General features: G+C 76.9%; 40 protein-coding genes (1 of these 40 only partly in view). 16 read left to right on the top strand and 24 right to left on the bottom strand.

From position 1 onward, the window contains the following. Positions 1 to 3,099, top strand: the 3' portion of a protein-coding gene (locus KPL57_RS43135) for a Pls/PosA family non-ribosomal peptide synthetase (protein ID WP_226356161.1). 963 nt of this gene lie to the left of the window's left edge; 3,099 of the gene's 4,062 nt are visible here — the last part of the coding sequence; the start codon falls outside the window, past its left edge; the stop codon is at positions 3,097 to 3,099. 8 nt (positions 3,100 to 3,107) lie between these two features. On the opposite strand, the gene KPL57_RS43130 is transcribed toward KPL57_RS43135, so the two are convergent. After that, positions 3,108 to 3,311 carry a hypothetical protein gene (locus tag KPL57_RS43130; RefSeq protein WP_178375331.1) on the bottom strand — a complete coding sequence of 68 codons (204 nt, stop codon included), beginning with the start codon at positions 3,309 to 3,311 and terminating at the stop codon, positions 3,108 to 3,110. 72 nt (positions 3,312 to 3,383) lie between these two features. Continuing rightward, complete coding sequence (locus tag KPL57_RS43125) at positions 3,384 to 4,832, bottom strand: aromatic amino acid ammonia-lyase (protein ID WP_226356160.1); 1,449 nt, start codon at positions 4,830 to 4,832, stop codon at positions 3,384 to 3,386. 131 nt (positions 4,833 to 4,963) lie between these two features. Here KPL57_RS43125 and KPL57_RS43120 point away from each other — a divergent pair, with 131 nt between their 5' ends. After that, entirely contained in the window at positions 4,964 to 5,245 is a 282-nt protein-coding gene (locus KPL57_RS43120; RefSeq protein WP_226356159.1) for a chorismate mutase, read from the top strand. Positions 5,246 to 5,255: 10 nt separating this feature from the next. Here the strand turns inward: KPL57_RS43120 and KPL57_RS43115 are convergent, their stop codons facing one another. Then, the gene (locus KPL57_RS43115; protein ID WP_226356158.1) at positions 5,256 to 6,689 is read right to left on the bottom strand and encodes an amidase; all 1,434 of its coding nucleotides are present in this window, start codon (positions 6,687 to 6,689) and stop codon (positions 5,256 to 5,258) included. 98 nt (positions 6,690 to 6,787) lie between these two features. Between KPL57_RS43115 and KPL57_RS43110 the strand changes: the two genes are divergently transcribed. Next, a complete protein-coding gene (locus KPL57_RS43110; RefSeq protein WP_226356157.1) occupies positions 6,788 to 7,735 on the top strand; it encodes a helix-turn-helix transcriptional regulator in 948 nt (315 codons plus the stop codon). Between the two features lie 31 nt (positions 7,736 to 7,766). Here the strand turns inward: KPL57_RS43110 and KPL57_RS43105 are convergent, their stop codons facing one another. The 4 genes from KPL57_RS43105 to KPL57_RS43085 all read right to left on the bottom strand — a co-directional run bounded on the left by KPL57_RS43105 (position 7,767) and on the right by KPL57_RS43085 (position 12,565). Beyond that, positions 7,767 to 9,422: a hypothetical protein gene (locus KPL57_RS43105; protein WP_226356734.1), complete on the bottom strand. Its 1,656-nt coding sequence runs from the start codon at positions 9,420 to 9,422 to the stop codon at positions 7,767 to 7,769. A gap of 38 nt (positions 9,423 to 9,460) precedes the next feature. Continuing rightward, positions 9,461 to 10,492 (bottom strand): phenylacetaldoxime dehydratase family protein, encoded by a 1,032-nt coding sequence (locus KPL57_RS43100; RefSeq protein ID WP_308016726.1) that lies wholly within the window; start codon positions 10,490 to 10,492, stop codon positions 9,461 to 9,463. A 1-nt stretch (position 10,493) separates the two neighbouring features. After that, positions 10,494 to 11,501, bottom strand: coding sequence for a carbon-nitrogen hydrolase family protein (locus tag KPL57_RS43090; protein WP_264198742.1), 1,008 nt, complete (start codon positions 11,499 to 11,501; stop codon positions 10,494 to 10,496). Positions 11,502 to 11,623: 122 nt separating this feature from the next. Further along, positions 11,624 to 12,565, bottom strand: a complete 942-nt coding sequence (locus KPL57_RS43085; protein ID WP_226356156.1) for a helix-turn-helix domain-containing protein — start codon at positions 12,563 to 12,565, stop codon at positions 11,624 to 11,626. A 125-nt stretch (positions 12,566 to 12,690) separates the two neighbouring features. On the opposite strand from KPL57_RS43085, the gene KPL57_RS43080 reads away from it, so the two are divergent. Continuing rightward, entirely contained in the window at positions 12,691 to 17,712 is a 5,022-nt protein-coding gene (locus KPL57_RS43080) for a SpoIIE family protein phosphatase (protein WP_226356155.1), read from the top strand. Here KPL57_RS43080 and KPL57_RS43075 read toward each other — a convergent pair. From KPL57_RS43075 to KPL57_RS43050, 6 genes are all read right to left on the bottom strand, one after another. Continuing rightward, on the bottom strand, positions 17,696 to 18,352 hold the full coding sequence (locus KPL57_RS43075) for a (2Fe-2S) ferredoxin domain-containing protein (RefSeq protein ID WP_226356154.1): 657 nt from the start codon (positions 18,350 to 18,352) through the stop codon (positions 17,696 to 17,698). The two genes, KPL57_RS43080 and KPL57_RS43075, sit on opposite strands and share 17 nt — an antisense overlap. Then, the gene (locus KPL57_RS43070; RefSeq protein WP_226356153.1) at positions 18,349 to 19,875 is read right to left on the bottom strand and encodes an ABC transporter ATP-binding protein; all 1,527 of its coding nucleotides are present in this window, start codon (positions 19,873 to 19,875) and stop codon (positions 18,349 to 18,351) included. Before KPL57_RS43070 ends, KPL57_RS43075 begins: the two co-directional genes overlap by 4 nt. After that, the gene (locus KPL57_RS43065; RefSeq protein ID WP_226356152.1) at positions 19,872 to 20,753 is read right to left on the bottom strand and encodes an ABC transporter permease; all 882 of its coding nucleotides are present in this window, start codon (positions 20,751 to 20,753) and stop codon (positions 19,872 to 19,874) included. The genes KPL57_RS43070 and KPL57_RS43065 overlap by 4 nt, the downstream gene beginning before the upstream one ends. Next, positions 20,750 to 21,682: an ABC transporter permease gene (locus KPL57_RS43060; protein WP_226356151.1), complete on the bottom strand. Its 933-nt coding sequence runs from the start codon at positions 21,680 to 21,682 to the stop codon at positions 20,750 to 20,752. The genes KPL57_RS43065 and KPL57_RS43060 overlap by 4 nt, the downstream gene beginning before the upstream one ends. Positions 21,683 to 21,686: 4 nt before the next feature. Further along, positions 21,687 to 23,237, bottom strand: a complete 1,551-nt coding sequence (locus KPL57_RS43055; RefSeq protein ID WP_226356150.1) for an ABC transporter substrate-binding protein — start codon at positions 23,235 to 23,237, stop codon at positions 21,687 to 21,689. A 146-nt stretch (positions 23,238 to 23,383) separates the two neighbouring features. Beyond that, the gene (locus KPL57_RS43050) at positions 23,384 to 23,926 is read right to left on the bottom strand and encodes a histidine phosphatase family protein (RefSeq protein WP_308253094.1); all 543 of its coding nucleotides are present in this window, start codon (positions 23,924 to 23,926) and stop codon (positions 23,384 to 23,386) included. Between the two features lie 108 nt (positions 23,927 to 24,034). Between KPL57_RS43050 and KPL57_RS43045 the strand changes: the two genes are divergently transcribed. Continuing rightward, positions 24,035 to 24,250, top strand: a complete 216-nt coding sequence (locus KPL57_RS43045; protein WP_226356148.1) for a CbtB-domain containing protein — start codon at positions 24,035 to 24,037, stop codon at positions 24,248 to 24,250. 13 nt (positions 24,251 to 24,263) lie between these two features. Then, complete coding sequence (locus KPL57_RS43040; RefSeq protein ID WP_226356147.1) at positions 24,264 to 25,004, top strand: CbtA family protein; 741 nt, start codon at positions 24,264 to 24,266, stop codon at positions 25,002 to 25,004. A 15-nt stretch (positions 25,005 to 25,019) separates the two neighbouring features. Here the strand turns inward: KPL57_RS43040 and KPL57_RS43035 are convergent, their stop codons facing one another. Further along, the gene (locus KPL57_RS43035) at positions 25,020 to 26,510 is read right to left on the bottom strand and encodes an alpha/beta hydrolase (RefSeq protein ID WP_226356146.1); all 1,491 of its coding nucleotides are present in this window, start codon (positions 26,508 to 26,510) and stop codon (positions 25,020 to 25,022) included. A gap of 194 nt (positions 26,511 to 26,704) precedes the next feature. Here KPL57_RS43035 and KPL57_RS43030 point away from each other — a divergent pair, with 194 nt between their 5' ends. The 3 genes from KPL57_RS43030 to KPL57_RS43020 all read left to right on the top strand — a co-directional run bounded on the left by KPL57_RS43030 (position 26,705) and on the right by KPL57_RS43020 (position 28,881). Continuing rightward, a complete protein-coding gene (locus KPL57_RS43030; RefSeq protein WP_226356145.1) occupies positions 26,705 to 27,115 on the top strand; it encodes a hypothetical protein in 411 nt (136 codons plus the stop codon). Then, a complete protein-coding gene (locus KPL57_RS70725; protein WP_226356144.1) occupies positions 27,112 to 28,098 on the top strand; it encodes a nitroreductase family protein in 987 nt (328 codons plus the stop codon). Before KPL57_RS43030 ends, KPL57_RS70725 begins: the two co-directional genes overlap by 4 nt. A 132-nt stretch (positions 28,099 to 28,230) precedes the next feature. Beyond that, complete coding sequence (locus KPL57_RS43020; protein WP_226356143.1) at positions 28,231 to 28,881, top strand: response regulator transcription factor; 651 nt, start codon at positions 28,231 to 28,233, stop codon at positions 28,879 to 28,881. 5 nt (positions 28,882 to 28,886) lie between these two features. Here KPL57_RS43020 and KPL57_RS43015 read toward each other — a convergent pair whose 3' ends face one another. Beyond that, positions 28,887 to 30,602 (bottom strand): GAF domain-containing protein, encoded by a 1,716-nt coding sequence (locus KPL57_RS43015; RefSeq protein WP_226356142.1) that lies wholly within the window; start codon positions 30,600 to 30,602, stop codon positions 28,887 to 28,889. 128 nt (positions 30,603 to 30,730) lie between these two features. On the opposite strand from KPL57_RS43015, the gene KPL57_RS43010 reads away from it, so the two are divergent. From KPL57_RS43010 to cydB, 3 genes are all read left to right on the top strand, one after another. Beyond that, entirely contained in the window at positions 30,731 to 31,735 is a 1,005-nt protein-coding gene (locus tag KPL57_RS43010; RefSeq protein ID WP_226356141.1) for a nitroreductase, read from the top strand. 147 nt (positions 31,736 to 31,882) lie between these two features. After that, entirely contained in the window at positions 31,883 to 33,283 is a 1,401-nt protein-coding gene (locus tag KPL57_RS43005; RefSeq protein WP_264198741.1) for a cytochrome ubiquinol oxidase subunit I, read from the top strand. A 13-nt stretch (positions 33,284 to 33,296) separates the two neighbouring features. Then, positions 33,297 to 34,295, top strand: a complete 999-nt coding sequence (gene cydB / locus KPL57_RS43000) for a cytochrome d ubiquinol oxidase subunit II (protein ID WP_226356139.1) — start codon at positions 33,297 to 33,299, stop codon at positions 34,293 to 34,295. Positions 34,296 to 34,316: 21 nt separating this feature from the next. On the opposite strand, the gene KPL57_RS42995 is transcribed toward cydB, so the two are convergent. Next, the gene (locus tag KPL57_RS42995) at positions 34,317 to 35,132 is read right to left on the bottom strand and encodes a helix-turn-helix domain-containing protein (RefSeq protein WP_226356138.1); all 816 of its coding nucleotides are present in this window, start codon (positions 35,130 to 35,132) and stop codon (positions 34,317 to 34,319) included. A gap of 102 nt (positions 35,133 to 35,234) precedes the next feature. Here KPL57_RS42995 and KPL57_RS42990 point away from each other — a divergent pair, with 102 nt between their 5' ends. Further along, positions 35,235 to 35,960 (top strand): SDR family oxidoreductase, encoded by a 726-nt coding sequence (locus tag KPL57_RS42990; protein WP_226356137.1) that lies wholly within the window; start codon positions 35,235 to 35,237, stop codon positions 35,958 to 35,960. Positions 35,961 to 35,972: 12 nt separating this feature from the next. Here KPL57_RS42990 and KPL57_RS42985 read toward each other — a convergent pair whose 3' ends face one another. Continuing rightward, on the bottom strand, positions 35,973 to 37,013 hold the full coding sequence (locus KPL57_RS42985) for an NAD(P)-dependent alcohol dehydrogenase (protein WP_226356136.1): 1,041 nt from the start codon (positions 37,011 to 37,013) through the stop codon (positions 35,973 to 35,975). A gap of 92 nt (positions 37,014 to 37,105) precedes the next feature. Between KPL57_RS42985 and KPL57_RS42980 the strand changes: the two genes are divergently transcribed. The 3 genes from KPL57_RS42980 to KPL57_RS42970 all read left to right on the top strand — a co-directional run bounded on the left by KPL57_RS42980 (position 37,106) and on the right by KPL57_RS42970 (position 39,178). Continuing rightward, positions 37,106 to 37,684 carry a TetR family transcriptional regulator gene (locus tag KPL57_RS42980; RefSeq protein WP_062401936.1) on the top strand — a complete coding sequence of 193 codons (579 nt, stop codon included), beginning with the start codon at positions 37,106 to 37,108 and terminating at the stop codon, positions 37,682 to 37,684. Positions 37,685 to 37,906: 222 nt separating this feature from the next. Further along, positions 37,907 to 38,965 (top strand): acyl-CoA desaturase, encoded by a 1,059-nt coding sequence (locus KPL57_RS42975; protein WP_226356135.1) that lies wholly within the window; start codon positions 37,907 to 37,909, stop codon positions 38,963 to 38,965. Positions 38,966 to 39,013: 48 nt separating this feature from the next. Further along, complete coding sequence (locus KPL57_RS42970; protein ID WP_226356134.1) at positions 39,014 to 39,178, top strand: RGCVC family protein; 165 nt, start codon at positions 39,014 to 39,016, stop codon at positions 39,176 to 39,178. A 218-nt stretch (positions 39,179 to 39,396) separates the two neighbouring features. Here KPL57_RS42970 and KPL57_RS42965 read toward each other — a convergent pair whose 3' ends face one another. From KPL57_RS42965 to KPL57_RS42930, 7 genes are all read right to left on the bottom strand, one after another. After that, a complete protein-coding gene (locus tag KPL57_RS42965) occupies positions 39,397 to 40,263 on the bottom strand; it encodes a sugar phosphate isomerase/epimerase family protein (RefSeq protein WP_308253093.1) in 867 nt (288 codons plus the stop codon). Between the two features lie 149 nt (positions 40,264 to 40,412). Further along, complete coding sequence (locus KPL57_RS42960; protein ID WP_226356133.1) at positions 40,413 to 42,659, bottom strand: class I SAM-dependent methyltransferase; 2,247 nt, start codon at positions 42,657 to 42,659, stop codon at positions 40,413 to 40,415. Beyond that, entirely contained in the window at positions 42,590 to 44,815 is a 2,226-nt protein-coding gene (locus tag KPL57_RS42955; RefSeq protein WP_226356132.1) for an ATP-binding cassette domain-containing protein, read from the bottom strand. Before KPL57_RS42955 ends, KPL57_RS42960 begins: the two co-directional genes overlap by 70 nt. After that, positions 44,812 to 45,756, bottom strand: a complete 945-nt coding sequence (locus KPL57_RS42950) for an ABC transporter permease subunit (protein ID WP_226356131.1) — start codon at positions 45,754 to 45,756, stop codon at positions 44,812 to 44,814. The genes KPL57_RS42955 and KPL57_RS42950 overlap by 4 nt, the downstream gene beginning before the upstream one ends. Beyond that, the gene (locus KPL57_RS42945; RefSeq protein ID WP_226356130.1) at positions 45,753 to 47,255 is read right to left on the bottom strand and encodes an ABC transporter substrate-binding protein; all 1,503 of its coding nucleotides are present in this window, start codon (positions 47,253 to 47,255) and stop codon (positions 45,753 to 45,755) included. The genes KPL57_RS42950 and KPL57_RS42945 overlap by 4 nt, the downstream gene beginning before the upstream one ends. After that, positions 47,252 to 53,605: a type I polyketide synthase gene (locus tag KPL57_RS42935; protein ID WP_264198740.1), complete on the bottom strand. Its 6,354-nt coding sequence runs from the start codon at positions 53,603 to 53,605 to the stop codon at positions 47,252 to 47,254. Before KPL57_RS42935 ends, KPL57_RS42945 begins: the two co-directional genes overlap by 4 nt. Next, positions 53,602 to 57,627, bottom strand: a complete 4,026-nt coding sequence (locus KPL57_RS42930) for a non-ribosomal peptide synthetase (RefSeq protein ID WP_226356129.1) — start codon at positions 57,625 to 57,627, stop codon at positions 53,602 to 53,604. Before KPL57_RS42930 ends, KPL57_RS42935 begins: the two co-directional genes overlap by 4 nt. Between the last annotated feature and the right edge of the window lie 44 nt (positions 57,628 to 57,671).

Raw genomic sequence — 57,671 nt, 5'->3', positions numbered from 1 at the left:
AACACCTACGGCCCCACCGAGGCCACCGTCGTGTCCTGCGCCGCCCGGCTGACCGAGGACGGACCCGTCCGCATCGGGCTGCCGCTCGCGGGGTGGCAGCTCGCGGTCGTCGACCCGGCGACGGGCGTGCCGGTCGGGTCCGGTGAGGTCGGCGAGCTGCTGATCGCCGGCGTCGGCACCGCCCGCTACCTGGACCGCGACAAGGACCGCGACAGGTTCTCCCCCGTCCCCGCGCTCGGCCCGCAGCGGGCCTACCGCAGCGGCGACCTCGTGCGGGCCGACCCCGAGGGCCTGAGCTTCGTCGGCCGAGCCGACGGCCAGGTCAAGATCCGCGGGTTCCGCGTCGAGCTCTCCGAGATCGAGTCGGTGCTCGCCGACCTGCCCGGCATCGCCGCCGCCGCGGTGACCGTGCACGAGGTGCGGCCCTCGGTGCCCGAGCTGGTCGCCTACTACTGCACCGGCCCCGGCCTGCGCATCGACGACCACGAGGTGGCCGCCGGGCTGCGGTCGCGGCTGCCCGCGCACATGGTCCCCGCCTTCTACGAACACCTGCCCGCCCTGCCCACCACGACCAGCGGCAAGGTCGACCGGAAGGCGCTGCCCGCGCCGAGCGGCCGGGGCACGGCGTCGTCGGCGCCGGTCGTCGCACCGGCGACGCCGACCGAGGCCGAGCTCGCGGCGCTGCTCGGGGAGTCCCTCGGGCTCACCGAGGTGTCCGTCGAGAGCCACCTGGTCGACGATCTGCGCGCCGACTCCCTCGCGCTCGCCCAGTTCGCGGCGCTGGTCCGCGACCGGCGCGGGCCGTCCTGCCCGGTCGGGATGCGGGTGCTCTACCAGCACCCGACGGTGCGCTCGCTCGCCACGCTGCTCGACGGGTCCGGGCCCGGCACCGTCGCCGCGACGACGGCCGTCGTCGCCCCCGCCGCGCCGCCGCCGGTGGGCCGGGCGCGGCACCTGGTGTGCGGGACCGTGCAGCTGGTCCTGCTGCTGCTCGGCCTCGCCGCGGGCGCCGTGGTCGCCTGGGCCGACATCGAGTGGATGGACCTCGCGACCGGCCTGCTCGACCTGTTCGAGCGGTCCGGCACCGCGCTCGTCGCGACGTTCCTGCTGCTCGCGGTCGTGCCGGTGCTGGCGAAGTGGCTGCTGGTCGGCCGCTGGCGGGCCGGGGAGATCCCGCTGTGGAGCGCGGCGCACCTGCGGTTCTGGGTCGTCGCCACGCTGGTGCGGACCAGCCCGATGGTGCTGTTCGCCGGGTCCCCGCTCTACCTGCTGCACCTGCGCGCGCTCGGCGCCCGGGTGGGGCGCGGGGCCGTCGTGTTCTCCCGGACCGTCCCGGTCTGCACCGACCTGCTCTCCATCGGCGACGGTGCGGTCGTCCGGTCGCGCAGCTCGTTCACCGGTTACCGGGTGGAGCGCGGCCGGATCGTCACCGGGCCGGTGACGATCGGCCGCGGCGCGGTCGTGTCCGACGCGACGGTCCTCGACATCGACACCGTCGTCGGCGACGACGCCCAGCTGGGGCACGCGTCGTCGCTGCCGCGGGGTGCCCGGATCCCCGACGGGACCCGGGCGCACGGCTCACCGGCCGTCGCGACGACGTCGGACTTCCGCGGCCCGGAGCCGGCCCGCTGCTCGACCGCCCGCCGGGCGCTGTTCGCGACCGTCCAGCTGCTCAACCTGTTCCTGGTCGGACCCGCCGTGGTGACCCTGGCCGTCGCCGTGCTGGGCGACGGGCCGCGGGTCACCGCCCTGGTCGACGGGCGCGGCCCCGGCGAGCTGCTCGCCCTGGCGGTGTCCCCACTCGGACTCGGGCTGTCGCTGGGCGTGGCTGCCGCCGCGCTGGTCACCGGGCTGCTGGTGGTCACCCTGGTGCCGCGGCTGCTGTGGCCGCTGCTGCGTCCCGGCCGGGTGCACCGGCTCTACGGCGCCGCGTACTGGTGCCACCGCACGGTCGCGCGGCTGAGCAACGTGCCGCTGTTCGTGCAGCTGTTCGGGGACAGCTCGTTCATCGTCGGCTACCTGCGCCGGATCGGCTACCGGATCGCCCGTGGCGGCCAGACCGGGTCGAACGTCGGCGCCGACATCGCCCACGAGGTGCCGAACCTGGTCGCGATCGGCCCGAACACGATGCTCTCCGACGGGGTGTTCCTGCGGACCGCCGAGTTCACCAGCACCTCGTTCCGGACCGTGCCGGTCACCCTCGGCGCGGACTGCTTCCTCGGCAACGTCCTGACCGTCCCGGCGGGCGACCGGATCGGCGACGGCTGCCTGGTCGGCACCAAGACGATGATCCCCACCGACGGACCGCCGCGACGCGACGTCGGCCTGCTCGGGTCCCCCGCGTTCGAGATCCCCCGGGCCCGTCCCGAGGACCCGCGCCTCGCCGTCACCGGGGCGCGGCTGCGCCGCAGGCTCGCCGCGAAGGACCGGCACAACCTCGCCACGATGGCGCTGTTCCTGCTGGTCACCTGGGTACGGCTGCACGTGCTGCTGACCGTCGGGCTGGTGGCGGCGGGCCTCCTGGCGACCGCGGGCCCGCTCGCGATCGTCGGTGGTGTCCTGGCCGGCGGGCTCGCCGACCTGGCCCTCACCGTGCTCGTCGAACGGGCGGTGACCGGGTTCCGGCGGCTGCGGCCGCAGTACTGCTCGATCTACGACCGCTACTTCTGGTGGCACGAGCGCTTCTGGAAGCTGAGCATCCAGCCGTCGCTGCTCAACGGCACCCCGCTCAAGCCGCTGGTCTGGCGGCTGCTCGGGGTCCGGGTCGGCCGCCGCGTGTTCGACGACGGCGCCGCGATCAGCGAGAAGACCCTGGTCGCGATCGGCGACGACACCGTGCTCGGCGCCGGGGTGATCCTGCAGGCGCACTCGATGGAGGACGGCGTCTTCAAGGCCGACCACATCCGGATCGGCGACGGCTGTGTGCTCGGCGCCGGGGTGTTCGTCCACTACGACACGGTCGTCGGCGACGGTGCCGTGCTGGCCCCGGACTCGTTCCTCATGAAGGGCGAGCGCGTCGGCGCGGGCGGGGTCTGGGCCGGGAACCCGGCGGCGCCGGTGACCGCGACACCCGGCCAGGGGGTGAGCGCGGCCCGCTGACCGGCCGGTCAGATCGCGCCGGTCAGCTCCCCGGTGACCACGCGGCGCTCGTTCTCCGTGCGCCAGGCGCGGTAGTCGGCGTCGTCGGCGGCGGTCCCGATCCGGGCGATGCAGTCTGCGCAGAGGTCCGCGACCTGCAGGAGGCAGTCCTGGCCGCAGTCCCGGCACGCGATGAGCTCGGCGAGGGGGTCGTTCACGGTCGCTCCGGACATGACCGCGAGCCTACCGAGGGCGCCCGCCCGCCCCCGGCGCGGCCGGTCCGACACGCGGGAGCGGCCCCGGCGTCAGCGCCGGCCCACGAGCCGGTCCAGCAGCGTCCCGGCGAGCGCGACCTCGTGCCCCACGCGGTGGTCGGCCCGCTCGTCGGGGAGCTCGGCGTCGACGTCGTGGAAGATCGAGGCGAGCAGCCGCCCGTGCGGTGCGGTGTCGGCGAGACGCAGCGCGCGGACCGCGGCGACGAGCTCGCAGGCCAGCAGCACACGGAAGCTGGCCGCCGCCGACGCCGCGCTGCGGGCGGCGTGCGGGGCGAAGCTCGCGTGGTCCTCCACGCCGCGGGAGATCACCGAGGTCCCCATGGTCACCGGGCCCGCGGAGTGCCGCAGTCTGCCCAGCGCGTCGTGCGCGACGTACTCCAGGATCATCAGACCCGAGCTGCCGTGCGGGCCCCCGGCCAGGAAGGCGGGCAGCCCGGTGAAGTCGGGTTCGACGAGGTCACCGAGGCGCGCCGCGGACAGCTCGGCGACGTGGTGCACCGCGGCCCGCAGCTGGTCCAGCGCCAGCGCCGGGTAGGCGGTGGAGAACTGGCCGTGGTGGAACACCGCGCCGGTGGCGACGTCGACCAGCGGGTTCTCCGCGGCGGCATTGACCTCGATCTCCAGGATCCGGCGGAGCTGGTCGACGCTGTCCAGCGCCGGGCCGTGGACCTGGGGGAACGCCCGCAGACCGAACGGGTCCTGGATCCGCCGGCCGGGGCTCAGGTCGCCCTCGTGCCACAGCAGCTCCCGCATCCGCGCGGCCGCACGCACCGACCCGGGGTGCGGACGGCGGGCGTGCACCGCCTCGGCGAACGCCTCGGGCGACCCGGCGAGCGCGCAGTAGGACAGGGCCGCCACCGGGTGCGCGGCGTCGAGCAGCCGGCCCAGCTCGTCGACGGCGAGCACCGCCCGGGCCAGCGTCACCGCGCTGGAGGACATGAACGCCAGCGCGTCGCCCGGGGCGAGCCCGACCGGCTCGACGGCGCCGTCGGCCCACGGGACGTGGCCGGTCAGGGCGAGCGCGATCTCGGCGAGCGGGGACAGGTCCCCGGTGCCGATCGTGCCCCCGTCGTGGACGACGGGCAGCGCACCGGTCCGCAGCGCCGTCTCCAGCGCCGTGACGAGACGCGGGTGGATCCCGCTGCCGCCGGCGGCGAGCTGGTTGAGCCGGACCAGCATCGCCGCCCGGACGACGTCGGCGTCCAGCGGCTCCCCCACCCCGGCCGCGTGGCTGAGCAGCAGCCGCAGGTCGTGCGCACGGGCGTCGTCGCCGCCGACGACCGTGTCGCGGTTGGCACCGACGCCCGTGGTCCGCCCGTACACCGGCCGGGTCGAGCTCGCCGACAGCGCCGTGTCGTGCGACGCCCGGACGATCTCCGCCGCGGCGGGCGCGACCACGACCGCTCGGTCGCCGCGGGCCACGCGGAGGACGTCGTCGCAGGTCAGGGAGCCGCCGTCCAGGACGAGCGGGTCGGTCATCGGGCCTCCTCCGGTTCCTTCCCGCGGCGAGGGACGCGGGGGTGTCGGAGGCGATCCTGCCGAGGTGGTCGTGGGCGGGTGCCGGCGGTGGTCCGGACGGGGGCGGGGCACCGTGGTGCGACGATCCGGTCGTGTCCCTGGAACAGATCCGCGCCGACATCGACCGGCTCGACGCCGACATCGTCCGCCTGCTGGCCGAGCGCCAGGCCCTGGTCACCGCCGCGGCCGCGCACAAGTCCGACGAGCGGGCCGTGCGGGCCGTCGACCGCCAGGCCCGGGTGATCGAGCGGGCCCGGGCGAACGCCGCCCGTTCCGGCCTGGCGCCCGACATCGCCGAGGCGGTCTACCGCGCGATGATCGACGGGTTCGTGGCGCTCGAACTCCGCGCCGCGGGACTCGACCGGCCGACCTGACCCGCCCCGGTCAGCCGACGACGGTCCCGGGGCGGCGGTCCGCCCAGGGCAGCGCCCGCTCCAGGTCGGCGGCCAGCGCGAGCAGCGTCGCCTCGCCCGTGTAGGGCGCGACGAGCTGGACGCCGACCGGCCAGCCCTCCGCCGAGGTCCCCAGCGGCAGCGAGATCGCCGGGTTCCCCGTCATGTTCGACAGGGCGGTGAACCCGGCGGTGCTGAAGATCCGGTCGTACCAGCCGCGGGCTCCGAGGGACGCGTCGTCGGCGTCGAGGTATCCGGCCGCGGTGTTGGGGACGTTCATGGTCGGCGTCAGGATCAGGTCGTAGGTGCGGTGGAACTCGGCGACGGTCCGGCGGGTGGCGTTGAAGACCCGGTCGGCGGCGAAGAGGTCCGCGGCGCGCAGCGTGCGGCCGTGCTCGACGCAGGCGAGCGTCGTGGCCTCCAGGTGCTCCGGGCCGGGCGTGAGGCCGAGGGCCTCGGCGAGGCCGTCGACGCCGTCGGCGAGGAACGCGGTCCAGGCGATGAAGTTGGCGTCGTCGAACGCCGCACCGTCGAGCTGCGGCGCCGCCCGTTCGACGTGGTGGCCCAGCTCCTCCAGCATCCGGCCGGCGGCCTCGGTCGCCTCGACGCAGCTCGCGTCCACCGGCCCGTCGCCGGAGAAGGGCTCGGTGTGCAGCGCGATCCGCAGCGGACGGCTGCCGGCGCGGACCTCGTCGGCGTAGGGGCGGACGGGGTCAGGCAACGCGTAGCGGTCGCCCGGCTCGTGGCCGTGGACGGCGTCGAGCACGGCGGCGCAGTCGCGCACGGTCCGGGTCAGGACGAACTCGACCCCCATTCCGAGGAGCGGGTCGGCGTAGTCCGGGCCGGGTGAGGTGCGGCCCTGGCTGGGTTTGAGCCCGACCAGTCCGCACGCGGCGGCGGGGATCCGGATCGAGCCACCACCGTCGTTGGCGTGCGCGACCGGCAGGGCGCGGGCGGCGACGAGTGCCGCCGAACCGCCGCTCGACCCGCCGGGACTGCGGGACAGGTCCCACGGGTTGCGGACCGAGCCGGTGGCGACGGCCTCGGTGTTGGCGTTGAAGCCGAGCTCCGGGGTCGCGGTGAGCCCGAGCGTGGCGAACCCGGCGCGGCGGAAGCGCGCCATGAGGTGGGTGTCGGTCGGCATCGGGACACCGTCGCCGAGCAGCCGGGTGCCGGACCGGGTCGGGACGCCCGCCGCGTGCGCGATCAGGTCCTTCAGCCCGAAGGGGACGCCGGCGAACGGCCCGTCCGCGGCGTGGTCGAGCGGGCTGTCGAACGGCCCGTCGACGAGCCCGTTCACCGCGGGCTGGACGGCGGCGAGTGCCTCGGTCGCGGTCCGTGCGACCTCCTCGGCGGTCACCTCGCCGTCGCGGATCAGCGCTGCGAGGGCGGTGGCGTCGAGGTCGGCGTACTCGCGGGGTTCCATGGTTCCTCCTGCCGTGGGGTGGGCGAACCGTAGGCGGGCGACCGGCTGCGGGAATCGGTCGATTGACGGATCCCGCGTGCCCGTTAGCGTGCTGGGGCATGACCGCGCTGGCCACGGCACGCGAGCTGGGCGCCTTCCTCCGCCGCAACGGTGGCCGGACCCCGGGCTCGGCCGCGTTCGTGCTCGAGGGGCTGGCGGCGGTGGTGTCGTCGGACTGCGCCGCGCTGTCGGTGTGGGACCCGGTGCTGGGCCGCCACCGTGCCCTGGCCTCGACCTACCCGTCCGCCCTGACCGGCTTTCTCGACCACGCCATGCACACCGACCCGCTGTTCATGACGGTCCGTCGCGACCGGGTCCCGGTCCGGGTCCGCGACCTGCCCGTGGCCCGACGGCGTGGCCGGATCTTCGACACGGTCATCAGCCCGAGCGGGTTCCGCGACGGCATCACGCAGTGCCTGTTCGCCGCGGACGGCCGCTACGTGGGAATGGTGAACGCCAGCACGCTCGGCACCCGCCACCCCGACGACGACGCCGTCGCCCTGCTCACGCTGCTCGGCTCCGACCTCGCCGCCTCCCTGGACCCGGTGCCGCGGCTGCTGCCCTCCACCGCGGGTCTCGGCGACGACGACCGGGAGGGCCTGCTGCTACTCCCCGACGGCCGCGTCGTCGCGCTGACCTCGCGGGCCCGGGTGGGTCTCCTGGAGCCGCCGGCGCCGCTGCACGGGGCCGCCCGGAACCTGCACGGCGGACCGGCCCACCACCTGGTGGTGCACGGCGGCACCGTGCACGACATCGGTCTCCACCGCGCCGAGACCGGTGTGGTGGTCGTCCACCGGGAGGTCGCGGCGCCCGCCGGGCTGACGGTGCGGGAGCTGGAGGTGCTCGCCCGGGTGGCCGAGGGACTGAGCAACGGCGAGATCGGGACGGTGCTGGGCATCGGGCCGCGGACCGTCGCGACGCACGTCGAGCACGTGCTCGCGAAGACCGGATGCCGCAACCGGGCCGCCGCGGCGGCGACGGCGGCGGGGTGGGGGCTGCTCGTCTGAGGGCGGGACCGTCCACTCCTCCCGACGCTCCTCAGAACCCCCGGAACACCCCGTCCTCGGCCGCACCGGCGAACTCGTGGAAGTCCATGTTCGCCAGCGACAGGTTGTTCTCGACGCTCCACAGCTCCTCGGTCACGACCCGGAAGGTGCGACCGCGGTCCTCCCCCGACAGCCCCACGACCAGCACCGGAAGTTCCTCCGAGGCCAACGTCGTGGCGTCGACGACGAACAGGCACTGCCGGTGCCGCGACCACGCCGGCGTCGCGAGGACGAGCAGGTCCTCCACCGTTGCGGAGTCGTATGCGGTGTCCTCGACGACGCCGAGGCCCGCAGCGAACCCCGAGCTGTTGGGCGTGGACATCCGCCGCAGCGCGGCGGCCCAGGCCGCGTCGTCGCGGAAGTCGGTCCGGATCAGCGGGGTCCCGGACACCGCGGGCAGCGACCGTGACACCGGGTCGTCGCGCAGGACGACGTCGGGCGCGGGCGGCGCCTCCCAGAGTCGTACGACGTACTGCTCCTCCCCTCCGCTGCCGCGGCCGGAGGCGTGCACCCGGGCGCGGACCGACGTCGTCCAGGGGAAGGCGAGGTCGTGCTGGTCCGGCCAGACCGTGTGGGGCCGGCCGATGATCCGGCACAGGCCGGTGTTGTCGTAGCCGACCTCGACGATCTGCTCCCAGTGGTCGCCGTGGATCGACGGCTCGGTGTCGAGCTCGGGCCCGTGGGCGGTGGACTCCACGATCACCTGCACCGGGCCCGCACCGGCGCCGACATGCACCACGATGCCCCCGGGCACCGGCGACACCAGCCCGTTCGCGGGGACCTCCACCACGGGCCACGCGGTCTCCTCGGCCGGGAGCAGGGCGAACCGGCCGTCCTGCGGGTACACGGTGGCCGAGGACGCCCGTGGCAGCAGGAACTGCGCGCGCTGTTCCGCGGCCAGCGCGGCGGGCCACGCCGTCGGCATCGGTACCTCGGGCAGGAGCTCGGCGACCGCGTCGAGCGCCCAGCCGACGACCAGGGCCGAGTCGTCGGCGGAGGGCCAGGCCCGGGTGGACCGCGTGGCCCGGGCGACGACGGCCGCGGTGACCACCCCGAGGGCGAACCATCGGCGGCCGTGCTCGGCCGCGACCGCCGAGGCGGGCTCCGTCGCGGCGACGACGAGCGAGCCCGCGACCGGCGCCCGCCCGGACAGCTCACGCAGCAGGTCCGTGGTCAGCGGCCGTGCGTTCGGCGACAGCATGCGGGCCGTCGGGAGCGGCCGCGCGAACGCGTCGTGGCCGTCCAGGAACCCGACGGTCGCGACGACACCGCCCGGCGCCCCGTCGGCGGTGGCGAGCCGCAACAGCTCGCCGGCCACCGGGTCGGCGAACGCGACGTCGGGCAGCACCGTCTCCACGGCACCGAGCAGGCGGTGTGCCAGGGTCGATGCGACGCCTCCGGGAACGGACGGGCCCGCCGCCTGCGGCGCGGGTGTCATCCGCATCGGTCCGCCGGCGGGGCCCGGGTCGGTCACCGGCGCGTCGTCGTGCTGCCGGCCACGGCGGGCACCGAGCCGGCCGAGGGGCTCCGCCGCGCCGTCGGGCACCCGGTCTGCCAGCGCCACGGCGGCCCGGGCCGCCTGCTCGGCGACGGCCGTCGCGACCTCGGCCAGCGTGTCCTCGTACCCGGGCCCGTCGTCCACCACCACGTCACGGACCCTTCCACATCGGACGGTGTGTCCACGGCCTACGCCCCCACCGCCCGCAACAACCCCGTCCGGTCGTGACACCCGACGTAGACGAACTCGGTGTCGTCCCCCTCCGCCACGGTCACCTCGTGGTGGAGCCGCAGGTTGGCGGCCGGCCCCATCGTCGACAGGTACCGCATCGCCGCCCGGAAGATCGCCAGATGGGTCGGGTGCGACTCGGCCCAGGTGTCCAGCTCGGCCATGCTGCGCCACCAGCTCAGGCCGAAGGTGCGGTCGGTCGGGGCGCCGTCGTCGTCGAGGACGGTCATGTACCGGTTGACGTGGCAGCCCACGGCGAGCCCCTCGTCGCGCAGGTACTCCATGCCCGCGCGCAGGTGCGGTTCGACGTCCTCGAGGTACATCCGCCGTTCCTCGCCCGCGGTCTCGGTCCACTCCTGCCCGGAGCGGATCAGGCAGACGTTGCGGCCCGGCCGCACCGTCCGGACCGGCCCGTCCACGGTGACCCGCACCCGTCCCTCGGGGGCGATCTCGCCGTCCTGGGCGATCGGGAGGCGGTCGCGGGCGCCGCCCCAGTAGGCGTGCTCGCGGATCTCGCCGCTGAGCCCGTCGGCGAGCCGGGCGACCCCGTCGAGCCGGTCGCTCGAGAACAGGGTCTCGAACCGGTCGACCGTCGGGACGACGACCTCGCGGAACCGACCGAGCCCCGCTCCGGCGTGCTCGGGGGCGGTCCAGTCGTCGGCGGCCCGCCAGCGCCGGTACGCGTCCGGGTCGGTCCAGTAGGCGATGACGACGCGAGTGCGGAAACCGGCCTCGTCGACGTACTCGGCGAGGTCGACGTGCCCGGCGCCGCCCGCGACGAGGGAGGCCCGCAGTGCGGCGACCGCCTCGGTGACCGCGGTCGGGACGCCGTCGCGGTCGGGCCACTGCACGCCCAGGTAGGCCATGACGACCTCCCGGGTGTGCTGCGGGAACCGGGCGCTGAACGACGGGTAGGGCGGCCGGAAGTCCGGCCCCGTGCGGGTCGGGACCGTGCGCGGGCGCCGCAGGTGGGGCGCGATCGAGGACTCCACGTCAGCCCCGGTCGGCCGCGGCGACGGGCTCGTCGGCGTCGGCGAAGGCGGGTGCCGGTACCGCACGCTCGACCGTCGCCGGGTGCGGCGACCGGTCGACCAGCAGGCGCAGGACGTCCGGGCGGGAGTAGTGCCCGACCGGGTCGGCCGCGGACTTGGCGATCGCGATGAGCGAGAAGTCGAGGTCGGCGACGACGAGCCCCTCGACGTCCTCGGGCAGGTCCTCACCGAGCGGGGACCCCTCCGGGCCGAAGATCCGGGCGAACCCGCCCCCCTGCAGCAGCAGCTGCTTCTTGACCTCGGTGTCGCAGAACAGGTCGTGCGCAGCCTGCCCGACCGTGGCGCACGGCGAGACGACGAACGTCTGCCCCTCGACGGCGTAGATCATGCTGGCGGCGACGTTCACCTCCGGGCCCAGCGCCCGCGCGCCGCCGCGGTAGACCGAGAAGCTCGGCCACGCCCCCACGTGGATCTGCTCGTCCTGGCTGTACATCGCGTACTTGGTGAGCGGCTGGATGTGCTCCCAGCAGTTGAGGGCGCCGACCCGGCCGATCGGGGTCGGGTGGACCTGCAGGTCGCTGCCGTCGCCCTCGCCGAAGACCGACCGCTCGACGTGGGTCGGCTTGAGCTTGCGCCGCACGCCGAGGATCTCGCCGGTGTCGGACAGGAACCCCTGCGCCATGTACAGCGAGCCGCGCGAGATCTCGCTGAAGCCGAACACCACGTGGATCCGGTTCCGCCCGGCGGCCGCGGCGAGCCGGTGGATGTGCTCGCCGTCGCGGGTCATGGAGTTCTCGGCGTAGCGCGGGACGAACGCCATCCCGGCCGCGGGGGCGTCGAGCCAGATCCACCACGGGTAGCCGGGCAGGAAGGTCTCCGGGAAGCCGACCAGCTGCGCCCCGCGGGCCGCCGCGTCCTCGATGATCCCGATCATCTGCTCGACGCCCGCGTCGAGGTCCAGCCAGCGGGGCTCGGCCTGGACGGCTGCCACCCGGACGGTCTGCGCCATGGTCATCTCCTGGTCGACGGCTCGACGGTCGCTCGTCGACCGCCGCTGCCCGACGAGACTGGCGTCACTCCCGGCGCCGCCCGTGACGGTCCGTGCCACGGCACATGACGGTCCGGGCCCGGTCAGACCGTCCGGCGGAACGCCCCCGGCGTCGTGTCCAGCTCCCGGCGGAACGCCCGGTGCAGCTGGGCCTCCCCCGGGAATCCGCTGCGCGCCGCGACCACCGGCAGGCACAGGTCCGGCCGGGCCCGCAGCAGCTCCGACGCCCGTCGCACCCGTTCCGCGCGGAGCAGGGCGGTGAACGTCGTGCCGTCCTCGGCGAGCGCCCGGAACAGGGTGCGCCGGGAGACGCCGCAGGCCGCGGCGACGCCGTCGGCGTCGAGCTGCGGGTCGGCCGCACCGCCCGCGACGGCGCGCCGCACCCGCTGCAGCACCGCGGCCGACCGGCCGCCGGCGGGCACCGAGTCCGCCGCGAGACCGAGCGCGAAGTCCAGCAGCCCGAGCGCGTGCGGGACCAGGGTGCGGCCCTGCTCCGCGGTCGCCGGCTCCCGCGCGAGCCCGAGGAAGAACTCCGACACCAGCCGCCCCGGCCCGTGGGCGGGCAGCGGCACCGCCGTCGCGTACCGGGCGGTGGCCCCGGCCAGCGAGGCCTTGGGCACCTGGATCACGAGCTGCCGGAACGGCCGGTCGAAGCTCAGCGTGTACGGCCGGGTGCTGTCGTAGAAGGCCATGGCACCGGGGGCGAGCCGGGCCTCTCGGCCGTCCTGGCGCACCGCACCGGCACCGGTGAGCTGGATGCTCGCCAGGACGCACTCCTCCCCCGAGCGGGCGATGAGCGAGCGGGTGCGGTCGACGTCCTGCGGGCCGGCGTCGACCAGCGACATCTCCAGCCCGGTCAGCTCCCGCCTGCGGATGCTGCCGCCGAACGGCTCCGCGGACCTCGGCCGGGCCGCGAGCTGGACGAAGGTGTCGCAGATGATGTCGCGCCAGTAGTCGAACGCGTCCTCGGTCCCGACCGTCGCCGTCGACCACTCCGCGTCCGTCCCCGGAGCGAATGTCCCCATACCCGAGGAGTGAACCCCGCCACTCCGGGGCCTGTCCAGCACCGCCCGTGGAGATGAGTGGCGCACGTCCGGACGGGGTCGGCTAGATTTTCCACGGCCGTCCGACCGGGCCGAGGAGGTGGTTCATGCGCGGCGACGACGACGCGGTCGAGAGCACGCAGTCCGACCTCGTCCACGCCGCGATGGCGGCCCACGACTGGTCCTCCCACCCGCTCGGCCCGCCCGAGCGCTGGTCACCGGACCTGCGCAGCGTCGTCCGGATGCTGCTCGACTCCCGGTTCTCGATGTGGATGGCGTGGGGCCCGGACCTCACGATGTTCTACAACGACGCCTACCGGCGCGACACGCTGCGCGACAAGCACCCGTGGGCGCTCGGCCGCTCGGCGCGCGAGGTGTGGGCCGAGGTCTGGGACGACGTCAGCCCGCTGATCGGGTCGGTGCTCGCCGGCGGTGGGGCCACCTGGGACGAGGACCTCCTGCTGTTCCTCGAACGCAGCGGCTACCCCGAGGAGACCTACCACACCTTCTCCTACAGCCCGTTGCACGAGGACGGCGCCGTCGCCGGGATGCTGTGCGTGGTCACCGAGAACACCGACCGCGTGCTCAGCGAACGCCGCATGCAGACGCTGCGCGACCTCGCCGCCGACCTGGGGCCGACCCGCACCGGGGCGCAAGTGTACGCCGCCGTCGGGCGCGCGCTGGCCGGCAACCCGCAGGACGTCCCGTTCGGGCTGGTCTACGAGTTCACCGAGGACGGCGGGACCCGGCTCGCCGGCTCCGCGGGCATCGCGCCCGACGCGCCCGGTGCCGACCCGGCCGGCTGGCCGCTCGACCCGGTGCGCGAGGGCGGCACGGCGGTCGTCGACGACCTCGCCGCCCGCCTGCCGGGGCTGCCCCACAGCGCCTGGGACCGGCCGCCGTCGCACGCCGTGCTGGTCCCGCTCGCCGGGGCGCAGGGCGAGACCCGGATCCGGGGGGCGCTGGTCGTCGGGCTGAACCCGTTCCGGACCTTCGACGAGCGCTACCGGGCCTTCGTCGACCTCCTGGCGGGCCAGGTCGGGGCCGCGCTGGTCGCCGCGGGCGCCTACGAGGCCGAGCGGGAGCGGGCCGAGGCGCTCGCCGAGCTCGACCGCGCCAAGACCGACTTCTTCTCCAACGTCAGCCACGAGTTCCGCACGCCCCTGACGCTGATCATGGGACCGGTCGAGCAGCTGCGCGACGACCCGCCGGGGCCCGACCGGCTCGCCGCGGAGCTCGACGTCGTGCACCGCAACGCGCTGCGCCTCGGGCGGCTGGTCACCACGCTGCTCGACTTCTCCCGGCTGCAGGCCGGACGGCTGCGCGCGACGTTCGAGCCGACCGACCTCGCCGCCTTCACCACCGAGCTGACCAGCCTGTTCCGGTCGGCGATGGAGCGCGCTGGGCTGGACTACACGGTGGACTGCCCGCCGCTGCCCGGGCCGGTCCACGTGGATCGGGAGTCCTGGGAGAAGGTCGTCCTCAACCTGCTGTCCAACGCGCTGAAGTTCACCCTGGACGGCCGCGTCGCGGTCGCCCTGCGCGCCGACGGCGACGACGCGGTCGAGCTGACCGTCGCCGACACCGGGGCCGGGATCCCCGCCGAGGAGCTGCCCCGGCTGTTCGAGCGGTTCCATCGCATCGCCGGTGCCCGCGCCCGCTCGACCGAGGGGTCGGGCATCGGGCTCGCCATGACCCGCGAGCTGGTCACCCTGCACGGGGGGACGATCACCGCGGCGAGCACCGCGGGCGCGGGCACCACGTTCACCGTCCGGATCCCGACCGGCACCGCCCACCTCGACCCGGACCGCGTCGCCGACACGGCGTCGGGCGGCGCACCGACCGCGACCTCGGAGGCGTTCGTCGGCGAGGCGCTGCGCTGGCTGCCCGGTCCGGCACCGGCGCCCGTCGTCGGGGACGGGGCGGGGCCGGGTGCGCCGGCCTCCGCGGGCCGGATCCTCGTCGCCGACGACAACGCCGACATGCGCGAGTACCTGCAGCGGCTGCTGGCCGACCGCTACGAGGTCCAGCTCGTCGAGGACGGGAAGTCCGCGCTGACCGCGGCCCGGGAGCGCCCGCCGGACCTGGTCGTCACCGACATCATGATGCCGGTGCTCGACGGCATGGAGCTGCTCGCGGCGCTGCGCGGCGACCGTCGTACCGCCGGGGTGCCCGTCCTGCTGCTCTCCGCCCGGGCCGGTGAGGAGGCCGCGATCGAGGGCCTCGGCGCCGGCGCGGACGACTACCTGGTCAAGCCCTTCTCCGCGGCCGAGCTCGTCGCCCGGGTGAACGCCCACCTGAAGCTGGGGCGGGGCCGTCGCGACGCCGAGGCCCGGTTCACCGCCATGGCCGACCTGGCCCCGGCCCTGATCTGGGTCGCGGACCCGGACGGCGCGCGGACCTACGTCAACTCCGGCTGGCAGGAGTTCACCGGCCGGGAGGTCCCCGCGGACCTCGGCGACGGCTGGACCGACGGGCTGCACCCCCAGGACCGGCAGCGCTACCGCGACCGCGTGGCCCCGGCGCTCGCGTCCGGGACGGGCTGGCAGATCGAGTACCGGCTCCGCCGCGCCGACGGCGCCTTCCGCTGGATCCTCGAGCACGCCGTCCCGCTCCACACCGGCACCGACGGGACGGTCACCGGCTGGGTGGGCAGCGGCACCGACATCAACGTCCGCTACCGCGAGTCCGAACGCCAGACGCTGCTCGCCCGGCTCAGCCGGGAGCTGGACAGCTCCGACGGCGTCGACAACCGGCTGCGGCGGCTGACCGCGCTGCTCGTCGAGACCCGGCTGGCCGACGTGTGCACGGTCCGCCGCGTCGACGACGCCGGGCAGCTCGTCCGGGTCGCCCGGTGCGGTCCGGACGCCGCGACCGAGGAGGTGCTCGACGAGCGCCCCGCCGAGACCTCGTTCGGCCTCCAGGTCCTCGACGCCGGCGCCGCCGTCCTGTGGGACGACACCGCGCCCGGCGCGATGGTCCCCGGCTCCCCGATCCCCGCGCGCTCCGCGGTCGGGGTGCCGCTGTCCGCGCGCGGCCGGGCGCTGGCCGTCCTGGTGCTGGTCCGGGGCCCGCGGACGACGCCGTACGCCCCCGACGACATCGAGCTCGTCACCGAGCTGGCCGACCGCGCCGCGCTCGCGCTCGACAACGCGCTTCTGCTCGCCGACGAGCGGGCCAACGCCGACCGGCTGGCGCTGCTGCAGCGGGCCACCGCGCAGCTGTCCGCCGCCGCCGACCCGACCGAGGTGGCCCGGACCGTCGTCACCCACCTGAGGGCGCTGCTCGGCACCTGCCGGATCGCGGTCTACGAGCTCGACCCGGCCGGGCAGCAGCTGCGGGCGCTGGCCCTGCACGACGTCGCCGACCCGCAGGCGTGGCGCGAGGTGCCGCTGAGCTCGCCGGCCCCGGCGGCGGTGACCGCCCGCCAGGCCCGCGCGCTGTGGCTGGAACCGGGCACCGACTGGCGTGAGCGCCACCCGGAGCTGGCCACCCTGCTCGACGGCCTCGGCCACGCGACCGTCTTCACCCTCCCGCTGGTCACCGCCGCGCGCACCGTCGGCGTCATCGCGGTCGCGTTCGGGACGCCGCGCCCGCTCACCCCGAGCGAGCGCGCCACCCTGCTCGCCCTGACCGACCCGGCCGCGCAGGCGCTCGAACGCGCCCGGCTCTACCGCGCCGAGCGGGAGGTCGCCCACACCCTGCAGCGCACGCTGCTGCCCACCCGCCTGCCCGACCTCGACACCGTGGAGATCGCGGTGCGCTACCAGGCCGGCGCCGCGGGCACCGAGGCCGGCGGCGACTGGTACGACGTCGTCGACCTCGGCGGCGGGCGGGTCGGGCTGTCGGTGGGCGACGTCGTCGGGCAGGGCGTCGCGGCGGCCGCGGTGATGGCCCAGCTGCGCACTGTGCTCTCCGGGGCCGTCCGGCAGGGCCGCGACCCCGCGTCCGCGCTGGAGCTGCTCGACGAGTTCGCGACCTGGATCCCCGGCGCCCGCTACTCGACGGCGGCCTGCGTGGTCGTCGACCCCGGCCGCGGGGAGCTGCGCTGGGCGCGGGCCGGGCACCTGCCCGTGCTGGTCGTCGACGAGAACGGCAGCCGCTACCTCGCGGGCGGCCACAACCCCGTCCTGGGGATCCGCGGCCGGCCGCCCTTCGGCGAGGGCGTCGCCCCGATCGCGGCCGGGCAGACGCTGGTGCTCTACACCGACGGGCTCGTCGAGCGCCGGGGCGAGGTCGTCGACGAGGGGCTGGACCGGCTGGCCCGGATCGCCGCCGAGGTGGCGGGGCTGCCGCCCGAGCAGTTCGCCGACCAGATCGTCGACCGGGCCCTGGCCGGGGCCGCCCACACCGACGACGCCGCGCTGGTCTGCGTCCGCGTCCTCCCGCCCGACATCGACCTCACCGTCCCCGGGTCCGCCCGGGAGCTGCCGGGGATGCGCCGCCGGGTCCGGCGCTGGGCCGGCCACGTGGGTCTGGGCGAGGACCTCGGCGACGACCTGGTCCGCGCGATCGACGAGGCCGCCGCCAACAGCGTCGAGCACGGCTACGCCGAGTTCGACCCGCCCGGTGAGGTGCGCCTGCGTCTCGGGTACACCCCGCACGACGGCGTCCGGGCCCAGGTCGCCGACACCGGCCGCTGGCGGCCGCCGCCGCCCGACCCCGGCTACCGCGGGCGCGGCCTGCAGATGATCCGCGCCATCGCCACCACCGCCGAGATCGACACGGCGGGCCGGGGCACCGTGGTGCGCATGCGGATCACCCCGGACCCGCACACGCCCGCCGTGGCGCAGCAGCCCGCGCCGCCCGTACGGCCCTCCCCCGGGCGCCGGCGCACCGAGCTGCACGACGACGGCCGCAGCGGCGACGCCCGCCGCCTCACCCTGGCCGGCGACCTCGACCTCGCCGGGGCCGCCGAGATCCGCGACCGGCTCCTGGAGCTGGTCGCCGCCGGGCCGGTGCTCCTCGTCCTCGACGGGCCGACCTACGTCGCGAGCAACGGCGCCGCCCTGCTCGCCGAGGCCGCCGACCGGGCGGGCGCCCGCGGGCACCGGCTGCGGGTCGAGGTGCCGCCGGGCCCGGCGCGGCACGCGCTGGAGCTCTCCGGGCTGCTCACGCTCCTGGGGTGAGGGCGACCAGGGCGGCCGCGTCCTCCGCGGTGACGGCCCGGTGCCAGGTGGGACCGTCGACGACGAGCGGCCCGAGGTTGCACGGTCCCAGGCAGCCGCACGGGGTCACCTGGGTCGTGGTGCCCCGCGCGGCCGCGGCGAGGGCACGGTGGGTCTCCCCCGCCCCGTACACCAGGCACCGCGGGCCGCGGCAGACGAACAGGTGCCGGTCCGGGACCTCCAGCTCGGAGAACGCCGGGCTCGCGAACCCTCCCGGAGACGCGGTGACCGGCTCGCCCTCGGACGCGGCCAGCGCGACGACGGCGTCCGCGACGACCTCGGTCAGCCCCGGCGCGATCCGCACCTGCGGCCCGTCGCCCGACGCCGCGCCGCGGTGCGCGACCGCGCGGGCGATCCAGGTCGTCAGGTAGCGGTCGGCCGGGACCGCGAGCGGCACGACGAGGACCGAGGCGACCCCGTCCGCGGCCAGCGCGTCGAGGGCGGCGGGGACCGACGGGGTCTCCTGGTCGAGGTGGGCGTGGCGGACGGGGCCGGGGACGCGTTCCGCGACCGCCCGGACCAGCCCGGCGAGCGAGCGGGCGTCCACCCCGGCCGGGGTGGGGCGCGCGACCAGCAGGAGTGCGCGGTCGGTCGTCGTCATCGGTGTGCTCCCTGCGTCCGGGGTGAGGGGTCGAGGCGACCGGACCGCATCGTCACGATGCGGTCGGCCCAGGTTGCCAGCCGGTCCCGGTCGTGGCTGACGACCAGGACCGCGGTCCCGGCCCGGGCCACCCCGGCGAGCAGCGCGGTGACCTCGGCGGCGGTCGCGACGTCGAGGCTCGCGGTCGGCTCGTCGGCGACGAGCAGCGCGGGCTCCGCGGCCAGCGCCCGCGCGATCGCCACCCGCTGGGCCTGCCCGACCGACAGCGTCGCGGGTCTGCGGTCGGGGTCGACCTCGCCCAGGCCGACCCGGTCCAGCATCGACGCCGCCCGCCGGCGCGCCGCGGCCCGGGACAGCCGGCCGTCGCGGGCCCGGACGGGTTCGACCAGGGTGCGCCACAGCGGCCAGCGCCGGTCGAGCGAGGCGACCGGGTCCTGGAACACCGGCATCACCCAGCCGGGACGGGCGGACCCGACCCCGTGGACGACCGTGCCGGCGTCGGGCCGTTCCAGGCCCGCGACGAGGCGGGCCAGCGTGGACTTCCCCGAGCCGGACCGCCCGACCAGACCGAACACCTCACCGGCCCGCAGCGTCAGCGAGACCTCGTCCACCGCGGTGACGGTGCCGTAGCGGCGGCGGACCCGGTCCGCGCGGACCACGACGTCGGAGCCGCCACGGCCGGATCCGACACCGCCGGATCCGCCGTCATCGGGGCCGCCGTCGCCGGGGCCGCCGTCGTCAGGGTCGCCGGGACCCGCGGGAGGCGCGGGCCGGGTGGCGGGCACCGCGGCGGCGACCAGCGTGCGGGTCGCGGGCGCCGCGGGGGCCGCGAGCAGCCGGGCCGCCGGGCCGCGCTCGACGACCCGGCCCCCGTCGAGCACCACGACCTGCTGCGCGTGCCGGGCGACCAGGGCCAGGTCGTGGCTGACCAGCAGCAGTGCGCCGCTGCGCTCCCGGACCAGCGCCAGCACCTCGTCGGCGAGCTCCGCGTCGAGCGCGCTGGTCGGTTCGTCGGCCAGGGTCAGCGGCGGCGAGTGCGCGGCGCCCGCCACGATCGTCGCCCGCTGCAGCATGCCGCCGGACCAGGTGTGCGGGTGCCGCGCGGCGCTGCCGGCCGGGTCCTCGATGCCGACCGCCGCGAGGTCGGCGTCGACCCGGCCCGCCGGCGGGGCCGCGCGGTGCGCCCGCCACGCCGAGGCGACGTGGTGCCCGACGGTGCGCAGCGGGTCGCAGGCCGCGAACGGGTCCTGCGGCACGTACCCGACCACCGGGCCGCGCAGCGCGCGCAGCGCGGCCTCGGGCAGACCGAGGACCTCGCGACCGGCCACCCGGACGCTGCCGGTCACCGTCGTCCCGGCCGGGAGCAGGCCCAGCACGGTGCGGACCAGGGTGGACTTCCCGCTGCCGGAGCGGCCGACGACGGCCCAGCGCTCGCCGTCGTCGATGCGCAGGTCGACGTCGTCGAGGGCCCGGTGACCGTCCGGATAGGTGACGGTCAGGCCGCGGACCTCCAGCGCGCTCACCGGTGCCCCCGCGGGTCGGTCACGTCGCGCAGCGCGTCGCTCACCAGGGTCGCCGCGGCGACGGCGAGGACCAGCCCGGCCCCGGGCCCGATCAGCTGCCACGGCGCGAAGGCGAAGGTCTCCCGCCCGGCCGCGAGCATGGTGCCCCACTCGGCGGTGGGCGGCTGGGCGCCCAGCCCGAGGAAGGACAGCCCGGCCAGGAGCAGCACGGCGTCGCCGAGCCCCAGGGTGGCCGCCACCGACACCTGGGCGGTGACCCCGGGGACGACGTGGGTCAGGACCGCCCGCACCGGTCCGACCCCGGCCATCCGCGCCGCGACGACGTCCGGCCGGTGCGGGGCGCCCTGCGCGACGCTGCGGGCGAGCCGGGCGAGCGAGGCCCAGCTCGTCACCACCATCGCCAGCACCAGGTTGAGGTGCCCGGGTCCGAGCACACCGACCACGGCGAGGGTCAGCACGAGCGTCGGCAGCCCGAGCATGACGTCGGTGGCGCGGGTGAGCACGGTGTCGAGGGCGCCGCCCACCGCACCGGCCAGCGTCCCGACGACGATCCCCACGACCGCGGACAGGACCATCACCGCCACCGCGGCGCCCAGCGAGCTGCGGGCCCCGGCGACGCTGCGGGCCAGCAGGTCCCGCCCGGCGTGGTCGGTGCCGAGCAGGTTGCCCGGCGACGGCGGCGCGAGCTGGCGGGTGTAGTCGGGCAGGTCGGGGTCCGGGAGCACCCACGGCCCGACGACCGCCGCGACCAGCAGGACCGCCGCCATGGCGAGCCCGGCGCGGGCCGCCGGGCTCGCGAGCAGGGCGCGAGTGGTCCGCCCGTCGAGTCCGTGCGGGACGGGCGGTGCCGCGGGGGTGAGGATCCCGGCCCCGGTCACCGCGCACCGCGCAGGCGGGGGTCGATCACGGCGCAGACGAGGTCGAGGACCAGGCTCGCCACCACGTAGGCGACGACGGCCAGCAGGGTGAACCCGACGATCACCGGCATGTCCCGGGCCGTGATCGCCTCGACGGTGAACCGCCCGACGCCCGGCCAGGTGAACACGCTCTCGACGATCGAGGCGCCGCCGATCAGCGCCGCCGTGCCCAGCCCGACCATGGTCAGGAACGGGGCGAGCGCGTGCGGCAGCCGGTGCACCAGCAGGACGCGCAGCGGACCGGCGCCGCGGGCCCGCGCGACCGTCACGTGCCCGGCACCGCCTGCCTCCACCAGGCTCGTGCGCAGCACCCGCGACCACACGGGCACCGACCCGGCGGCGAGGACGAGCGCGGGCAGCAGCACCGTGCCCCAGCCGCCGTCGGCGATGACCCGGCCGAGCCCGGCCCGGACCACGACCAGGTCGAGCAGCACCACCCCGAGGACGAACCCGGGGACCACCAGCAGGACGAGCGCCACGACCCGCGACACCGTGTCCGGCCAGCGCCCGGCACCCAGTGCCGCCGTCGTCCCGAGCGCCAGCGCGGCGACGACGGCGATCCCGAGCGCGGCGACGGTCAGCCGCAGCGTCGCGGGCAGCCGCTGCGCGAACTCGGCGGCCACCGGCCGTCCGGTCCGCCAGGAGACACCGAGGTCGCCGCGCACGGCGTCGCCGGCCCACCGTCCGAACCGGACCGGCAGCGGGTCGTCGAGCCGCAGCTCGGCGCGGACCGCGGCCACCGCGGCCGGGGCGGGTTCCAGGACCCCGCGCGCCTGCAGGACCCGTTGGGCCGGGTCGCCCGGGGTGACCGCGAGCATCCCGAAGACGAGCACGGCCGCACCGGCCAGGGTGAGCAGGGCCTGACCGAGCCGCCGGAGGACGGTGCGCACCTGCTCAGCCCGTCGGCGCCGTGTCGTGGGCGACCCACAGGTTGGAACCCTCGATCGCGTAGCCGCTCCACGCGGGCGAGGTGACGACGGCGGGCCTGCGCAGCCCGACGTAGGCGAGGTGCCCGCGCTCGGCGATGCGCTGCTGGACCCGGCGGAGCAGGTCGTCGCGGGCGGCCGGGTCGAGCTCGACGCCCACCCGGTCGACGAGCGCGTCCAGCTCCGGGTCGGCGATGCCGCTGAAGTTGGCCTCCCCGTCGCTGCGGACCATGGTCTGCAGCGGCAGGACGTAGTCCCCGCCGAAGGAGATGAAGCCGCGGGAGCTGATCCCGGAGTTCCAGCCGGTGCCGGTCTTGAGGACGGAGTCGATGTCGGGCACCTGGCGGATGTCGACGCCGACGCCCAGCTCCGCGAGCTGGGCCTGCAGCGCGAGGGCGACGGCGTCGGAGTCGGGCTGCTCGGGGTAGGTCAGCATCGAGAAGCGCAGCGGGCGGCCGTCGCGGGTGCGGGGACCGTCGCCGGTCCGCACCCAGCCCGCCTCGTCGAGCAGCCGCTCCGCGGCCGCCACGTCGGTGCGCTGGGTCGTCTCCGCCCACGGCCGGCTCGGCACGTACAGGCCGGTGGCCGGCAGGAACTGGCCCTGCATGACCTCGTTCGCGATCGCGTCGTAGTCGACCGCGGCGTAGACGGCCCGGCGGACGCGGTCGTCGTCGAAGGGGGCCTCGCGCTGGTTGAGGAACAGCGGCAGCGACGGGCCGGTGGGCTCGTCGGTCACCACCGCGACGTCGTCGCGGCCCGCCAGCGTGGGCAGCGTCGCGCGCGAGGGGTAGAGCGCGATGTCGGCCTCCCCGGCCTGGACGGCCTGGATCCGTGCCGCCGCCTCGGGGACGAAGCGCACGGTCACCGCCTCCAGCGCGGGCGGACCGTCCCAGTGGTCGGCCCGCGGGGCCAGCCGGGCGGCCGAGGAGTCCAGGGACTCCACCACGTAGGGGCCGGTGTAGATGCCGGCGTCGACCAGGGCGGACGCGGGCGCGCCGGAGTCGCGGTGCGCGCGGTACGCGGCGCTGTCGTAGACGGGCAGGATCGACTCGTCGGCGAGCAGCGCGGGCACGTTCGGCGCCGGGCGCCCGGTGGTGAGCACGACCTCGTGCGGTCCGGTCGCCGCCGCCGTGGCCCCCGGGAGGGCCGCGGCGAACGAGGCGTTGTCGGCCAGCTGGAAGGTGATCAGCTCGGCGAGCGCGGCGGCGTCGAGCGGGCGGCCGTTCACGAACGAGGCGTCGGGCGGCAGGGTCATCCGCCAGGTCAGCGGGCCGGTCGAGGTCAGCTCCTCGAGCACCCACGGGGTCGGGTCGCCGGCGCGGTCCGGGCGCATGAGCAGCTCCGCGTAGCCGAACTCGACGCCCCAGATCGCGTTCTCGGCCGGGTCCAGGTCGTCGATCGCGAAGCTCGTGGCGAAGGTCAGGGTGCGGTCGTCCGCGCCTCCGCCGGCGCCGCCGGTGGTCTGCACGCACCCGGCGGTGAGCAGCAGGACGGCCGTCGCCGCCGCGATGGCACTCATGATCCGTCTCGCAGGCATGGGTGTCCCTCCCCCGACGGCGGACCCCGCGGCCACGACGCCGACACGACAATTCGGATGATCGTCACGATCGGCTTACTCATACGTGAACACCTGAACCGATGTACAGACGTAGTGACGGTGGTCGCTCAGCCCCGGGTCTGCGGCGCGCCCGTGGCGCGCACCGTCCACCGGTCCGGCCCGCCGCGCAGGTCGGTGCCGGTCAGCGGGCCCGTGTCGACCCGCCAGAACGCCGTGGCGGGCGCCCCCAGGACCAGCACGACGGCGGCCCGGACCACGGCCGGCCCGCACACCGCGACCGTGTGCCCGCCCCCGACGCCGGCCAGCACGCCCCGGACCCGGTCGAGCAGGTCGTGCAGCGACTCCCCGCCGTGCGGCGCCGCCGCCGGGTCGGCGAGCCAGGCCGCCACCCCGTCCGGGTCCTCGGCGGCGACGACGTCGAGCGGGCGGCCCGCCCAGGCGCCCGCGTCCCAGGACCGCAGCGCCGGATCGGCCTCCCCCGGGCCGCCCAGTGCGGCGCACGTCGCCACCGACGCGGGGTCCGGCGCGTGCCGGAACCGGTCGGCCCGGAGCCGGGGCAGGGCGCGCAGGTGGGCCTCCGCACCCGGCCCGACGGGCTCGTCGGCCGGGAAGTGTGCGCCCCGCGTCCCGTTCGTGGCGGCACGCGTCACCAGTGTGAGCCGACAGGTCCCCCTGGTCACTTGACGACCCCTGACGCCGCGCGCACCATTTCTCCGTGCATCTGTTCAGATGTACACCCCCGAACCCCGGAGCGACCGATGACCCACGCCGTCCCCGCACCGCTCACCGGAGCCGTACCGGCTCCCATCCCGCTGCGCGAGATCGCACCGTGGGCGATCTTCGCCGGCGTCGTCATGCTCGTGCTGCTGTACCTGGTCGGCATCGACCAGGGCGTCACCTCGCTGGTGCCCGGCGCGATGATCCACGAGTTCGTCCACGACGGCCGGCACCTGCTCGGCTTCCCCTGCCACTGACGCGGAGCCGGACGTGATCGTGAGAGCTCTGCTGGTCCGCGGCATGATCGCGGGCCTGGCCGCGGGTGTCGTGGCCTACCTGTTCGCCCGGTTCTTCGGCGAGCCCCCGCTGGACGGCGGGATCGCCTTCGAGGACGCCATGGCCGCGGCCTCCGACGAGCACGCCCACGAGGAGCTGGTCAGCCGCGCCGTCCAGGCGAACGTCGGGCTCGGTGTCGCCTACGTCGTCTACGGCGTCGCGATCGGCGGCATCCTCGCCCTCGTGTTCGCCGTCGCGCGCGGACGGCTGGCGCCGCTGGGCTCGCGGTCGACCGCGGTGGTCGTCACGCTGCTCGGGTTCGTCTCGGCGGTGCTGGTGCCGCTGGTGAAGTACCCGGCGAACCCGCCCGCCTCCACCGCCGACGACACCATCGGCTCGCGCACCGGGCTGTTCCTGCTCATGGTGGTCGTCTCGATCGCGCTGATGGTCGTCGCCGTGGTCGCGTCCGAGCGGCTGACGCCGCGGCTGGGCCGGTGGAACGCCGTCGTCGCCGCCGGGGTCGGCTACCTCGTGGTGACCCTCGTCGTCGGGTCGCTGCTGCCCGCCGTCGCCGAGACGCCCGCCGACTTCCCGGCGACGGTGCTCTACGACTTCCGTGCCGCCGCACTGGGCGCGCAGGTCGTCGTCTGGGGCGTGTTCGCGCTCGTGTTCAGCGCACTCGTGCACGAGCGCAGCCCGGCCGCGGGGACGGCCCGGCGCGCCGCCGTCGGCTGAGCCGCCGCGGGCGGGTCAGCGGCAGATCACGTCGTCGGGCGGGAGCGTCCCGTCCACCAGGTACGACGTCGTGACCCCCAGCGCGCACGGGGTGTCCCCGACGCCCGCGTAGACGCCGTGGCCGCTCCCGTTCTCGACGACGAGCCGGGCCCGGTCGCCGAACTTCTCCCGGAGGAGCTCACCGCCGCGCAGCGGGGTGACCGGGTCGTGGCGGTTCTGCACGATCAGCACGTTCGCCGGGCCCTCGTCGAGCACCCGGACCGGCGGCTCGGCCGGCTCGTACGGCCAGAAGGCGCAGGGCAGCACGTTCGCGCTCGCCGCGCCGTACACCGGGAAGCGCTCGCGGTCCTGCGCCACCGCCCGCTGGTAGACCGCGACGTCCCGCGGCCAGGCGACGTCGTTGCAGGTGGTGGCCAGGAACGCCGTGTAGGAGTTGTCCTGCGGCGACGGGCCCGGGGGCGGCGCGGGGGCGGGCGGCGCCGGGGCGGCCGGGGCGTCGCCGGACAGCAGCGACTGCCAGGCCGCGGCGGTGCTGCCGTAGAGGGTCGGGCCGTACAGGCCGACGAAGGTGGCCGCCCGGAACACCCGCCCGTCGACCCCGCCCGACGGCCGGTCGTCGAGCCGCGCGGCGAGCCGGAGGTAGGTCTGCCGCACCTCCTCCGGTGTGGCGCCCAGCCCGTAGGTGCCGTGCCGGTCGGCGGCCCAGCGGGCGAAGTCCCCGAAGGTCTCCTCGGCGCCGAGTGCGTAGCGGCGGATGCCGTCGGGGTCGAGGTGGGTGTCACCGACGTTGCTGTCGAGCACGACGCGGTCGGAGCGGTCGGGGAACAGGGAGGCGTAGGCCGCCCCGAGCGCCGAGCCGTAGGAGAAGCCGAGGAAGCTGGCCTTCTCCTCGCCGAGCGCGGCCCGGATGCGGTCCATGTCCCGGGCGACGTTGGCGGTCGTGACGTGCCGCAGGTGCCCGTTGCGGTCGTTCGCCGCGCACCGCTGCGCCACCTCCCGCGCGACCTCGGCCGTCCGCAGGACCGCCGCGTCGTCGGCGGCGTACGGCGGGATGTTGCCGATGTAGTCCTGGTCGGTGGTGAACCCGCAGCTCACCGGGTCCGAGTGGCCGACCCCGCGGGTGTCGAACCCGATGATGTCGTAGCTCTCCTGCACGCTCGCGGGCAGACCGCGCTTCACCAGGTCGTTCGCGAACGCCAGCCCGGACCCGCCCGGACCCCCGGGGTTCAGGATCAGGATCCCGCGGCGCTTCTCCGGCTTCGTGCTCGCCAGCCGCGACACCGTGATCGTGATCTGTTCGCCGTCGGGGCTGCCGTGGTCCAGCGGCACCGGGATCTGCGTGCACTGCAGCGCCACCAGCGGCGCCACCACGTCCGCGGGGCAGGGGCCCCACTCCGGCCCTGCCGCGGGTTCCGCCGCCCCCGCGGGAGCCGCGACCGCCGCACCGGTCAGCCCGGCCAGCAGCGCCAGCACCGTCGCCCGTATCAGGTTCCGTCGTCCTCGCATCGTTCCCGTCCCCTCGTCGCGGTCGGGGCGGACGCTAGGAACGCCGCCCGGCTCCGCACATCGATCGAACGGCGACGGCCTCCGACCGAAGTCGTAGTGCGGGACCTTCGGCCCGGGCCGGGCGTGCCGCCCGGCCCTGCCCCGACCGTCGTTCCCGGAGGAGCATCGGTACCGGGACGACGGAGGAGGTCACCATGGTCGAGGTGCGCGGGGAGCTCACGGTGATGGTCGCGCTGGCCGGTGCCGACCGGCGGTCGCTGGACACCGCGGCCGCGATCGGGGCCGAGCTGGCCGGGCAGGGGCTGCGCCCGCTCGTCGTCCGGGCGGGCGACGCCCGCACGCTCGCCGGGGTCGCCGGCGTCGTGCTCGTCGGGGCGTGGGGCAGGCCGTGGGCCCGCGTCGCCGCGAGCCGGTTCCTGCACCGGCACGCGGCGGTGCTGCGGGTCCGACCGCTGTGGATGGTCGACGCCGCGCCCGCCGGGGACGGCCGTCCGCACCCGGTGCCGGCGCCGGACCTGGAGCTCCCGGTGCGGCTGCACACGGCCGGGACACCCGGCGGGCGGGAGTGGACGGCCGGGCTCGCCGCCGCGGCGGTGTCGCGGTGACGGCGGCGTCGCCGTCCGGGCCGGAGGTGCTGCGCCGCGCGCTCACGGCGGCGGTGCGCGCCCCCTCGGTGCACAACACCCAGCCGTGGCGCTGGCGGGTCGCGACCGACCGGCTGGAGCTGCACGCCGACCCCGACCGGCGGCTGCCCTTCACCGACCCCGACCGGCGCGACCAGCTGGTCAGCTGCGGGTCCGCGCTGGGCTTCCTGCACGTCGCGCTCGCCGCGCTCGGGGCGGGCCACGAGGTCACCCGGCTCCCGACCGGGGACCGGAACCACCTGGCGACGGTCCGGCTCACCGGGGCTCCCCCGGACCCCGCCGACCACACCGTGGCGGCGCTGGCCCGGGCGATCCCGCGCCGGCGCACCGACCGGCGGCCCTTCCGCGAGGGTGTGGACTCGCGGCACGCACGCGCGGTCCTCGGCGAGCACGCGGCGCGGTACGGCGCCACCCTGCACACCGTGACCGACGCGGTCGCCCGCGAGCACCTCGCGGCGCTGGAGGACACGGCGGCGCGGGAGGCCCGCGCCCGGCCCGGCCAGGCCGCCGAGCTGCTGGTCTGGACCCACCGCTACCCGGGCTCGCACGACGGGGTCCCGGCCGGGTCGCTCCCCCGCGGCGCACCGTGGCGGCCGGGCCCCGACCTGGGCGTGCGCTTCCCGGGCGGCTCGCTGCCGGCCCGGGCCGCCGTCCGCGACGAGGCCACGATCATGGTGCTGACCACCCGCGCCGACGACGACCCGGCCCGGCTCGCCGCCGGGGAGGCGGCCGGGGTCGTGCTGCTCGCCGCCACCGCGCTCGGTCTCGCGACCTGCCCGCTCTCGCGGGTGCTGGAGGCGTCCCGGACCCGGGCGGACCTGGCCCGGCAGGTCCTGCGCACCGCCGACCACCCGCAGCTGCTGCTGCGCGTCGGCCGCCCCCAGGACGACGCCGAGCTCCCGGAGACACCGCGCCGCAGGCCCGCCGACGTCCTGCTGCACTGACCGCCGCACCGGCTGCCGCACCGATGTCCCCGTGACCGGGAGCACCCGGGCGCCGGGACCTTCGGCCCGCCCGGTGTGCCCGGAACGCCCGTTAGCCTCGGCCCGACGACGACCCGGCCCCGGAGGACGACGATGACGATCTCGGTGTTCCTGCTCGACGACCACGAGATCGTGCGCCGCGGGCTGGCCCAGCTGCTCGGCATGGAGGACGACATCGAGATCGTCGGCGAGGCCGGGACCGCGGCGCAGGCCCTCTCCCGGATCCCCGCCCTGCGCCCGGACGTCGCGCTGCTCGACGTCCGGCTGCCCGACGGCGACGGCGTCTCGGTGTGCCGCGACCTGCGCTCGGCGGTCGTCCCGCCGCCGGCCTGCCTGATGCTGACCTCGTACTCCGACGACGAGGCGCTGTTCGGCGCGATCATGGCCGGGGCCGCCGGGTACCTGCTCAAGCAGGTCGCGGGCGTCGACCTGGTCGGTGCCGTGCGCACGGTCGCCGCCGGCGGCTCGCTGCTCGACCCGCGGGCGACCGCCGCGGTGCTGGCGCGGCTGCGCACCGGCGGCTCCGACCCCGAGGCCGACCCCCGCTACGACACCCTCAGCCCGCAGGAGCAGCGGATCCTCGGGCTCGTCGCCGACGGGCTCACCAACCGCCAGATCGGCGCCACGCTGCACCTGGCCGAGAAGACCGTGAAGAACTACGTGTCCTCGATCCTGCACAAGCTCGGGTTCTCCCGGCGCACCGAGGCCGCCGTCTACGCCGTCGAGCGCCGCCACGGGCGCTGACCCGCTCAGCCCAGCGGGACCGTCCACCGCAGCCGGGTGCCCCCGGTCGCGACGCGCTCGACGACCGAGGTGCCGTCGAGCTCGGCCGCGCGGTCGGCGATGTTGCGCAGCCCGCTGCGCCGGCCGGTGGGGCCGATGCCGCAGCCGTCGTCGACGACCTCCGCGGTCAGCTCCTCCCCGGCGTCGACCCGCACGTGCAGCCGGGCCGCACCGGAGTGGCGGACCGCGTTCGACGTGGCCTCGCGCACCACGGCCAGCAGGTGCACGGCGACGTGCGCGGGCACGACGGTGTCGACCGGTCCCGCGGTGTCGACGGTCGCGTCGATCCCGGACGCGGCCGTCACCCGCGCGACGGTGTCGAGCAGCCGCCGTCGCAGACCGCCGCCGCCCTGGTCCGCGGTGTGCAGGTCGAAGATCGAGGTGCGGATCTCGCGGACCGTGCGGTCCAGCTCGTCGACGGCCTGCCCGACCTGCTCGCGCACGGCGGCGCCCGCGGCGTCGTCGCCGGCGCGGCGCAGCGTGCCCTGCAGGGTGAGGCCGACCGCGAACAGCCGCTGGATGACGTGGTCGTGCAGGTCGCGGGCGATGCGGTCGCGGTCGGCGAGCACCGCGAGCTCGCGCTGGGTGTGCTGCTTCTCCCCCAGCTCCAGGGCCAGCGCCGCCTGGTCGGCGAAGGACACCAGCAGCGGCACCTCCGACGGCCGGAACGGCGGGTCGCCGGGGGCGCGGCGGGCGACCAGGACCCCGCTGACCCGGGTCACGGCCCGCATCGGCACCGCGACGACCGGCCCGCGGGCGCCGTCGACGCTGACCGCGGCCTCGGTGACGTCGGCCAGGACCGGCTGGCGGAGCTCGACGGCCCGGCGCAGGAGCGCGTCGTCGGGGCCGCCGGCCAGCGGCGGACGGCCCGCGGTCGCGCCCTCCCGGAAGCCGCCGTCGTAGTCGGGGCCCAGGGCGATCAGGGTCCCGTCGGCCCGGGACAGCTCCAGGCTGCGCCGGGCGACGAGCGCGAGCGTGTCGGCCTCGCCGGTGCCGGCCAGCACCTCGCCGCGGATCTCGGCGAGCGCCTCCAGCCACTGCTGGCGGAGCAGTCCCTGCTCGAACAGGTCGGCGTTCTGCACGGCGATCCCGGCCGCGGCGGCGAGCGCCATGAGGATCAGCTCGTCGTCGGCGGTGAACTCGGTGCCGGTGCGCTTCTCGGTGAGGTAGAGGTTGCCGTAGACGGCGTCGCTGACCCGTACGGGGACGCCGATGAAGCTGCGCATCGGCGGGTGGTTCGGCGGGAAGCCGACCGAGGACGGGTGCGCCGACAGGTCGTGCAGGCGCAGCGGACGCGGGTCGGCGATCAGCTGGCCGAGCAGGCCGCGGCCCTCGGGCGGGCGTCCCAGCGCGGTGCGGGTCGCCTCGTCCAGGCCGACGTCGACGAAGCGGGCGATGCTGCCGTCCGGGGCGAGCACGCCCAGCGCGCCGTAGCGGGCGTCGACCAGGTCCACCGCGGACTGCACGATCCGCGCCAACGTGGTGTCCAGCTCCAGACCGGCCGCGACCCCGAGCACCGCGTCGAGCAGCCGCTGCGTCCGCCGCCGGGTGGACGCGATCTCGGCGAGGCGGTCCTGCACCTCGCCGATCAGCTGGTCCAGGCGCAGGCCCGCCAGCAGACCGGAGATCTCGCCCTGCCCGTCACCGTCCCCGCGACCGTGTCCCTCGTCCGTCGTCGTCACCGGGCCGACGATACGGCCGGCGTCCGGCACGGGCCGGGACCTTCGTACCTGTCCCACCGGCACCGGCGGCGCCCACCATCGCCACGGAGGCACCGGTGAACGCCCGGTCGCCGGGAGGGACGCACATCATGGACACCGTCGGCACGGCCGCGCCGGTCACCCCGATCCTCGGACTCGACGCCGCGGCGACCGCCCGGGTGCTGGCGACGGCGGGCCTGGCGCCGTCGCTGCACAACGCCCAGCCGTGGCGGTTCCGGGTCGGCGCCGACCACCTCGAGCTGCGGGCCGACCCCGCGCGACGGCTGCCGGTCGCCGACCCGACCGACCGCGAGCTGCGGATCGGCTGCGGGGCGGCGCTCTACGGGCTGCGTCTCGCGCTGGCCGGGGCCGGCATCCGCCCGCTCGTCACCCGCCTCCCCGACCCGTCGGACCCGGGACTGCTCGCGGTGGTCCGGCGCGGCGCGGCGATGCCGGCCACCCCCGAGCAGAGACGGCTGCTGGAGGCGGTGCCGCGCCGGCACACGAACCGGCGCCCGTTCTCCGACGTCCCGGTGCCGAACCCGACCCGCTTCGCGCTCACCCGCGCCGCGTTCGAGGAGGGCGCCTGGCTGCAGCTGGTGACCGACCCGGGGGACCTCGCGGTGCTGGGCGGCCTCGCCCGCGAGGCGCACGCCCGCCAGTCCGCCGACCCCGCGTTCGTCGCGGAGATGGCGGCCTGGACCGGCCGGCACAGCGGCCTCGACGACGGCGTCCCCGCCTCGGCGGGCGGACCGCTGCCGGCCCCGAACCAGCCGTGGGTGACGCGGGACTTCGGCGGGTCCGCCCACCCGCGGCCCGCGCCGGCCGCCTTCGAGTCGGCCCCGCTGATCGCGGTGCTGACCTCGCACCTCGACGGTCCCCGCGACGACCTGCGCGCCGGCGAGGCCCTGGCGCGGGTGCTGCTGACCGCCACCGCCGAGGGCCTGTCGGCGTCGCCGGTGTCCCAGCTGGTGGAGGTCCCCGACGTGCGGGAGCGGGTGCGCCGCTCGCTCGCCCGGGACCGGCCCCCGCAGGTCGTCCTGCGCCTGGGCCACGGGGTCCCCGTCCCGGCGACGCCGCGACGCCCGGCCGCCGACCTGGTCGACCCGGCCTGACCCGGCCCGGCCCGGGACCTTCGTCCCGGAGCGGGCGGGCCGTCCGGTACACCGCGGACCGACCTTCGCCCGGAGCCCCGACCACCCGGTCCGGACGACGATCGGGTGACGGGTCCACACGGGACCCGCCGGCTCCGGAGGGGCGTGATGAACCTCGACCTCGCGCGGTGGCAGTTCGCGATCACCACCGTCTACCACTTCCTGTTCGTCCCGCTGACGATCGGCCTGTCCCTGCTCGTCGCGGGCCTGCAGACCACCTGGTTCGTCACCGCCGACGACCGCTGGCTGCGCGCGACGCAGTTCTGGGGAAAGCTCTTCCTGATCAACTTCGCGATGGGCGTCGTCACCGGCATCGTGCAGGAGTTCCAGTTCGGGATGAACTGGAGCGACTACAGCCGCTTCGTCGGCGACATCTTCGGCGCCCCGCTGGCGATCGAGGGCCTGCTCGCCTTCTTCCTGGAGTCGACCTTCCTCGGTCTGTGGATCTTCGGCTGGGACCGGCTGTCGAAGGGCGTGCACCTCGCCTGCATCTGGCTGGCTGCGATCGGGACGGTGCTGAGCGCCTACTTCATCCTCGCCGCGAACTCCTGGATGCAGCACCCGGTCGGCTCCACCGTGAACGCCGCGACCGGCCGGGCGGAGCTGACCGACTTCGGTGCGCTGCTGACCAACTCCACCGCGGTCGGGGCGTTCTCCCACACCCTGACCGCCTGCCTGGTGACGGCCGGGATGTTCCTGGTCGCGATCAGCGCGTGGAACCTGGTGCGGGACCGCCACCCCGAGGTCTTCCGCCCCTCGATCCGGGTCGGGCTGTGGACGACGCTGGCCGGGAGCCTGGGCGTCGTGCTCACCGGGGACCTGCAGGCCCGGCTGATGACCGAGCAGCAGCCGATGAAGATGGCCGCGGCCGAGGCGCTCTACGACACCGTCGCACCGGCGTCGTTCTCGGTGTTCACCATCGGCTCGCTCGACGGCACCCGCGAGCTGTGGAGCCTGCGGGTGCCGCGGCTGCTGTCGTTCCTGGCCACCGGCACCTGGGACGGCGAGGTGGAGGGCATCCACCAGCTGCAGGAGCGGGCCGTCACCGCGTTCGGGCCGGGTCTGTACACCCCGGACATCCCGCTCAGCTACTGGATGTTCCGGCTGATGATCGGCTTCGGGCTGCTGGCGGCGCTGCTCGCCGTCGTCGGGCTGTGGCTGACCCGGCGTTCCCGGGCGACGCGGCGGCTGCCGCGCTGGTTCGGCCCGGCCGCCGGTCTGGGGCTGGCCGCGCCGCTGCTCGCGAACTCCGCGGGCTGGATCTTCACCGAGGCGGGCCGCCAGCCCTGGGTCGTCTACGGCGTGCTGCGCACCGCCGACGGCGTCTCGCCGAGCGTCGGCTGGGCGTCGGTGCTCACCTCGCTGGTCGTGTTCACGCTGCTCTACGGCGCGCTGGCCGTCGTCGAGGTCGTCCTGCTCGTCCGGGCCGTGCGCGCCGGTCCGCCGCCGCCCGCGGGCGTCGCCGACCCGGAGCCGGCCGGGACCACCGCCCCCGTACCGACCTACTGAGGAGGGGACCGACATGGCACTCGTCGACGTCTGGTTCGTCCTGATCGCGGTCCTGTGGACCGGTTACCTCTGCCTGGAGGGCTTCGACTTCGGGGTGGGGATGCTGCTGCCCGTCGTCGCCCGTGACGAGCCCGACCGCCGCGTCGCGCTCGGCACGATCGGCCCGGTGTGGGACGGCAACGAGGTGTGGCTGATCGTCGCGGGCGGCGCGACCTTCGCCGCGTTCCCGGAGTGGTACGCGAGCCTGTTCTCCGGCTTCTACCTGGCGTTCCTGCTGCTGCTCGTCGCCCTGATCCTGCGCGGGATCGCGCTGGAGTACCGGGGCAAGGAGCCGCGCTGGGCCCCGGTGCTGGACCGCGTGCTGACCGGCTCGTCGCTCGCCGCGGCGCTGCTGCTCGGGGTGGCGCTGGCGAACATCGTGCACGGTGTCCCGCTCGACGCCGACCACGAGTTCACCGGCACGCTGCTCACCCTGCTCCACCCCTACGCGCTGCTCGGCGGCGTCACCACGGTGCTGGTCTTCGCCCTGCACGGGGCGGCCTTCCTCGCGCTGAAGACCGACGGCCCGGTGCGCGAGCGCTCCACCACCGTCGCGGTGACGGCGGGGCTGTGCGCGATCCCGGCGGGTGCGGCGTTCCTGGTCTGGACGCTGCTCGACGGCGCCCCGGTGTGGATCGTCGCCCCGGTCCTGGTCGCGGCCCTCGGGCTGGCCGGCGGGACCCTCGCCGCCGTCCGGGGCCGGTCGGGCTGGTCGTTCACCGCGACCACGGTCGCGATCGTCGCCGTCGCGGTGACGCTGTTCGGGTCGCTGTACCCGGACGTGCTGCCGTCGACGACCGACCCGGCCTTCTCGTTGACCGTGGTGAACGCGGCGTCGACGCCGTACACCCTGACGATCATGACCTGGGTGGCCGCGGTCGTCACGCCGGTCGTGCTCGCCTACCAGGCCTGGACGTTCTGGGTGTTCCGGCGGCGGCTGACCCGCGAGGACGTGGTGGACGCGGCGCACTGAGACCCCGGGCCGAGGACGGTGTCAGGCGCCGGACGCGGCGGCGATCCCCAGCAGCTCCAGCCGGTCCGCCGTCTCCGACCCCGGCTCGCACCCGTAGACGACGAGCTGCTGTCCCGGCGCCGACCGGACGTCGAACGACTGCAGGTGCAGGTCCAGCGCGCCGACGTCGGGGTGCACCAGCCGCTTGTGCTCGGCACCCTTGCCCCGCGCGTCGTGCCGGGCCCAGTGCTCGGCGAACTCGGGGCTGCGGTCCAGCATCGCCGTGAGGACCTGCCGGACACGGGGGTCGTCGGGGGCCTGGCCGTGCAGCACCCGGAACCCGGCGACGGTGTTCGCCGCCGCGGCGGTCCAGTCGGCGTAGAAGGTGCGGGAGGCCGGGTCCTCGAAGACCTTCTCGACGAGGTTGGTCCCGGGGGCGAACCCGAGCGCCGCCCCGAGCCGGTTGGCGCCCAGCACGTCGTAGCCGCGGCCGAGGACGATCGCGGGCCGGCCCGGCCAGCTGTCCAGCAGGGCCGCCAGCTGCGGGTCGAGCCGCTCGTCCGCGATCGGGGCCCGGGGCCGCGGCGCCGCCCCCGCCAGCCGGAACAGGTGCATCCGGGCGTCGTCGTCGAGCCGCAGGACGGCCGCGAGCGCCTCCAGCACCTGCGCCGACGGGTTCCGCTCGCGGCCCTGCTCCAGCCGCACGTAGTAGTCGGCGCTCATCCCGGCCAGCAGCGCGACCTCCTCACGACGCAGCCCCGGGACACGACGGACCCCCGCCGAGACCAGGCCGACGGCGTCCGGGGTCACCAGTGCGCGCCGGGTCCGCAGGTACTCGCCGAGCGGTGTGGCCACCATGGACGCGACCCTAGGCGACCCCGCGCCGGCCCGGGTGGGTGTGGCACTCCCACGACCGTCGCGCCCTGCCGCGCCGTCGCCGCGGCTCGTAGGAAGGAGGACATGAACGACACGAACCCCACTCCCGTGGCCCTGGTGACCGGCGCGAGCAGTGGCATCGGCCGCGCGATCGCCGCCCGGCTCGCCCACGACGGCCACCACGTGATCGCCACCGCCCGGCGGGCCGACCGGCTCGCCGACCTCGCCGCGCAGGTGCCCGGCATCGAGCCGCACCCGGTCGACGTCGTGGACCGCGACGCCCTCGTCGCGCTCGTCGACGACGTCGTCGCCCGGCACGGGCGGATCGACGTCGCCGTCGCCAACGCCGGGGTGATGCCGCTGTCGCGCCTCGACGCCGGCCTGGTGCAGGAGTGGGACCGCATGGTCGACGTGAACGTCCGGGGGCTCCTCCACACGATCCACGCCGTCCTGGGGCACTTCACCTCCGCGGACCAGGGCCACTTCGTGACGACGGCCTCGGTCGGCGCGCACGAGGTGAACGCGACGGCGGCGGTCTACGCCGGCACCAAGCACGCGGCGTGGGCGATCACCGAGGGCCTGCGTCTGGAGTCGTCGCCGGGCATCCGGGTCACCACGGTGTCCCCCGGTGTCGTGACCTCCGAGCTCGCCGACAGCATCACCGACCCGACCGCCCGCGACGCGATGGCCGTCTACCGCAGGCACGCGATCGCACCGGAGGCCGTCGCCGACGCCGTCGCCTACGCGGTCGGCACCTCCCCCGAGGTCGACGTCAACGAGATCCTCGTCCGGCCGGTCCGGCAGCGCTGAGCGCCGGACCGGTCAGAGCCCGGTGACGTCGACGACGAAGCGGAACCGCACGTCGCCGCGGGCGAGCCGGTCCAGCGCCTCGGTGAACCGGTCCGGGCCGACCACCTCGACGTCGGCGACGATGCCGTGCTCGGCGGAGAAGTCGAGCATCTCGCGGGTGACCGGCACCCCACCCGACCCGGTGCCGGCGATCCGCTTCTCCCCCACCACGAGGCTCAGCGGGTCGACCGTGAGCGGCTCCGGCGGGATGCCGACCAGCACGTAGGTTCCGTCGACGGTCAGCGTCCGCAGGTAGGGGGCCAGGTCGAGGGCGACGCCGGTGGTGTCCAGCAGCAGGTCGACGGTGCGGAACGCGGCCGCCATCGCGTCGGGGTCGCGGGTGAGCACGACGTCGTCGGCCCCGAGGGCCAGGGCGGCGTCGCGCTTGGCGGCGCTGGTCGTGAAGGCGACGACCCGTGCGCCGAGGGCGGTGGCGTACTTGACCGCCAGGTGGCCGAGCCCGCCGATGCCGACGACCCCGACCGTCGTCCCCGGGCCGGCGCCGAAGCGGCGCAGCGGCGCGAACGTGGTGACCCCCGCGCACAGCAGCGGCGCGGCGGCGGCCGGGTCGAGCCCGTCGGGCAGGGCGTGGACGAAGTGCCGGTCGACGACGATGTGCGAGGAGAACCCGCCGCGGGTGGTGCCGCCGAGGTGCGGGTCGGGACCGCCGTAGGTCAGCGTCGGGTAGTCGGCGCAGCCGTTCTCCCGGCCCGCGCGGCAGGCGGCACACCGGCCGCAGGACCCGACGATGTTGCCGACGGCGACCCGGTCCCCCGGCGCGAGGTCGGTCACCGCCGTCCCGACCGCGTCGACGACTCCGGTCATCTCATGTCCCGCCACCAGCGGGAACGCCGACGGGTCGGTGCCCCGCAGGGCGTGCAGGTCGGTGGCGCAGACGCCGCAGTGGGTCACCCGCACCACGACGTCGCCGGGCAGCGGGTCGCGCCGCTCGAACCTCCAGCGCTCCGGGGCACCCCCGGGGCGGTGCACGGCGATTCCGGTGGTCTCGATCATGACGACACCTTTCATGACAAACCAGTTGGTTATGAACGACGCTACGACCCCGCCGACTGGATCGCAACTGAACGGTTGGTTATGGTGGCGACGTGCCCCGGGACGGATCCGCCACCCGCCGCCGCCTGCTCGACGCCGCGGCCGCCGAGTTCTCCACCCACGGCATCGCCGGGGCGCGGGTGGACCGGATCGCGACCGCCGCCGGGGCGAACAAGGCCCAGATCTACGCCTGGTTCTCCTCCAAGGACGGGTTGTTCGACGCGGTGTTCGCCGAGCACCTCGCGCTGATCCTGGAGATGGTCCCGTTCGAGCCCCGCGACCTGCCGGGGTACGTCGCCCGCCTCTACGACGCCTACGTCCGGCGCCCGGAGGTCGTGCGGCTGGCGATCTGGGCACGCCTGGAACGCACCCCCACCGGTGACCTGATGACGGTGGTCGCCGACGACGTCGAGGCCAAGATCGACGCGGTGCGCGCGGCCCAGGCCGACGGCCTGGTCGACCCCGATCTCGACGCGCGGGACGTCTACCCCCTGGTCATCGGCCTGTCGCTGGCCTGGTCCCCCGCCTCCCCGACGATCACCGCCGACCCGGCCGACGCCGCCGCGGTGCACGAGCGCCGCAGGGCGGCCCTGTCGGCGGCGGCCCGCCGCGCCTTCCGACCCGGCTCCTGAGGAAGCTCCCGCCCGGGCCGCGACCGAGCGCGGGTGTGCAGCCCGGCGACCCGTGTGCCACATTACGGAGGCGTGACCGTGCCGTCCCGTGGTGCGGTTCCGACCGTTCCCGCACAGGCCCGGGTCGCGTGTCGCTGTCCCCGGCGGCTCGTTCCGACGCGTGAGCCGTGCGGTCGTGAGGACCGCTCGTCCCGTGTCCCGAGGGTCGACCGGAGAGCACGCATGACGACGCCCCCACCCACCGTCCCGTCCACCCGCGGTACCCGTCCGACGACGGCGGGCGGGTTCGGCGAGCTGGCCGCCCTGGTGTCCGGGGCGGGTCTGCTGCAGCAGGCCCGCCGGGCCTACCTGCTCCTGTTCGCGGCGAACGGGGTCCTGCTCGCCGGCGGTCTCACCGTGTTCGTGTGGCTCGGCCCGTCCTGGTGGCAGCTGCTGCTCGCAGTGTTCTTCGCGGTCGTGACCACGCAGCTGGCCTTCATCGGCCACGACGCGGGCCACCGTCAGATCTTCGCCGGCCGGCGCGCCAACGACGTCGTCGGCTACCTGCACGGCGGGCTGGTCGGGCTGAGCTACGGCACCTGGGTCACCCAGCACACCGCCCACCACGCCCACCCCAACCACGCCGACGACGACCCGGACATCGACATCCCGGTGCTCGCCTTCAGCCCCGAGCAGGCCGCCGCCGCTCGCGGACCGGTCCGGTGGATGATCGGCCACCAGGCGTACCTGTTCCTGCCGCTGCTGTTCCTGGAGGGGTGGAGCCTGCACGTCACCGCCGTCCGGAGCGTGCTGCGCCGCGAGGTCCCGCGCCCGTGGCTGGAGGGGGCGCTGCTCGTCGCCCATGCCGTCGGCTACCTCGGTGCGGTGTTCTGGGTGCTCTCGCCGCTCCAGGCGGTCGCGTTCGTCGTGGTGCACCAGGGACTGTGGGGGGTGTACATGGGACTGGCGTTCGCCCCGAACCACAAGGGCATGCCGATCATCCCCGCCGGGCAGCGGATGGACCACCTGCACAAGCAGGTGCTGACCTCCCGCAACGTGCTCGGCGGCCGGGTGCTCGACGTCGCACTGGGCGGCCTGAACTACCAGGTCGAGCACCACCTGTTCCCGCGGATGCCGCGCCCGCACCTGCGTCGCGCCCAACCGGTGGTGCAGGCGTTCTGCACCGCCCACGGCCTGCCCTACACCCGGACCGGGCCCCTGCGTTCCTACGCCGAGGTCCTGCGTCACCTGCACGCGGTCGGCGCCCCGCTACGCCGCCCCACCGGGCCACCGGCCCCCTGACCCGTCCCCGGGTCCGCTCGGGGCGACCCCCGAAGGAGCACCACCACCATGGACGACCGGCAGCCCGCACCCGACACCGACGACACCGACCCGGACGACCTCTGCCCGGTCTGCCCGCACCGCTGGGCGGACCACGACGCCATCGACCGGAGGTTCTGCTCGGCGAAGATCGCGGGCGGGTCCTCGCAGGGGTGCGTCTGCGCCAAGAGCTGACGGCCCGCCGGATCCACGTCGTCGCGCTGCTCGCGCGCAGCGGGGTGGGCCGCCCCCGGCCGGACGCGCGGTGATCCGCTCGGCGCGTGTGTCCGGACGCGCGCGCCGGGCGGATCAGCGCGCGCCGGGCGGACCAGCGCGCGCCGGGTGGATCACCGCGTGTCAGGCGGACCAGCGCGCGCCGAGCGGATCACCGCGCGCCGGGGCGCCGCCCGGGGTCAGCCCGCCGCCGCGGTCAGGACCGCGTCGGCGGTGTCGAACGCCCTCCGGCAGGCCGTCGCGACGTCGAGGGCACGGTGCTCGTCGGAGAGGATCTCCACGCCCCACGGTCCCCGCCACCCGGCCCGGCGCAGCGACGCGATCGCACCGGTGAGGTCGAAGTCGCCGTCGCCGCAGTACCGCCGGCGGTGCACGGTGTCCTCGAACAGCGTGCCGACCACCGTGCGGTCGGCGTCGTTCAGCTCGACCCCGATGATCCGCTCGACCGGCACGGCGGCGAGGTCGGCGACCGGTGTCCCGCCACGCTCGGTGTGCCAGACGTCGATGATCACCCCGGCGTTGTCGTGGCCGGCCGCCTCGACCAGGCGGAGGCCGTCGGCCAGCGTCGCGATGTTCGACCAGGGGAAGAACTCGATGCCCAGCCGGACACCGCTGTCCGCGGCCCGGGCCGCGAGGTCACCGAACCGCGCCGCCCACCGCGCCGGGTACCAGGGTGCGCCCGTCCCGTCCGGGGTGACCTTGATGTGGCGGGCTCCGAGCGCCGGCGCGGCGGCCAGCAGCAGGTCGCGGACCGCGTCCGCGGTCTCCCGCTCCGGCCCGTCGTCGGACCACCAGGCCGGGACGTCCTCCAGCTCGACGTGGGTGATGCCGTTCTCCTCGAACAGCGCGCGGACCCCGTCGAACCCGCCGTGGGCGCGCATCGCCGCCGGCAGGTCGGCCGACAGCAGGCCGAACCCGCGGAACCCCGCCGCGGCGGCGGCCTCGACCCGGGTCCGCAGGGGCACCGGGCTGCGCAGGTCCGCCCGGTCGGACGCGGCGTCGCCCGCCGAGGTCCAGCACGTCGCCATCAGGGGTTCGCCGAACACGGGCCCACCTTCCCCGGTGCCCGCGCCGGCGCGCGGGGCGTGCGCCGGAGGACGACCGTGCCCCAGGCAACGCGCCGTCGGACCCGATGTCCAGCCCCCGTCCCGCTCCGCGTCGTCCGCCGCCCGGCACGCCGGGCCGGGCGGCGGGCTCACGGCGTCGCCAGGAGCAGCTGCTGCCCCAGCACCCGCAGGTCGTCCGTGCCGTGGGGCAGCGCCGCGACCGGCCGCAGACCGGCGGCGGCGAGCTCGGCCCACCACTCCCGCTCGGTCAGGAAGATCCGGTCGGTGCCGGCGCGCAGGTCCCCGCTGCCGGCGGCGGCCGCGCCCGGACGCGCGGACATGAGGAACTGCATCGACACCAGCGCCGGGAGGTGCTCGCGGGTCGACTCGACCAGGGCGAGCACCCCGCCGGGGGCCAGCACCCCGCGGACGGCGGCGAGCGTCGCGCGGACGTCGACGGCGTTGTGCAGGACGTTCGCCGCGACGACGAGGTCGTGGCGGCCGTCGTGGGCGGCCAGGTCGGTGGTGACGTCGAGCAGCGCGGTCCGCACCCCGGGGAACCGGGTCGCGGCCAGGTCGAGGAAGAACCGGGAGACGTCGGTGAACAGGTAGTCGACCGGCGCCTCCCCCAGGCCGTCGAGGACGGCGCGGGTGCTGCCGCCGACGCCGCCGCCCAGCTCCAGGACGCGCAGCGGCTCCGCCCGGGTCCGTGCGGTGCTCGCGGCGAGGTGGGCCAGCGCCCCGTTGAGGTAGGTGTTGATCGTGTTGTCCTGGTAGCTCGCCAGGGCGGTGGCGATCTCGCCGTCGGGGAACAGCAGCGCCTGCAGCGGCACCTCATCGCGCAGCAGCTCGGGCAGGTGGGCCATGGCGGCGGCGAAGAACTCGACCATCGCGGGCGGGTAGCCCAGGTCGGCGCAGGCCGCGTGCAGCGCGCCGTCCGGCTGCGGTCCGGGGTCGCCGTGCGCGGCGAGCTCGGCCCGCCACCGCCGCACCAGCCACGCGTGCCGCGGGGCGACCTCCGGGTCCCCCGCGTCGAGCACCGAGGCCATGGCACGCAGCGCGACGGCGTCGAGCCGGGCGACCGCGTCGGCGGGGCCCGCGTCGCCGGCCGGTGCGCCGCCGGGCAGCGCGGCCCGGCCCGCGGCGTCGGCCGCGGCGATGTCGTCCGACCCGACGACGGGCAGCAGGGCCGTCGCGTCGGTACCGGTGAGACGCCGCGCGAGCGGCCCGACCCGGCTCCGCACGAACGCGGGGAACGGCTCGTGGGCCCGGCCCGGGCCGGCCAGCCCGGCGGCGGGTCGGGCGGCCGCGGCGGCGGGCCGGGCGACCGCCAGCAGCTCGGGGTCGTCCGGGTCGAGCAGGACGGCGGCGTCGTGACCGGCGAGGTCGGTGCGCAGCCGGGCCGCGGTGACCGCGTGCGGGCCGGGACGCAGCAGCGCGTTGGGGATGCCGCGGATCACGACCGGCTCCGTCCCGGCCAGCGGGTCGCCGGTCCAGTCCAGGACCTCCGGGACCGGATCGGGGCCCGCGTCGACGTGCAGGACGGCGTCGAACCGGTGGCGCGACAGCTCGGTGTCGTCGGTGAGGGTCTTGGCGTGCACGGCGACGGCGATGCGGCGCCCGCCCGCGAGGGCCGCGGTGGCGAGGGCGGCCGGGTCGACCAGCAGCTCGCGGTCCGCCGCGGCGCGGTCGGCGACGGTGCGCGCCAGGGTGTCGTCGTCGAGGTCGGGCTCGGTGGCGGTGACGGTCTCCCGCCAGTGCCGCAGGTGCAGGCCCGCGTGCCGCACGTCGCCGACGACGACCGTCCCCCCGGCCGCGACGACCGCGGTCGCGGTGCGGAGCACCTCGGTCAGGTAGGCGAGGTCGGGGAAGCACTGCGTCACCGAGTTGATCACCACGCAGTCCGGTGCCCGCCCGCCGAGCGCCTCCCGCACGGCGGCCGAGCGGGCCTCGTGCGCGGCGGCCCGCACGACCCTCACCCCGGGCGCGGCGGTGGCGCGGTGCCGGTCGACGACGTCGCCCGCGATGTCGGTGCCGACGTAGGCGTCGACGTGCGGGGCGATCCGCTCCAGCAGCATCCCCGTGCCGCAGCCCAGCTCCAGCACCCGGCGCGGGCGCGCGGCGAGCACGAGCTCGGCCGTGCGGTCGGCCCACTCCCCCATGTGCGCGGCGGGCAGCGGCGCGCCGGTCCCCGAGGCCCGCCAGCCGGCCAGCGGCGACGGGTCGGAGTAGGTCCAGTCGTAGACCTCGGTCCAGTGCTCGCGGTGCTCGACGACGAGGGCGCCGTCCGGCGGGACGAGCGCGGCCGGGTCGACGACGACCCGGGTCAGGTCCTCGCCCCGGGTGATGCGCGCGATCCAGGGGTGGGTCGGGTCGGCGGTGGGTTCGGTGCGCACCGGGCGGTTCCTCTCGGTCCTGTGGCGGGGTCGGGGTGGGTGGGGGTGAGGTCGACGACGTGGTCGGCGCGCTCGGCGAGCGCGCGGTCGTGGGTGGTGGCGAGCACGGCGAGGCCGTCGGCGCGGGCGGCGTCGAGCAGGTCCAGGACGGCGGCCGTGGTCGCCGCGTCCAGTGCGGAGGTGGGCTCGTCGGCGAGCAGTACCGCGGGGCGCACGGCCAGCGCCCGGGCCAGCGCGACCCGTTGCCGCTGCCCGCCCGACAGCGCCGCGGGCCGCCGTCCGGCGACCTCGGGCGGCAGGCCGAGGTCGCCCAGCAGCCGGACCGCCTCGGCGCGGGCGCCGGCGGCGGACAGGCCGTGGAGCCGGCGCAGCGGGCGGGCGACGGCGGCCCCCGCGGTGCGGGCCGGGTTGAGCTCGTGGACGGGGTGCTGCCCGACCAGCGCGACGACGCCCGGGGTGCGGCCGCGTACCGGCCACGGTGTGGCGGCACCGGCCAGTGCGAGGGTGCCCCCGGTGACCGGCCGCACCCCGGCCAGTGCCCGGAGCAGGGTGGTCTTGCCGCAGCCGGACGGCCCGGTGACCACGGTCAGCCCGCCGGGCCGCACGGGCACGTCCACGTCCGCGGCGGCGCCGGGGACGGCCGTGGTGACGTGCCGCGCGTCGAGGACCGGCGCCGCGGTGGGAGACGGCGGTGTTCCGGCCCCGGACGGCGGCGGACCGGCCGGGGACGACGGCGGCGCGGGGGCGCCCACCCGCACGACCCGGTCGGCGACCGTGGCGACGGCCGGGTCGTGGGTGACGACGAGGGTGACGCCGCCGCGGGCGCGCAGCAGCGCGACGACGACGGCGGTCGCGGCGGGGTCGAGGCCCGCGGTGGGCTCGTCGAGCACGAGCAGGGCGGGGTCGCCGGCCAGCGCCCTGGCGAGCGCGACCCGGCGGGCCTGGCCCCCGGAGAGCCGGTCGGGCCGCAGCCCCCCGACGGCCGCCGGGTCGAGGCCGACCGCACGCAGCGCCGCGTCCGGGTCGGGGACGGGCAGCTGGGCCCGGGCGTCGCGCAGCGGGTGCAGCGCCGGGTCCTGCCCCAGCAGCCCGAGTGTGCGTCGTCGCCAGGCGCGCCTCCGGGGCAGCGCAACGCCGTCCCAGCCGACACCGCCCGAGACGGCGCGCAGTCCCCCCGGCAGGGTGCCCAGGACCGCGTGCAGCAGCGTGGTCTTGCCGCTCCCCGACGAGCCGACGACGGCGACGACCTCCCCGGGGTGCGCGTCGAGGTCGGGGCCGTCGAGGACGACGCGCCCGTCGGGGTCGAGGACGCGCAGCCCGCGCACGGTGAGCCCGGGGCCGGGCGGCACCGGGCCGCCGGGGACCCGCGTCGTACCGGCGTGTGCGGGCACGAGCCGCAGCGACACCACGGCCAGCACCGTCGCGACGGCACCGAGCGCGACGGCCGGGGCGAGCACCGCGGCCGGGTTCACCGTCAGCCCGGGCAGGTTCTCCCGCAGCATCACCGCCCAGTCCGGGGCCGGCGGCGGCGGGCCGAACCCGAGCACCGAGGTGGCCGCGGCCAGCTGCAGCGCGAGCACGGCGCGGCCGGCGAGGTCGGCGGCCACCAGGGGTGCGTGCGCGGGCAGCACCTCGCGGACCAGCACCGCGACCGGGCGTTCGCCGTGGACGAGTGCGGCCTCGACGTGGCCCGCGGTGCGGGCCCGGGCGGTGGCGTCGGCGACGACCCGGACGGTGAGCGGCGCGCCGCCGACGACGGTGCCGACGACCACCGCGGCCGGCCCGGGCAGCGTCACCGCGGCGACCAGGACGAGCAGCAGCAGCGGCACCGCGACCAGCAGGTCGCTCAGCGCGGTGACGGCGCGCGCGCGGCGCCCGCCGGTCCACCCCACCCACAGCCCTCCCGCGGTGCCGATCGCCGTGGCGAGCAGGGCGGCGGCCACCGCCGTCGTGACCGGTCCGGTGCCGCCGTCGAGCACCCGGGCGAGCACGTCGCGGCCCAGGACGTCGGCGCCCCACGGCAGGCCGGGCCGCGGCGGGGACCACGGCGCGGCGACGACCCGCAGCGGGTCGCCACCGGCGAGCGGACCCGCGACGGGCAGCGCGACCAGCAGGCCGAGCAGCAACCCTCCGGGCAGGAGCACGGCGCGCCTCACGGGCGGCCCACCGCGGCGGCGACGAGGTCGGCGACCAGCATCCCCGCGACCACCACGGACGCGGCGAGCAGCGCCACCGCCGAGACCACCGGCAGGTCACGGGTGGCGACGGCGCCCACGAGCAGCTCCCCGAGCCCGGCGACCCCGAACAGCGTCTCGACGACGGTGCTGCCCGCGACCAGCGAGCCCGCGGTCACCGCGAGCACGCGCAGGGCGGGGGCCGCGACGAAGGGGCCCGCGTAGCGCAGGGCCACGACCGGCGCGGGGACCCCGCGCAGCACGGCGTCGCGCACGAACGGCCGGGCTGCGACGTCCTCGACGACCCCGCGCAGCTGGCCCGCGGCGAACGCGCCCGACGGCAGCGCGAGCGCGAGGACGGGCAGGACGAGCAGGTCGGGCCGGGCCCATGCGGGCTCACCGGGCGGCAGCAGCGACACCGGCGGGACCCAGCCCAGGACGCCGGACAGCAGCGTCGCGAGCCCGACCGCGACCACGACCGGGGGCACCGCGGAGCCGACCGCGGCGACGGCGGCGCCGCGCCGGCGGGCGAGCAGCGCGGCGAGCGGCACGGCCACGACCAGGGCCGCGACCACCAGCACGGCGGTGGTCCCGGCCCGTCCGGCGACGAGGTCGGCGACCGGACGGCCGCTGACCAGCGACCGTCCGGGGTCCCCGGTGAGCAGGCCGGCGCCCCAGGTCAGGAACCGGGCGGGCCACGGCCGGTCCAGGCCCGCCGCGGCGCGCAGCTCCGCGAGCGCGGCCGGGTCGACCCGGCCGCCCGCCCGGACCGTCACGGCGTCGGCGGGCAGGACCGCGGTGGCGGCGGAGACCACCACCGCGGACCCGGCGAGCAGCCCGGCGGCCCGAAGGACGGCGCGGGCCGCCGCACGGGTCACCGCCCGCCTGCGGTCCGGCGCCCGGCCGGGTCGGACGTCGGTCATCGGTCGCGGTGCACCCGGTCGAGGAAACCGGCGCCGAACCCGATCGCCGGGGACACCCCGGTCACCCCGGGCGCGGCGAGGTCGAGCCGGTCACCGACGCCCCACACGAGGTAGCCGCCCTCGTCGCGCAGGCGGGTCTGCAGGGCACCGAGCCCGGCGCGGCGCCGCTCGGTGTCCGGCTCGGCCAGCGCGGTGGCGAGCTGGGCGTTCCACGACGGGTCCGCCCAGGCGGTCTCGTTGGTCGGCGAGCCGGGGGTCAGCGCCACCCGCACGACGTCGAGGAAGGGGATGCCGCCGAGGAAGCTGACGTAGAACGGCTCGGCGCCGTAGACGGTGCTGAAGTAGGTGTCCGGCGGGCCGACCTCGATGCGTGCCCGCACCCCGATCTCGGCGAGCTGCTGGGACAGCAGGGTCGCCGCGGTGTCCATGCCCGGGTAGGCGGTGGTGGTGTGCAGCGTGACGTCGACGCCGCCGACCAGCCCGGCCTGCGCCATCAGCGCGCGGGCGCGGGGCACGTCGCGCTCGATCTGCGGGAGGTCGCGCGGGCTGCTCGGGTCGGTGGGGGTGATCAGGTCGTTGCCCAGCTGGCCCTTGCCGCCGAACACGGCGTCGAGCAGCTGGCGCCGGTCGACGCCGAGCCGGATCGCCTCGCGGACCCGGGGGTCGGAGAAGGGCGCGGTGTCGGTGCGCATGACCAGCGGGTACATCGTCGCGCCGGGCTTGCGGACGACCGTCAGCCCGGCGGCGGCCCCCTGGTCGGCGGCCGTGGGCGGAACGCTGCCGGCGAGGTCGGCCTCGCCGGACAGCACGGCCTGGGCGCGGGCCTGCGGGTCGGCCAGCGCCCGGACCTCGATCACCCGGCTCGGCGGGCGCGGCCCCCACCAGGCGTCGTTGCGTTCGAACACGGTGGTCTGGGCGTCGGAGCGGACCGGCCGGAACGGTCCGGAGCCCGGGACGAGGCCGGAGGTGAAGTCGGTGCTGCCCTCGGGCACCACGAAGGTGGCGCCCATCAGCGCGGTCCCGACCTCGGCGTAGGGCGCGCGGGTGACCAGCGTGAGGGTGGTGTCGTCGGTGGCGCGCGACGCGGCGAGGTCGAACATCGCCGTCCGGCCGAAGTTCTCCGCCGACTTCGACGCCATCCGTCGCAGCGAGAACAGCGCGTCCGCGGCCCGGACCTTCGCGCCGGTCGTGAACACGGCGTCGTCGCGCAGGCGGACGGTCCAGCGGGTCAGGGTGGGGTCCGGGGTCCACGACGTCGCCAGCCGGGGCTGCGGGGAGCCGTCGTCGCCGGGGACGGTGAGCACGTCGTAGGTCAGTGCCATCCGCACGATGTCGCTCTCGGCGGGCAGCATCCCGTGCGGGTCGTCCACGGCCGCCCCGCCGGAGCCGGGTGCGACGTAGCGGACCGTGTCCGCCGGACCGGCGGCGGTGGGTGCCGGGGCCGCGCAGCCGGCGAGGACGGCGCAGGCCAGCAGGCCCGCGGTGAGCAGTCGTCTCATGCGATCCGTTCCAGGAGTGCGAGCAGCGCCGCGTCGATCGCGGCGCCGACGTCGGGGAGGGCGGGCCGGTGCAGCACGCCGTAGTGGTGGGCGTCGACGCCGACGGTGTGCAGCGGGCCGGCGAGGTGCGCCGACCAGCCGAGGTCGGGCCCGGCACCGGGTGGGGTGTCGTCGACGCCCATGCCGATGCCGGAGTTGCGGGGCGCCCGCCGCTCGGCGCGGACCAGGACGGTCGCGGTGCCGGTGGCGTCGAGTCGCTGCGCCCGGTGGGCGGCCAGCGCCCGCAGGTGCCGGGCCGTCACCGCGAGCCGCCCGACGACCGCCGCGTCCGGTTCGGCCCGGCCCAGCAGGCCGTGGTCACGCAGCCGGTCCGCGACGGCCGCGACGAGGTCGGGCGGGGCGCCGGGGCCGGTGAGGCCGTCGGCGTCGAGGTCCGCCCCGAGGAAGGCCTCCAGCGCCCGCAGGTGCCGGACGGCGACGGCGCGGTCGAGCTCGGCCCCGGTGCCGGGGACCGGCCGGATGTGCGCCGGGTCGTTGGAGTCGACCATGACCAGGAGCGGGACGGACTCCCCCGCCGCCGTCAGCTGGACGGCCATCTCCTGGGCGAGCGTACCGCCCATCGACCAGCCGCCCAGCAGCCACGGCCCGCGCCGTCCGGCGGCGCGCAGCGCGGCCAGGTGGGCGGCCGCGAGGGCGGGCACCGTCTCCGGCGCGTCGGCGTGCGGCGCCGGGAGCGACAGGTGGGGGTCGGCGACGGCGAGCACGTCGAACCGGCGGTCGATCATCCGGGACAGCTCGACGTAGCAGAGCACGTCCCCGCCGGAGGGGTGGACGAGCACGAGCGCGGGCCGGTCCGGGTCGTCCCCGCCGCGCAGCGGGATCACCGCGTCCGCCACGTCCGCACGCACCGTCGCCGGAGCCACCGGAGCCTGGGAAGGGGCCGGGGCCGCCGGGTCGGGGTCGGCGGCCGGTCCCCAGGCCGCCGGGTCGGTGGCCAGCAGGCGTACCCGCTCGGCGTGCCGGGCGGTGACGGCGTCCAGCTCGTCGTCGGGCAGGACGCCCTCGGGGCCGTCCCACTGCAGCCGCAGCTCGCCCGCGACCTCGACGACCTGGTGGTCCAGCCACACCTGCGGGGTGGAGGACAGCGCGGCGACCTGCTCGCCGATCCACTCCAGGGACCGGTCGTCGTCGAGGCCGAGCGCGCTGGTGAACACCACGGGCACCCGGTGCACCGCGCCGGTGCGGGCGGAGCGTTCGGCCAGCACGTCGAGCGCGGAGGCCGCGCGGTGGTCGAGCTCGTCGAACAGCCGGGCCTGGGTGGCGGCGGCGCGCTCGGCGAACACCGGGTGCGGGGTCTCCGGCGTGCTGTGCAGGACCAGCGAGGTGAAGTCCCCGACGACGCCCGCGGTGCCCGGCGGGCGGTCGAAGAGCGTGAGGAGCACGCCGAACCCGCCCGCACCCGCCCACTCGGCGAGCACGTCGGTGAACGCGGTGAGCAGCACCGCGGTCGGGGTGACGCGGTGGCGGGCGGCCTGCGCGCGCAGCGCCGCATGGTCCGCCGGGGCGATCCGGTGGACCCGGCGGCGGAACCGCGGCGGCCGTCCGCCCGGTGACGCCGGTGTCCGGACCGGGAGCGCGGGCGGGCCGGGGACCGGCCGTCCACGCCACCAGTCCGCGGCGGCACGGCCCTCCGGCCCGGCGGTGCGCGCGGCCAGCGCGGCGGTGCACGCCGCCGGGTGGGTACCCGGCGGCGGGGGCAGCGACGGCGGCGCCTGCGGGTCGGCGGCGTCGGCGTAGGCGGCCCGCCACTCGTCCTCCACGATCCACCAGGACGCGGCGTCGCACACCAGCACGTCGACGCCGATCAGGACCCGTACCCGGCCCGCGGGGAGCAGGGCCGCCTGGATCGTCACCAGGGGCCAGCGGTCCGGCGGGCCGGGCCGGGTCGAGATCCGCTCGCGCAGCGACGCGAGCCGCGACTCCCGCCGCTCGGGGTCGGCGCCGGTGAGGTCGTGCACGCGGATCCGGTAGTGCGGGACGTCGTCGAGGACGCGGAAGCGGCCGTCGGCGGTGGCGACCGCGCGCAGCATGGGGTGCCGGGCGACGACGACGTTCCAGGCGGCCTCCAGCCGGGGCAGGTCGAGCCCGTCCGCGTCGTACTCCAGGTAGAAGTAGCAGGGCACGCCGCCGTCGTCGTAGCCGCCGTCGCGGCCGACCCGGTAGGCGTGCTGGACCCGGGTCATCGGGAACGTCCCGTCGGCGGCGACACCGTCCGGCTCCGCCGCGACCGGGCCGGGGGCCGCGGGGGCGGCCGCTCCCCCGGTCAGCAGGGCCGCCAGCCCGGCGACGGTGGGGGCGGCGAGCAGGTCGCGCAGGGCGAGCGCGACGCCGTGGCGGTCGTGCAGGGCCGCGAGCATCCGCGTCGCGAGCAGCGAGTGCCCGCCGAGGGCGAAGAAGTCGTCCTGTGGGTCGGTGACCGGGGTGCCGAACAGCTCGCCCCACAGGGCCGCGACCTCCCCCTCGACCCCGTCGAGGGCGGGGCCCGTGGGTGCGGACGCGGCCCGGGGCCGACCGGCCGCGGCGATCCGGGGAGCCAGGGGCGAGGCGGTCACCGCCAGCTCGTCGACGGCGGGCAGGGCGAGTACCCGGTCGAGCGCGTCGCCGCCGGTGGTCGCGTCGAGCGCGGCCGACGCGGTCGCGCCCGTCCCGACGCTCCAGCCGTCCCAGTGCACGGCCTGCCATCCCGGCCCGGCGACGGCGGCCAGCGCGGCGTTGGCCGCGGCGTAGGCCCCGGTGCCGACGCCGCCGAGCAGCGTCGCGACCGAGGACATCAGCAGCACGCGGGACGGGCGCCGGTCGGCGGGCAGCGCCGTGACCGCCCGGTGCAGGGCCAGTGCCCCGCCGAGCTTGGCGTCGAGGTGGGCGCGGACCCGGCCGGCGTCGAGCTCGCGGAGCGGGTCCAGCTCGGCACCGGCGAGCACCCCGGCCGCGTGGACGACGACCGACAGCGGCCCGTCGCCGGCCAGCTCGGTGAGCAGGGCCGTCGTCGCGGCGGGGTCGGTGGCGTCGACGGCGCGGCTGCCGTCCCGCCCGGTGCGGGAGGTGACGACCACGCGGTGCCCGGCCGCGGCGAGGCGGCGGGCGACGACCTGCCCGACCGCGCCCGCGCCGCCGAGGACGACCGCCGTCCCCGGTGCGGGGGCGGCCGTGGGGTCCGGTTCGGCGTCCCAGCCGCGCAGGGCGAGCCGCCAGCGGGTGCCGCCGCGCCAGGCGGTCACCGCACCGGTGCCACCGGCGGCCAGGGCGGCGGCCTCGGCCAGGACGAGCCCGGCCTCCCGGTCGGTCCCGGACCCCGGTCCGGTGTCGGGGTCGGGCTGCGCGCCGAGGTCGGTGGTGGCCCAGACCAGGCCGGGCCGTTCCTGCCCGAGCACCCGCGGCAGCGCGCGCATTGCGGCCGCGGCGGGGTCGGCCGGGCCGTCGGCGGCGATCCGGGCGCCGCCGCGGGTCACCAGCAGCAGCCGCGGCGCGTCGTCGTCGGACAGGTCGGCGGCGCGGGCCCCGAACCCGGCCACGGCCGTCGCGGGATCGGCGCCCGGGTCCGGGCCGACGACGATGACGTCCGGGCCGGGGATGAGCCGCTCCCGCAGGGTGTCGGCGAGCGGGCCGTCCCCGAGCACGGTCCATCCGCCGTCCGGCCGGCCGGTCACCGGGGCGACCGGCTCCCAGGTGAGGATCTGCAGCGGTTCGTCGGGGGCGGTGCCGGTGGCCGGCTCGGGCGGGTCGATCCAGTGCCGGGACCGGGTGAAGGCGTAGCCGGGCAACACGACGCGGTGGCGTCCGGACCCGGCCGGGGCGCCCGGGTCGACCGGGACGCCGTGTGCCCACAGCCGTCCCAGCGCGGCGCGGGCCGCGGCGGTGTCGTCCGGCCCGGTGTCGCCCGGCCCGGCGTCGAGCAGCGGCACGGTCGCGACGACCCCCGCCGCCCCGGCGGCGAGCCGGGACAGCGCGGTGCCCGGCCCCACCTCGACGACGACGGCGGGCCCCTCCCCGACGGCGGCCGCCAGGGCGTCGGCGAACCGCACCGGGCGGCGCAGCTGCTCGGCCCAGTGCCGTGCGGTGCCCAGCTCGGCACCCGCGAGCCGGCCGGTGACGGTGCTCGCGACCGGGATCCGCGGCGCGGTGCCGGCCAGTCCGGCGAGCGCGGCCTCCAGTCCGGCCTGCTCGGCGTCCATCGCCCGGGAGTGCATGGCGGCGGCCACGGCGAGCGGGGCGTGGGCGACGCCGTCGGCGGCGAGGGCGGCGGCGAACGCGGCCACGTCCGCGGCGGGGCCGGACACCACGCACGCCGACGGGCCGTTGACCACGGCGAGGTCCAGTGCACGGGGCAGCCGGGCCACGAGCGCGTCCTCGGACAGGCCGACCGCGAGCATCGCTCCGCCGCCCGCGGCGCGGGACGCGGCGAGGCAGCGGGCCGCGACGAGCCGGGCGGCGTCGGGCAGCGCGAGCGCGCCGCCGACGGTGGCGGCGACGCACTCGCCGAGGCTGTGCCCGACCAGCGCGTCCGGGTGGGCACCCCAGCTCTGCAGCAGCCGGGCCGCACCGACCGACACCGCGAACAGCGCGGGCAGCCCGAACGCGGGGTCGGCGACCCGGTCGGCGGGCCCGTCCGGGTCCAGCGCGTCGGTGACGTCGGCACCCAGGTGCGGGGCGAGCAGCACGGCGACCTCGTCGAACGCGGCGGCGAAGACCGGTTCGTCGCGGTGCAGCCCGGCCGCCATCCCCGGCCGGGGGCTGCCGGCGCCGGGGAGGGCGAACACCAGGCGGGGGGTGCCGGCGTGGACCGGTGCGGCCGCGGCCAGCGCGGCGGGCCCGACGGCGGTGACCCGGTGGGGCAGCGCGAGCCGCCCGCGGGCGAGGGTGTGCGCGGCGTCGGCGGCCCCCACCCCGGACGTGCCCGGGGTCAGCAGGACGGCGGCCACCCGCGCGGCGGTCGCCCGGGCGGCCTCGGCGGTTGCGGCGGACACGCACAGCAGCTGCGGCCGGGAGTCGTCGGCGGCCGAGGCCCGCTGCGGGGCCGGACCGAGGACGACGTGGGCGTTGGTGCCGCCGATGCCGAACGAGCTGACACCGGCGTGCACGGGTCCGGTCCACGGCGCGGAGACCGCGGGGAGCCGGAACCGGGACCCGTCCAGGCGCAGCGCCGGGTTCGCCGGTTCCGCGTGCAGCGTGGCGGGGACCCTCCGGTGCGCCACCGCCAGCACGGCCTTGATCAGCGACGCGACGCCCGCCGCGGAGTTGGTGTGGCCGATGTTGCCCTTCACCGAGCCGAGCGCGCACGGCTCACCGGCGTCGCCGAGCACCCGGCGCAGCGCGGTGACCTCGACCGGGTCGCCGAGCGGTGTCGCGGTGCCGTGCGCCTCGACCAGTCCGATGTCGGCGGGGCCGAGCCCGGCGACGGCGAGCGCCTCGGCGACGACCCGGGCCTGGCCGCGTACCGACGGGGCGGTGAACCCGGCCTTGTCGGCGCCGTCGTTGTTGACCGCGGTGCCGTGCACGACGGCGTGGACCACGTCGCCGGAGGCGAGCGCGTCGGACAGCCTGCGAAGCACCACGACGCCGACGCCCTGGGTGTAGACGATCCCGCTGCCCGCGGCGCCGAAGGGCCGCACGTGCCCGTCGGCGGAGAAGATCCCGCCGGGCACGTGCACGTAGCCGCGGCCCTGCGGCACGATCAGCGACACCCCACCGGCGAGCGCGGTGTCGGACTCCCCGCTCAGCAGCGACTGCACGGCCAGGTGCACCGCGACCAGCGAGGTCGAGCAGCTCGTCGACACCGCCACGGCCGGCCCGGACAGTCCGAGCCGGAAGGCCGTCTGCAACGGCAGGTAGTCCGGCTGGGTCGCCATGGCGGTGGCGAGGCTCCCGAGCGGGTCCGGGCCCGCGCCGGTGGGGTCCCACCGGTCGGCGAGGTTGGAGGCCAGGTAGCTCGACTGCATCGACCCGGCGAACACCCCGACCGCTCCGGCGTCCCGGGCGCCGCCGTGCCCGGCGTGGTCCAGGGCGTGCCAGGCGGTCTGGAGGAACAGGCGCTGCTGGGGGTCGAGCAGGTCGGCCTCGGCACCGGTCAGCCCGAACGGGGCCGGGTCGAAGCGGTCCTGGTCGGTGAGGATCCCGGCGACGGGGACGTAGCCGGGCCGCTCGCGCAGGGCGCGCGGCACCCCGCCCGGGTCGACCCGGGTGAGGCCCTCGCGGCCGTCGACGAGCAGCTGCCAGAAGGCGTCGAGGTCGTCGGCCCCGGAGAACCGGCACGCCATGCCGACGACGGCGACGGGCTCGTGCGTGTCGCTCATCCGGCCACCGCCACGGCGCGGGCGCGGGCGGCGCGGCGTCCGGCGGCGCGGCCGCCGCCGGGCTCCGGGGCCGGTGGGTCCGGCACCGGTGGGGCTGCGCCGGCCCCGGTCGGCGCCGTCGGGGTCGGGGTCGGGGTCGCGGTGAGGTGCCGGGCGAGGTCGCGGACGGTGGGGTGGGCGAACAGGTCGACGACGGTGAGCTGCGGGTCCAGCTCGACCAGCCTCCGGTGGGCCAGGACCAGGGTCAGCGAGGACGCACCGAGCTGGAAGAACGGGGTGCCCACCTCGACCGGTCCGCCGAGCAGGTCGCTGAACACCCGCGCGACGGTCCGCTCGACGAGCGGGTCCGGGGCTCCCGTGGCCGCGGGCGGGGAGGCCGGTGCGGGAGGCGCGGCCGGGGTCGCCGGCGTCGGGGTCGGGGTCGCCGGGGTCGGGGCGGTGGACAGGGCCGGGGCCGTCACCACGAGCTCGACGAGCCCCTCGGCGGGTGTCCGTTCGGCGACGGTCGCGCCGTGGGTGTGGAGCTCGGCGCGCAGCCACTGGACCCACGGCGCGGCGACGGCGAGCGCGTCGACGGGACCGATGCCGTCGCACCCGACGGTCAGCCGCAGCTCGATGCCCTGCGGCGGGATCGCGGGCCATCCGGGGGCCGCGTGCGCCCGACCGCCCGCCGCGGTGACCACGGCCGGTTCCGCCCCGGTCGACGCGACCGCGGGCGCGGGGGCCGGCACCCCGGTGACGGGGGTGGGGGTGGCCGCCGCGGCCGGGGGCACCGGAGCGGCCGGGGGCACCGGGGCGGCCGGCCCGGACCGGGCCGCGAACGGGTTCGGCAGGGCCCCGTGGTCGACCTTGCCGTTGGCGGTGATCGGCAGCTCCGCCAGCACGACGAAGCGGTTGGGCACCATGTACGGCGGCAGCGCCGCGCGCAGCGCGGCGGCCAGCTCGCCGTCGCCGGGCGGGGTCGCCGGGTCCGCGGGCACCACGAACGCGACGAGGCGGGGCCGGTCGTCCGGGCCGCGGACCGCCTGGGCGACGGCGTGGCGGACCGCGGGCAGCCGGTCCAGGGTCGCCTCCAGCTCCCCCAGCTCGATCCGGTGACCGCGGATCTTCACCTGCCGGTCGGTGCGGCCGAGGAACTCGATGGTGCCGTCCGGGCGCCACCGTCCGAGGTCACCGGTCCGGTAGACGCGGGTGCCGGTGGTCGGGTGCACGGCGAAGCGGGCCGCGGTCTGGTCGGGGTCGCCGACGTAGCCCTCGGCGAGCCCGTCGCCGCCGATGAACAGCTCCCCGGGCCGGCCCACCGGGCAGGGCCTGCCGTCGTCGGGGTCGAGGACGTGGAAGCTCTGGCCGCCCAGTGCGCGGCCGTAGGGGATGCTCGGCCAGGCCGGGTCGACCTCGTCGACCGGGTAGGAGATCGACCAGATCGACGCCTCGGTGGCGCCGCCGAGACCGACCACCCGTGCCTGCGGGGCGAGTGCGCGCAGCCGGTCGGGCAGGGTCACCGGGATCCAGTCGGCGGACAGGAAGACCTGGCGCAGCGACGCCAGCGCGCGCCGCGTCGCGTCGGGCTCGATCTCGGCGTACTCGACGAGCATCTCCAACAGCGCGGGCGCGGTGTTCCACACGGTCACGCGGTGGGCCGCCATGAGGTCCAGCCAGTGGCCGGGGTCCCGCTGCCGGTCGGCGTCGGGCAGCACGACCCCGCCGCCGGCGCCGAGCACCGAGAACACGTCGTAGACCGACAGGTCGAAGCTGTACGCCGACAGCGCGAGCACCCGGTCGTCCGCGCGCAGCGGGTAGCGGGCCTCGAGGTCGTCGAGGGTGGTGCGGGCCGCGCGGTGGGCGATCCCGACGCCCTTCGGGGTGCCGGTCGACCCGGAGGTGAAGATCGCGTAGGCGAGGTCGCCCGGGTCGGGACGGCGCGGGGTCGCGGCGTCGCCGTCGAGGACCCCGTCGGCGTCGAGGACGTGGGTGCGCACCCCGTCGGGCCATGCGGTGGTGTCCCCCGGCGCGACGAGTGCGTGCCGCAGGCCGGAGCGGGCGCAGACCGAGGCGATCCGTGCGGCGGGCCACGACGGCTCGACCGGGACGTAGCCCGCGCCGCTCGCGAGGACCCCGAGCAGGGCGGTGACCTGCGCGGTCCCCTTGTCCACACAGACCGCGACCAGCTCGCCCGGCCCGGCACCGAGGCCGGCGAGCGCGGCGCCGGTGCGGTCCGCGCGGGCGGCGAGCACGTCGGCGGCGACGCAGCCGCGGGCGTCGAGCAGCGCGGGGCGGCCCGGCCGGACCGCGGCGCGCCAGGGGTCGTCGAGGAGCGGGCCGTACGCGGTGAACGGGTTCGGTCCGACCGGCCCGGCCGCGGCCGTCGACGGGTCGTGCCCCAGGGTGGGGTCGGTCCAGGCGCCGGGCTCGTCGGCGAGCCGGCGCAGCAGCGTGCGGTGGGCGTCGCGCAGCCCGGGCACGAACCCGGCGGGCAGGGTGTCCGCCCGCAGGTCCCAGTGCACCCGGAGCACGCCGCCCGCGTCGTGGACGATGTGGTCGAGCAGCACCTGCGGGGTCTGGGAGATCCCGAAGACCTCCTCCCCCAGCCAGTCCGTGGCCGCCGGGCCGTCCCCGGTGAGCCCCAGTCCGCTGGTGAACACCACCGGGTGCGCGGGGGCGGGCAGCCCGGTGCGCGGGTCGCGCGGCCCGGCGGTGCCCGCGGTGACCTCGACCCCGGGCACCGAGCGGTGCTCCAGGTCGGCCCAGAACCGCCGGTTGACGCGCTCGGCGAACCCGGCGAAGCCGTCCCAGGCCCGCAGGTCCGGCGGCTCGACGGCGACCAGCACGGTGCTGGTGAAGTCGCCGACCACCCGGTCCAGGCCCGGGGTGTCGTCACCGGCGGCGACGTCGTCGCGGTCGAACAGAGTGGTGTTGAGGGCGAAGGGCTCCTCGGCGCCGAAGCGGTGGAGCACGAACGCGAACGCGGCGAGCAGCGCGCCGGTCGGGCTGAGCCCGTGCCGGGCCGCGGCGGCGCGCAGCCGGCTCCACGCGTCGGTGTCGAGGACGACGGTGTGCCGGGTCATCCGGGGTGCCGGGTCGCCGGGCGGGTCGGTCCACGGCAGCCCCGTCCACGGCAGGGCGGGTCCGGCGGGCAGCGGTGCGCGGTCCGCCCAGTAGGCGCGGTCGCGGTCGCGGCGCGCCCGCTCGGCGGGATCGGTTGTCGTCCGCGCGGTGAGGGCCGCGAAGGTCGTCGGCAGCGGCGGAAGCGCGACGTCCGGGTCGGCGACGACCTCGCCCCACTCCCGCATCAGCACCATCCAGCTCGTGAGGTCGAGCGCGAGCACGTCGATGCCGATGTGCAGGCGGGTGCGCCCGTCCGGGAGCAGCGCGGCCCGCAGGTCGTGCAGCGGCCACGTCCCCGGCTCGCGCACCTGGTGCGAGCACTCCTCGCGCAGCGCGCCCAGCCGGGCGTCGGGGTCGGGGTCGGTGTGCAGGTCGGCCGTGGCGATCCGCGTCGCGGGGACCTCGGGGAGCACGCGCTGGCGGCCGTCGTCGCCGACGACCATCCGCAGCATCGGGTGCCGGCGCACGAGGACGTCCCAGGCGGCCGCGAGGCGGTCGAGGTCGGCGTGCGGGTCGCCGTCGGGAACCCGGTCGAACTCCTGGTACCAGAACGTCGCGACCCCGCCGAGCGGGAACGCCGGGTCCCGGCCGACCAGGTAGGCGCTCTGCACGGCGGTCAGCGGGAACGGGGTGCCGTCCGGCGGCGACGCCGGTGCGGCGGTCCCGGCGGTCGGCGGGTCCGCCGCGGGAGCGGGCTCGCCGGCGGCCGTCCCGGCCACCGTGCGTGCGGTCGCGCCACCGAGGAAGTCCGGCAGCGGCAGGCTGAGCCCGGTCTCCTCGCGCAGCCGCCGGCGCAGCCGTACGGCGGTGAAGGAGTCGAGGCCCAGCTCGGTCAGCGGCACGTCCGGTGGGAGCTGGTCGGGCCGGTCCAGCACCTCCGCGAGGCAGGCGAGGACGTCGTCGAGCCGGACCGTCATGCGGTTGTCCCTTCCGGGTACGGGAGTTCGGGGCAGTGGCGCAC

This window comes from Pseudonocardia sp. ICBG601 (assembly GCF_020496245.1).
The sequence above is the reverse complement of the archived record's forward strand: the minus strand, read 5'-3'. Positions and strand labels throughout refer to the sequence as shown.

Excerpts from the sequence above, each read along its gene's own strand:
- KPL57_RS43130 (WP_178375331.1), bottom strand. The coding sequence starts at position 3,311 with ATGTCCGGAGCGACCGTGAACGACCCCCTCGCCGAGCTCATCGCGTGC.
- KPL57_RS43125 (WP_226356160.1), bottom strand. The coding sequence starts at position 4,832 with ATGACCGACCCGCTCGTCCTGGACGGCGGCTCCCTGACCTGCGACGAC.
- KPL57_RS43115 (WP_226356158.1), bottom strand. The coding sequence starts at position 6,689 with ATGGAACCCCGCGAGTACGCCGACCTCGACGCCACCGCCCTCGCAGCG.
- KPL57_RS43110 (WP_226356157.1), top strand. The coding sequence starts at position 6,788 with ATGACCGCGCTGGCCACGGCACGCGAGCTGGGCGCCTTCCTCCGCCGC.
- KPL57_RS43090 (WP_264198742.1), bottom strand. The coding sequence starts at position 11,501 with ATGGCGCAGACCGTCCGGGTGGCAGCCGTCCAGGCCGAGCCCCGCTGG.
- KPL57_RS43085 (WP_226356156.1), bottom strand. The coding sequence starts at position 12,565 with ATGGGGACATTCGCTCCGGGGACGGACGCGGAGTGGTCGACGGCGACG.
- KPL57_RS43080 (WP_226356155.1), top strand. The coding sequence starts at position 12,691 with ATGCGCGGCGACGACGACGCGGTCGAGAGCACGCAGTCCGACCTCGTC.
- KPL57_RS43075 (WP_226356154.1), bottom strand. The coding sequence starts at position 18,352 with ATGACGACGACCGACCGCGCACTCCTGCTGGTCGCGCGCCCCACCCCG.
- KPL57_RS43055 (WP_226356150.1), bottom strand. The coding sequence starts at position 23,237 with ATGAGTGCCATCGCGGCGGCGACGGCCGTCCTGCTGCTCACCGCCGGG.
- KPL57_RS43045 (WP_226356148.1), top strand. The coding sequence starts at position 24,035 with ATGACCCACGCCGTCCCCGCACCGCTCACCGGAGCCGTACCGGCTCCC.
- KPL57_RS43035 (WP_226356146.1), bottom strand. The coding sequence starts at position 26,510 with ATGCGAGGACGACGGAACCTGATACGGGCGACGGTGCTGGCGCTGCTG.
- KPL57_RS43030 (WP_226356145.1), top strand. The coding sequence starts at position 26,705 with ATGGTCGAGGTGCGCGGGGAGCTCACGGTGATGGTCGCGCTGGCCGGT.
- KPL57_RS43020 (WP_226356143.1), top strand. The coding sequence starts at position 28,231 with ATGACGATCTCGGTGTTCCTGCTCGACGACCACGAGATCGTGCGCCGC.
- KPL57_RS43010 (WP_226356141.1), top strand. The coding sequence starts at position 30,731 with ATGGACACCGTCGGCACGGCCGCGCCGGTCACCCCGATCCTCGGACTC.
- KPL57_RS43005 (WP_264198741.1), top strand. The coding sequence starts at position 31,883 with ATGAACCTCGACCTCGCGCGGTGGCAGTTCGCGATCACCACCGTCTAC.
- cydB (WP_226356139.1), top strand. The coding sequence starts at position 33,297 with ATGGCACTCGTCGACGTCTGGTTCGTCCTGATCGCGGTCCTGTGGACC.
- KPL57_RS42995 (WP_226356138.1), bottom strand. The coding sequence starts at position 35,132 with ATGGTGGCCACACCGCTCGGCGAGTACCTGCGGACCCGGCGCGCACTG.
- KPL57_RS42990 (WP_226356137.1), top strand. The coding sequence starts at position 35,235 with ATGAACGACACGAACCCCACTCCCGTGGCCCTGGTGACCGGCGCGAGC.
- KPL57_RS42985 (WP_226356136.1), bottom strand. The coding sequence starts at position 37,013 with ATGATCGAGACCACCGGAATCGCCGTGCACCGCCCCGGGGGTGCCCCG.
- KPL57_RS42975 (WP_226356135.1), top strand. The coding sequence starts at position 37,907 with ATGACGACGCCCCCACCCACCGTCCCGTCCACCCGCGGTACCCGTCCG.
- KPL57_RS42970 (WP_226356134.1), top strand. The coding sequence starts at position 39,014 with ATGGACGACCGGCAGCCCGCACCCGACACCGACGACACCGACCCGGAC.
- KPL57_RS42950 (WP_226356131.1), bottom strand. The coding sequence starts at position 45,756 with ATGACCGACGTCCGACCCGGCCGGGCGCCGGACCGCAGGCGGGCGGTG.
- KPL57_RS42945 (WP_226356130.1), bottom strand. The coding sequence starts at position 47,255 with ATGAGACGACTGCTCACCGCGGGCCTGCTGGCCTGCGCCGTCCTCGCC.
- KPL57_RS42935 (WP_264198740.1), bottom strand. The coding sequence starts at position 53,605 with ATGAGCGACACGCACGAGCCCGTCGCCGTCGTCGGCATGGCGTGCCGG.
- KPL57_RS42930 (WP_226356129.1), bottom strand. The coding sequence starts at position 57,627 with ATGACGGTCCGGCTCGACGACGTCCTCGCCTGCCTCGCGGAGGTGCTG.